The following is a 56,746-nucleotide window of genomic DNA, read 5'->3' as shown; positions in this document are numbered from 1 at the left end:
CCGCGCCAAACGAGAACATCGACTTCACGCTCGATGGCCTGGACCTGCGCAAGCAGTTCGACGCCATCGCCGGCGCAGCAGATGTCGCGCGCGGCAAGCCGGAGCCGGACGTGTTTCTGCTGGCGGCGGAGCGCAGCGGCGCCCTGCCCGTCCACAGCATCGTGTTCGAAGACGCGCCGCTGGGCGTGGAAGCGGCGCGCCGCGCCGGCATGCGCGCGGTGGTGCTGACCACCACCCTGCCGGCCGAAGCCTTCGCCGAATTCGACAACGTCATCGCCGTCGTGAACAACTTCAGCGAACTGGATGTCGAAGAGCTCTTCGCCGCCGCCATTAACTAATCATCACCTCAACAAAAGAACAGACCATGACTACGGATCTTCAAGAACAAGCAGCAGCGCCGGACGAAAACAAGATCATCGCCGAGCGCCGCGCCAAGCTGGCCGCCATCCGCGAACAAGGTGTCGCCTTCCCGAACGACTTCAAGCCACAGCATAAAGCCGCCGACCTGCACGCGCAGTACGGCGCGAAGTCGCGCGAAGAGCTGGAAGCCGAGCCGGTCACCGTGGTGCTGGCCGGCCGCATGATGCTCAAGCGCGAAGCCGGCAAGAAGGCCGCCTTCGCCACGCTGCAGGATTCGTCCGGCCCTAAAGCCGACGGCCGCATCCAGATCTACGCCACGCTGGACCTGACCGGCGAAGCCGCGATGGCCGCGCTGCACCACTACGACCTGGGCGACATCCTGGGCGTGGTCGGCACGCTGTTCAAGACCAAGACCGATGAACTGACCATCAAGGTGTCGGAACTGCGCCTGATCACCAAGTCGCTGCGCCCGCTGCCGGACAAGTTCCACGGCCTGGCCGACCAGGAAACCAAGTACCGCCAGCGTTACGTCGATCTGATCATGAACGAGGAAACGCGCCGCACCTTCAAGGCACGTACCGCCGCGATTTCGTCGATGCGCCGCTTCATGGAGAAGAACGAGTTCATGGAAGTGGAAACGCCGATGTTGCACACCATTCCAGGCGGCGCCGCGGCCAAGCCTTTCATCACCCACCATAACGCGCTGGACATGCAGATGTTCCTGCGTATCGCGCCTGAGCTGTACCTGAAGCGCCTGGTGGTCGGCGGCTTCGACCGCGTGTTCGAGATCAACCGCAACTTCCGCAACGAAGGCGTGTCGGTCCGTCACAATCCTGAATTCACGATGATGGAGTTCTACGCGGCCTACACCGACTATCACTGGCTGATGGACTTCACCGAAGCGATCATCCGCCAGGCCGCGATCGACGCGCACGGCACCGCGACGCTGACCTACGGTGGCCGCGAGCTGGATCTGGCCAAGCCGTTCCATCGCCTGACCATCGTCGAAGCGATCAACAAGTACGCGCCTGGCTATACGCCGGAGCAGTTGACCGACGTTGAGTTCATCAAGACAGAGCTGCTGAAGTTCGGCGTGAAGCCGTTCGCCACCGCCGGCCTGGGCGCGCTGCAACTGGCGCTGTTCGAAGAAACCGCCGAGGCGCAACTGTGGGAACCGACCTACATCATCGACTATCCGGTTGAAGTGTCGCCGCTGGCCCGTGCTTCGGACACCCGCGAAGGCATCACCGAGCGCTTCGAGCTGTTCATGGTGGGCCGCGAAATCGCCAACGGCTTCTCCGAGTTGAACGATGCGGAAGACCAGTCGGCACGCTTCCTGTCGCAAGTGGCGGCCAAGGACGCGGGCGATGAAGAGGCGATGTTCTACGACGCCGACTACATCCGCGCGCTGGAATACGGCATGCCGCCAGCCGGCGGTTGCGGCATCGGCATCGACCGCCTGATGATGATCATTACCGACTCGCCGAACATCCGCGACGTGCTGCTGTTCCCGCACCTGCGCCGCGAAGAGTAAGCAAGCAAAAAGGCCGCTCAACCGAGCGGCCTTTTTTTTCTACCGTTGTTCCTATTGCGGGAGCTTGCCACGATAGGCCGTCCGCATGACCGTGCCGCCCTCTTTCGTCGTGAGCAGCGAGACCAGCATGTCCGGCAGGATGAACACCGTGGCTTGCCCACGGGCCGCGGCGATGACGAGATCTCTCAGCCGATAGTTGATGGAGGGCCCGATGTTCAGCTTTGACTTGATCAGGTCATCGCAATCCGGCCACCATTGTTTATGGGTACACTGGTCCGATCGCACGTGCGGTATCCTGCGGCTCTCCAGCCGCTTTGCATATTCGGCCATCACCTGTTCCGGGGGCGAGTCGGAATACAAGGCATAGCCGCTGTAGATTCCAGACGAGGTTTCATACGCGAGCAGCTTGACGTTTGCGCCGAAGGCCTGCGTGGGAACCGAAGGCGCATAGACCATCGGCTGCGCAGGATCATAGGGAATCGCCTTCACCACTTCGTCCCTGCTGGCCTGGTGCCAGTTGGCCAGGCAGTGGGCGTCGGCCGCCGTGAAACAACTGCGGTAGCCGGTCCGTTCGCTGAGAAAAATCTCTTCCGCCGGATTGGCGGCCGGGGGCGCCACCGGCGCCAACGGTTCGGCTGCCCATTTGCCGTTGCTGTCCCGCTGCCATTTGTAAGTGGCGTTGAACCAGGTCCAGAGACGATCGTATGGGTTGACATCGGACTCGGGCCGGGGCGCGAGTTCAACGCTCGGAAACGGAATGGGATCGCGCCGCTCGCCATTCTCATCGACGACCATCACGAACGACGGCGCATCCATATCGTCGACATAGGCGAACGATTTCTCGTCGGGCGATACCGCTGCGAGCTGGTTGGCGGACAGGCGCTTGAGCAGGTCGACGGGCTGCGGCAGAATACTGACCTTCATGGGAAAGACGCTGAGCAGGAATCCCGGCGTCATCGCGCGCGGAAAATACCTGACGCCCTGACGGAAAGGATAGCCAAAACTGAAGCCCCGGGTGGCCACACGACGGGTATCATCCCGCCCCGGGGGGCCCTGCTCTATGCGTTCGACCACAGGTTTGCCGTCCACCTCATGAATCAGGAGGTCCCGCCAGTAGTAGTCGTCATAGACTTCGGCGAAAAAGGCTGGCGTATCCAACTCCGACCAGGGCTCGAGTTGGCGCGCGTCCTTGATGACAATTTTGTCGCGATAAATCAGTCGCTCGGATATCACCTGTCCGGAACTCATATAACTTCCGCCACCCAAATACCTGACGGTTAGCTTGGTGAACTCCCCGTGCGGGACGGCCTTGATGACATCTTCGTCGTCGAAAAGGGTTTTTGCGTATTTCCCCTCAGGCTTGTAGTGCATCGTGCTAAAACAACCGGTGAGCAGGGACGCGGCCAGCATCGCTGGGCCAAGCAATTTGACTAGTCGGGCTACGCTCATTTTCATCATGGGGTGTAGACCACCACGGTTCCGGCCATAAAATCGTGCGGCGGGCGCCGGCGTTTATTGGTCAACATAATGATCGTCTCTCCCCAGGTCCAAATGTTCGACAACAAAGTGACGAGGCCGTACCAGGCCGGCGCCAGCTGACTGATTTTTTCAGTGCACTCCAAGAACCAGAGCATGTAGTAATCGGCATCCGCTATATTCATGGTCCCGATCAGCAGCGCCAAGCACAAACGATACGGAATACCGCAGCGCCGCTTGGCGCCGCTTAGTTATTGAGGTCACGTAGTCTAGCGGATCGAAGGCAATATAAATACACGGATTGTCACACGGTTCAGTGGCATGCCCCCCCGTGTCGCGCTAAGCGGTGGAAAACCATGCCCGTTTCGGGTATAGTTTGGAGGTCAAGATGACACGCTTCCTCAAGCGAAAGACTGTCCGATGCCGCCTTGTGCAAAGCGGCTCAGGAGATGGAAAACGGTCTGGTTGACGCAGACCTGGGCGGATTCCTCTACAAGAAGCGGATTGCCCGCCCCGGCGGAGGCAAGAGCAGCGGCTACCGCACGCTACTGTCGGCCAGGATCGACAGCCGCTACGTGTTTCTGCATGGGCTCCAAGGGAGACAAGGCAAACATCACGCAGGACGAGAAGAAGGCGCTGCCGACATCAAACGCCTGCGCGAGGGCTTGAAGTTCAGCCAGCCGGTATTCGCACTTCATTTGCATACGTCGGCATCAACCGTGCGCAAATGGGAGCAAGGTGACACCCATCCCACGGGCCCTGCCCTCAAACTGCTCAACATCCTCGCCGACAAGGGCTTGCAGGCCATTATCTAACGGCGGCGTTCGTCCGCAGACTAGCCAGTCTCATCCGCCGCTGTGGCACCAAGAGCGCAGCGCAATCCAAGATCATGCTTGACTGCCTAACGAACGTTAGTTAGAGTACTCACTTCTACTTACAAACAGGAATTGGCGCATGATTCTGGCTCAACAAGACAAACGCAATTGGAGCGACTCCGGCATTCCCGGAGTGCAGACCTGTTCGACCTGGACCGGCAACGACGGCGATGGCGGCTACCTGGCCAAATTCCAGGCTGGCGCGCGGTTTCCAAAACACGCTCACGATGGATGGGAGCAGATCCTCGTCCTATCGGGCGCCATCCGCTTTAACGAGGTCGAGATGCGCCCAGGCGACGTGCTGCAGGTTCAGGGAAGCGATGAACATGAAGCCTGCGCATTGGAAGAAACGCTGCTGTTCGTTGCCCACCGCGGCGGCATCGAGATACTGGCCTGACCGAATGATGCACTCGAAGAAAAATCAGCCGGCGCTGACGCGGGAAACCATACTCGCCGCGGCAACGCGCCTGTTCCAGCAGCGTGGATTCAACGGCCTGGGTATGCGTCAGATCGCAGAGCACCTGCAAATAAAGGCGCCCAGCCTGTATCACCATTTCGCTTCAAAAGAAGATTTGACCAGGCACGCGCTGCGGCAGTATCGGGAGGAACAAGCCACGCGGCTGCTCGCCATCGAGGACGGCGAAGACTTGGCCGAGCAGCTTCGTATGTATGCAGGCCTGTTTGCCGAAATGCTGCACGACGGGAATCGTCTGTGCATGTACGTGACGATGGTGCGCGAACCGTCTTTTCAGGAGCAAGCCTGCGTCGACGAGCTGCAGCTGTTCGCCAAACAAAACGTCGACTGGCTTGAGAAGATTCTGCACGCTGGAAAAGGCGGCGCGCGCTTGCCGGCGGGCGTACGAGAACGCGAGCTGGCGGAAATCATTTTCGCGTCTTTCGAAGGCTTCATGACGGTTTCCCTTGCAGATAAAACGCCATCCGCGACGTTTCGGAAAAAAGCCGCCAATCTCCTGAAGATCGTGATCGGCTCAGCCGCTTAACTAAGCGGCCTTTTTTTACCGGCGATCATTTGCCGCCGCGCGCAGGCAGGTAAATCCATCCTTCTCAGAATTCTGCCCAGTCTTGTTCAGCTACAGCACCCACCCGCTTCAGCGGCTTGGTGGCCGGCGCGCTAACCTGCCGGGTTATAGGGGCGCGATGGTCTGCCGTCTCCAGCCTCACAACAGCCGCAATGTGCGCCCCATCCAACTTGAACACGCCCACCACTTGCGACAGATTGCTGGCTTGATCCTGCAGCGATCCCGCCGCTGCGGCGGCTTCCTCGACCAGCGCGGCGTTCTGTTGCGTGACCTCATCCATCTGCACGATCGCCTGGTTGATTTGCTCGATGCCCAGGGTCTGCTCTTGTCCAGCGGTCGTAATCTCCGACATGATTTCGGTCACGCGCTTGACGCTTGCCACGATCTCGTCCATTGTCGCCCCGGCCTGGCCCACCAGTTGGGCGCCGATATCCACCTTGTCGACCGAGTCGTCGATCAGCGTCTTGATCTCTTTGGCGGCGGCGGCCGAGCGTTGCGCCAGGTTGCGCACCTCGGAGGCCACCACGGCAAAGCCCCTGCCCTGTTCTCCGGCGCGGGCCGCTTCAACCGCAGCATTCAAGGCCAGGATATTGGTCTGGAACGCAATGCCGTCAACCACGCTGATGATATCGACGATCTTCCGGGAAGACGCATTGATTGAACTCATGGTATCAACCACCTGCGCCACCACGCCGCCGCCTTTGACGGCCACCTCGGAAGCGGACACCGCCAGTTGATTGGCTTGCCGGGCACTGTCGGCGTTCTGCTTAACGATAGACGTCAGCTCTTCCATCGACGACGCTGTTTGTTCCAGCGAACTGGCTTGCCCTTCGGTGCGCGCCGACAAATCGAGATTGCCGGCCGCGATCTGCGCCGAAGCGGTGGCGATGGTGTCGGTGCCGCTGCGAACCTGACCCACGATTTTCCTCAGGCTGTCGTTCATGGTCTTCAGCGCCTGTAATAACTGGCCAATTTCGTCAGCCGACGTGACGTCGATGCGGCTGGTCAAATCGCCCGCCGCCACGGTCTCCGCCACTTTTACCGCCTCACTGATCGGACGGGTGATCGAACGGGTGATGCCATACGCAAAAGCCACGCCGATCAGCAGCGCCGCCAGGCCCAGGCCAACCATCAGATTCCGGGAGGACGCAATGTTTTGCTTGATGTCGGCTCCGCTGGCTTCAACGATCTTCTTCTGCTGGTTAGTCAATTCCTTGACGCTGCCCTGCAGCGCGTCGAGCATTGGGAGCGTTTCCGCGATCATCAAGCTTGTGGCCTGCTCGCGCTGATCCTCTGCCACCAACTTGCCAACCTTGCCGAAGGAGACCACATACCGCGCACGTTGCTCCTTGATTCTTGCCAGCAGGGCCCGTCCTTCCGGCAAATAAACCAGGCCATCGAGCGTCGCCAGCGCCTCGCTGATGGTCTTCTTGTTGACCTCGATCTGTTCGCGCACCTTGTCGGCATAGGCCTTATCGGGCGCGATCAGCAACTCCATCGAGCGGCGCGCATTGGCCCGCGTCGTGGCGTCGATGACGTTTGCCGCCTCCGCCTTGATCCAGTCCTTCTCGATCATTTTGCCGCTCGTTTCGCCGATGTCCGCCAAGTGCATGAGACTGACCACGATCAGCGCCGCCATCAGCGCCAGCACCAGCCCGAAACCTGCGCCGAGACGGCCGGCGATCCTAATATTTGCGAAATTCATTTAGACTCTCCTGACTCTGGATAACTGCGATATGCGATTACGTTACATCGGAGCGCACCCTCGCCTGGCGGCCAGCGCGCTTTTCGATCAATCCGATGTGTTCTCGTCGTGCGCCCGTTAGCCATCACGGCATAGATCGTCTGTCCCGGCGCGGCGCGTGAGCGCTGAGGCCGTTGCGAGACCTATTCGGTGAGATTTTGCACGGGTTTGGGTGCGAGGAGCTTCGGTTGGCGCGAAATTGACATAATTGACTAATTCAATTATACGCTTATCTGGATTTCGTGGATTTGATGATTTTTTTATCAACATCAGAGCCGGCAGCGCGGCTTCAGCGGACCACGCGCCTGCTTGCCATCGAAGCCGGCGCTGGCTTGACGGCTATGCTCCGCAAGCCTCTTTGACAAACTCCGGCCCATCCCATCCGTCCAGATACTTGACCAGCCGGTCGTCCACATCGACCACGCGATGGCGGTAGAACAGGTGCATGGTTGGCCCCAGGGCGGCAGGCAGGTCGCCGCCGGCGGCGCGGGCCGCAAGGCTGTTGGGCACCACACGCATGTCGAGACGGTTGGTGCCGAACATGGTCTCGCCGCATCCGGCGCAAAACGCGCGCGCCATCTGTTTGGCGGGATGCGCGAACGTGACGACCGCGCCCCTGGCAACGCGGACCGCCGACGCGGGCCACGCCGTCGCCGACAGCATGGGCGTGCCATAGAAATCGCGGCACGAGCCGCAATGGCAATTCGCCCGCGCGGCCGGCTCGCCGCGCAATTCAATATGCACAGCGCCACACAGGCACTGTATGGAAATTGGATCGGTCATCGTGGCTTGAATTTGTCCGGCGTCCGCGCGCTCCGCGCGCGAACGCCGGCTGGCGTTACTGGATCACGCGATAGCAAGGCGTGTACTGCTTGCCCGCGAGCTTCATGCGATGCTGCGCCACGAAGGATGCCAGCAGCGCATCCATCGGCCCCATGATCTCCTTGTCGCCGTGGATTTCGAAGTGGCCGAACTTCTCGATGGCGCGTATGCCCTCGTCCTTGACGTTACCGGCCACCACGCCCGAAAACGCCCGGCGCAGATTCGCCGCCAGCAGGTGCACTTCCTGGTTCTTGTGCAGGCTCAGGTTGCGCATGTTCTCGTGCGTGGGCGCGAACGGATGCTGGAACTCGTGGTCGATCTTCAGGCCCCAGTTGAAGTAGTAGGCGTCGCTGCGGGATTTGCGGAACTCGCGCACCTGCTTGATCCCAGCCTGCATCTCGCGCGCCACCAGCTCGGGATCGTCGATGATGATCTTGTAGCGCTGCTGCGCCTCCGGGCCCAGCGTATCGTGGATGAACTGGTTGATCTGCACGAAGTACTCGCGCGACGTCTCCGGCCCGGTGAACACCAGCGGGAACGGGATCTCGGCGTTATCGGGATGCAGCAGGATGCCCAGTATATAAAGGATCTCCTCGGCCGTCCCCGCGCCGCCGGGGAACACGACGATGCCGTGGCCGGAGCGCACGAACGCTTCCAGGCGCTTCTCGATGTCCGGCATGATCACCAGCTCGTTGACGATCGGGTTCGGCGACTCGGCCGCGATGATGCCCGGCTCCGAGATGCCGAGGTAGCGCCCCTTGTGCAGGCGCTGCTTGGCGTGGCCGATGGTGGCGCCCTTCATCGGACCCTTCATCGCGCCGGGACCGCAGCCGGTGCAGATGTCCAGGTCGCGCAAGCCCATTTGATAGCCGACTTCCTTCGAGTAGTTATACTCGGCGCGGTTGATCGAGTGCCCACCCCAGCACACCACCAGGTTGGGGTTGAGCATGGGCTTGAGTACGCCGGCGTTGCGCAGGATGTGGAACACCGAGTCGGTGATGCCTTCGGTGCTGCCCATGTCGAACTTCGGATTGTCGCTCACCTCATTGCTGACGAAGACGATATCGCGCAGCACCGCGAACAGGTGCTCGTGGATACCCTTGATCATTTTGCCGTCGACGAAGGCGATCGCCGGCGCTCCCTTGATATCGAGCTTGATGCCTCGCTCGCGCTGCACAATGCTGATTTCGAACGACTTGTATCGCTCCAGCAGTTCCTTTCCATCGTCGATCGTGCTGCCGCAATTGAGCACGGCCAGCGCGCAATTGCGGAAGATGTTATAGAGGCCGCCCTGGCTTGTGTCGAGCAGCTTGTTCACTTCCGCCTTCGAAAGCACTTCCAGCTGGCCTTCGGGCGAAATCAGGGTATCGACAACGTCATGTTCCATGATGCGAAAATCCTTATTCAAATTCGATGCATAACAGGTAAGCCTGCCCTGCCAATATACGACAAACCAGCGCATTGTGGGGCGGAGAATGCCGCAGCAGGAATTTACATAGTTCTTAGCACAAAAGACATAACTTTGCAGACACGCCATCAAAATGTACGAGCGGAGTGATTTGTAGATTAAAATGGCGCCCAATTTGGCTCCCCATAAGGGAACCCGAGACACTTTTCATAGATCATAAAATTAGGAGAAGCCGCATGAGCGGTGCTACCACCACCAATACGGAAGTCGCTATTCCCGAATTCAAGCAGATCATGGGTCACCCTGCTCCGCTGTGGATGTTGTTCATGACCGAGTTCTGGGAGCGTTTCGCGTTCTACGGCATACGCTGGGCCCTGGTGCTCTACGTCGTGGCGCAGTTCTACAGTGGCGCGCCCACCGGCGAGGCTCCAGCCAACCTGATTTACGGCTCCTACCTGGCGCTGGTCTACGCCGCCGCGCTGTTCGGCGGCTACGTGGCCGACCGTGTCCTCGGCTACCAGCGCTCCATCCTGGTCGGCGCGACCTTCATGGCGGCCGGCCTGTTCATGATCGCCTTCCCCAACCAGACCGTATTCCAGCTTGGCCTGGCGACCGTCATCGTCGGCAACGGCATGTTCAAGCCGAACATCTCGACCATGGTCGGCAAGCTGTATAGCGCCGCCGATCCACGCCGCGACTCCGGCTTCACCATTTTCTACATGGGGATCAACTCCGGCGCGATGGTTGCACCGGTGCTGACCGAGTGGCTCGCTTCGACCATCTTCGGCACCAACGGCATGCCCGCTTACAAAGTGGTGTTCATGTCGGCCGGCGTCGGCATGCTGATCTCCCTGGTGTGGTTCTTCATCGGCCGCCGCAACCTGAAAGGCATTGGCGCTGCGGACGCATCGAACTCCGATCCCAAGCGCGTGGCGTATGTGGTTCTGGGCTCGCTGTGCGTGATCCCCGTGGTTTACTTCCTGCTGGCCGCCGGCGCCAACAACCTGCAGATCGTGCTGTCCGCGCTGTTCATCCTGCTGTCGGTGATGCTGCTGATCGAAGGTATCAAGAACGGCAAGGTCGCCCGCGACAAGGTCATCGCCATGCTGCTGATCTTCTTCTTCAACATCATGTTCTGGATGTTCTTCGAACAGGCAGGCAGCTCGTTCACCTTCCTGGCCGAGAAAATCGTCAACCGCGAGATGTACAACTGGACCTTCCCTGTGGCCTGGTTCCAGATCTTTAACTCGCTGGCCATCATCGGCTTCGCGCCTGTCGTCGCCTTCGTCTGGATCGCCATGCGCGGCAAGAATCCTTCGATTCCGCGCAAATTCGGTTTGGGCCTGCTGTTCAACGGCTCCGCCTTCGGCCTGCTGATGTTCGCGCTGTCGTCGCTGGTCAGCGCCGACAACCATATCCCGTTCTGGACCCTGGTCATGGTCTATGTGCTGCAGTCGATCGGTGAACTGTGCCTGTCGCCTATCGGCCTGTCGATGGTGACCAAGCTGGCGCCTACCCGCCTTGTTGGCCTGGGCATGGGCGGCTGGTTCCTGTCGACCGGTATCGGTAACAACCTGTCGGGCATCTTCGCTTCGTCGGTCAGCGGCGAGAGCGGCATGTCGGTGACGTCGGCGCTGTCCGGCTACACCTTCGGCTTCTGGTCGCTGATGGCCGGCGGCGTGCTGCTGTTCCTGATCGCACCGCTGATCCAGAAGCTGATGCACGGCGTGAAGTAAGCGTCTTCCGCACCAAACAAAAAACCACCTGCACGAGGCGCGATCTTAAGCGCTCCGGCAGGTGGTTTTTTTATGCGGCCTGCTTGTACTGGAACGGGTTCGCCGCGAGCCAGGCCTGCAGCTTGTCGCCTGCATCCTTCGGCAGGTGCAGGCCCAGTTTGGAGCGCCGCCACAGGATGTCCTGCGCGGTGCGCGCCCATTCGTAGCGGCGCAGATATTCCACTTCCGCCGCATACAGGCCGGGCGCGATCTCCTCGCCCATTTCAGCGATATCCTCTTTCTTCCCGAGCAGCGTGTGGACGCGCGTGCCGTAGGCGCGGGCGTAGCGCGCCACCAGCAACGGCGGCAGCCAGCTGTAGCGGCCCTGCACGTTGCGCAGCCAGGTGTCGAACTCCAGCACCGAGCGGTTCTGCGGCTCGGCGCCGAACAGATCGCCGCCCGGCAGGCAGGCGTTGTGGGTCCAGGCGCCGTGGCGGTTGCCCAGCGACCTGGCGATCAGGTCGACCGCCTCCTCCGCCAGCTTGCGGAAGGTGGTGATCTTGCCACCGAAGACGCTCAGCATCGGCGGGCCGTCGCTGTCGACTTCCAGCCGGTAGTCGCGGGTGACGGCCTTGGCGTCGGCGCCGTCTTCCACCAGCGGGCGCACGCCCGAATAGGTCCACACCACGTCGGCCGGCACAATCGGCTTGACGAAGTACTGGCTGGCCAGCTCACACAGGTAGGCGATTTCGTCCTCGCTGATGGCGACCTGGTTGGCGTCGCCGTGGTAATCGAGGTCGGTGGTGCCGATCAGCGTGAAGTCGCGCTCATACGGAATCGCGAACACGATGCGGCCGTCCGGGTGCTGGAAGATGTAGGCGTTGTCATGCTCGAAGATGCGCTTGACGATGATATGGCTGCCCTTGATCAGACGGAGATTTCCCCCGCCCTCCTTCGGCAGCGTCGAATGCAGCAGGCTCGCGGTCCACGGCCCGGCGGCGTTCACCACGTAGCGCGCGTTGACGCGGATGTCGCCGCAGCCGGTCTTGTGCAGTGCCGCTTCCCAGCCGCCGGCCTTGCGCGTCAAGCCGCTGCACAGGGTACGGGTCAGGATGGTGGCGCCCTTTTCGCAGGCGTCGATGGCGTTCAGCACCACCAGCCGGGCGTCGTCCACCCAGCCGTCCGAGTAGATGAAGCCGCGCTGGAATTCTGGCTTGAGCGGCTTGCCCGCCGCGTGCGCGCGCAGGTTGATGCCGGCCGACGCGGGCAACAGCTCGCGCTTGGCCAGCAGGTCGTACAGCATCAGGCCGGCCCGTATCATCAGCGCCGGGCGCTGGCCGGGCGCATGCGGCATCACGAAGCGCAGCGGCCACATGATGTGCGGCGCGGCGCGCAGCAGCACCTCGCGCTCGATCAACGCCTTGCGCACCAGGTTGAATTCGTAGTATTCAAGATAACGCAGGCCGCCGTGTATCAGCTTGGTGGAGGCCGACGAGGTATGCGATGCCAGGTCGTCTTTTTCGCACAGCACCACCGACAAGCCCCGCCCCGCCGCGTCGCGCGCGATGCCGGCGCCGTTGATGCCGCCTCCTACGATCAGGATGTCGCAATCAAGAGTGTGCAGCGGTTCCGCCATGTCTTCCCCGGTTGTAGAGCGTTTTTACTCAATATCTATTACGTTACGACAAAATCACCAATAGTCATAGGGGTGAGTGACCATATTTGCATAAAAAGCTACTTTTCATTTAAGGGTACCCAAATTTTTGTTGGTCTATAATCGCGCCTACCGCCGCTATCGTGAGAATAACGCCTTGAGTGCTTCCCCCATCAATCTGTCCAAATGGCTTACCCGCCGCAACGCCATTCGCGGCTTTATCGTGGCTGGCGTCGCCGCGCTGATCGCCGGCGGCCTGCTGCTGGCCTACCTGCTGCTGTATGTGGCGCCCAACCTGCCGTCGCTGGAGGTCATCACCGACTACCGGCCGAAGATCCCGCTGCGCATCTACACCGCCGACAATGCCCTGATCGGCGAATTCGGCGAGGAGCACCGCGACTTTGTGCCGATCAAGGACATTCCGGAGATGATGAAGAAGTCCGTGCTGGCGATCGAGGACAAGCGCTTCTACGACCATAACGGCATCGACTGGCGGCGCGCGCTGGGCGCTGCGCGCGCCAACCTTGGCGGCGCGATGCGCCAGGGCGGTTCCACCATCACCATGCAGGTGGCGCGTAACTTCTTCCTCACCCGCGAAAAATTCTACGGCCGCAAACTCAATGAGGTCATGCTGGCGTTTAAGATCGAGGCTGCGCTCAGCAAGGAGCAGATCCTCGAACTGTATATGAACCAGATCTACCTCGGCCAGCGCTCATTCGGTTTCGGCGCGGCCTCGCAGGTCTACTTCGGCAAACCGCTCAAGGATCTCGACATCGCCGAGATGGCGATGCTGGCCGGCCTGCCGCAGAATCCGGCACGCCACAACCCGGCCGTCAATCCCAAGCGCGCCAAGCAACGGCAGCACGTGGTGCTCAAGTCCATGCGTGACCTGAACTACATCACCGAAGACCAGTACCAGAAGGCGCTGCACGAAACGCTGCACGTCAGCCATCGCGGCCAGGAGTTCGACACCCACGCCGAGTACGTGGCCGAACTGGCGCGCCAGGTGGTGTACGCCCAATTCAAGGAAGACTCGTACACCAAGGGCATCAGCGTCTACACCACCATCCTGAAGGCCGACCAGAACGCGGCCTACGAATCGGTGCGCCGCAATGTGCTGAACTACGACCAGCGCCACGGCTACCGTGGCCCGGAGGCCTTCATCACGCTGCCGGCCACCGAGGAGGAGCGCGACGACGCCATCGAGGAGGCGCTGCAGCGCCGTCCGGGCAGCGACCGCCTGATCCCGGCCGTGGTGCTGGAGGTGGGCGCCAAGTCGGTCAAGGTGCAGAATCCGTTCGGCGAGGAGATCACCATCAGCGGCGACGGCCTGCGCCTGGCCGCCAACGCGCTGAGCGACAAGGCCAAGGACACGGTCCGCCTGCGCCCCGGCGCGGTGATCCGCATCATCCAGGAGAAGAACAGCTGGAGCATCACGCAGGTGCCGCAGGTGGCGGCGGCGTTCGTGTCCATCGATTCGGTCACCGGCGGCTACCACGCCATGGTCGGCGGCTTCGATTACAACCTGCAGAAGTTCAACCACGTCACGCAGGCATGGCGCCAGCCGGGTTCCTCGATCAAGCCGTTCGTATATTCGGCGGCGCTGGAAAAAGGCTTCTCGCCGGCGACCCTGATCAACGACGTGCCGCTGGACCTGACCGGAGCTGAAACCGGCAACGAAGCCTGGAGCCCCAAGAACGACGACGGCAAGTTCGATGGTCCGATCACCATGCGCACCGCGCTGGCCGAATCGAAGAACGTGGCCTCGGTGCGCATCCTGCGCTCGATCACGGTGCCCTACGCGCACAACTACCTGGGCAAGTTCGGCTTCGACCTGGCCAAGCATCCGAAGAACCTGACCATGGCGCTGGGTACCGGCTCGGTCACGCCGGCGCAGCTGGTGGGCGCGTACTCGGTGTTCGCCAACGGCGGCTACACCGTCGAGCCTTACCTGATCGCGAAGATCGTCGACGGCAGCGGCAAGATCATCTCCGAAGCCAAGCCGCGCACCACGCTGCCGGACGACGCCCGCGTCATCGATCCGCGCAACGCCTTCGTCACCGACAGCATGCTGCGCCAGGTTACGCGCACCGGCACCGGCGCCGCCGTGGCGCGCCTGGGCCGCCCCGACCTGGCAGGCAAAACCGGCACGTCCAGCGATGCCATCGACGGTTGGTTCGCCGGCTACGGCGGCGGCATCGTGGCGGTGTCGTGGATGGGTTACGACGATTCGAAATCGTTGGGCGGCAAGGAGTTCGGCTCCAGCGTGGCGCTGCCGATCTGGATCGACTACATGAAGGTGGCGCTGCAAAGCCGTCCGCCGCAGGAGCGCCAGGTGCCCGCCGGGTTGACCCAGGTGGACGGCGAGTGGCTGTACGACGAGTTCACCGGCGACGCCGCGCGCCATACGCTGGACATGGATGACGTGCCGCCGGGCGCGGAGAACGTGGCGCCGCAGCCGGCCGGCACGGCGCCGCCACCGCCGACCAACTAAATCACGGGGCCAGGTAGGCGCGCATCAGGCGCACGGCGCTGTCCGCAAACTGGTCCGGGCTGATATCGGCGGCCCGGTACTTCCAGCGCTTCACATACCAGTCCTGGAACGTCGCCATGATGTGCGCGGCCTGCATTTCAGGGCTGCCTTCGGGACGATCCGGTATCTGCGCGATCACGCCGGCAAACAAGGCCTGCACGTACAACTCCGATTCCTTGGCGGTGGTGCGCTGGGCCGCCTGCAACACGCGCGAATCCATGAACACAAAGTAGAACCACGGCTGCAGGATCTCGGACACGTAGATCGAGGCGCGTATCAAGGCCTCCAGCTTGTCCAGCGGATCTGCGACGTCGTCGGACAGGCGCGGCATCTCGTGGGTGGCGTGGCGCACCACGTCCTCGATCATCTCCGCCAGCTGGTCCTTGTTGCTGATGTAGCCGTACAAGCCGCCCATCGACAGGCCGGTTTCCTGGCACAGGTCGCGCAGGTTCATGGCGCGGAAGCCGACGTCGTTGGCCAGCTTGAACGTGGCGCGGAAGATCCGCTCCAGGTTCTCCAGCGCCGGCTTGCGGCGCTTGACGGTGATGCGTTCAGCGTTGTGGTCGAGCAGATACGCCCAGACGTTGCCGCCGTCCAGCGGCGTCATCGCCTGAAATTGTTGAAAGTCGAATCGCGACGGCAAGGGAGTCTCTTTGTAGGATTTTTGTCATCGATTATAGCGCACGAAAACAACTGGCATCGGCAGCCCGTCAGATTGGCTCCCCAGGCCTAGCGTGCGGACTGCAACGCCATCGGCTCGGTGCTACATTTTGTTGACCGGGGAAGCACCCGGACTTCAAAAATATCACCGGAGACTTCAATGATTAAACGCTATTGGACCTACCTCGCCGCCTGCCTGATCGCACTTGCCGCCCTGCCCGCGCCATCCTGGGCCACCGGCTACACGCAAACCAGATATCCCATCGTGCTGGTGCACGGCCTGTTCGGCTTCGACAACATCGGCCCGGTCGACTACTTCTACGGCATCGCCTCGGGGCTGCGCAGCGGCGGCGCCAGTGTGTATGTGACGTCGGTGTCGGCCGCCAACAGCACCGAAGTGCGCGGCGAGCAGCTGCTGTTGCAGGTCAAGCAGATCCTCGCGGCGACCGGCGCCTCCAAGGTCAACCTGATCGGCCATAGCCACGGCGGCCCAACCGCGCGCTATGTGGCGTCGGTGCGTCCGGACCTGGTGGCTTCGGTCAGCAGCGTCGGTGGCGTCAACAAGGGGTCAAGGGTGGCCGATGTGCTGATCGGCGCCGTGCCCGACGTGACCTACACGCTGGCCAACGCGGTGTCGGGTTTCATCAGCTTCCTGTCCGGCAGCCCGACCTTGCCGCAGAACGCGCGCGCGGCGGCGACCTCGCTGAGCACCGCCGGCACGCTGGCCTTCAACAGCAACCATCCCGAAGGCGTGCCGACGACGGCCTGCGGCGAAGGCGCGTACCAGGTCCATGGCGTGTACTACTTCTCGTGGAGCGGCGCGCAGCCTTACACCAATGTGCTGGACATCAGCGATCCGGTGCTGGCCCTGACGGCGATCGCCTTCAACGGCGCCAAGAACGATGGCCTGGTCAGCAGCTGCTCCAGCCATCTTGGCCGGGTGATCCGCGACGACTATGCGATGAATCACCTGGATGAGGTCAATCAGATGGTGGGCATCACAAACCTGTTCGAGACCAGCCCCGTGACCATCTTCCGCCAGCAGGCCAATCGCCTGCAGGGACTGGGCTTGTAAGGAGCTGATGATGAGCACAAACGCGAAACTGCTGCGCTTCGGCGCGTTGGCCGCTGTTGTTGGCATCGGCGTGTATCTGGCGCTGCCGCGCAGCGAGCCGCCGCCGGCCAGGCCTGCCGCGGATCCGGACTACTTTGCGTTTGTGCCGTCGATGATCGGCACCCGGCCGGACGGCGACGTACGCCAGGCCGCTGGCGACAAGCTGGCCGTCAACGCGGAACTGGCCTACCTGTTCGACTACTATCTGGCGGGGCTGGGCGAGAAACCGCTGGAGGCGATCCGCGTGGAGATCGGCCGCGAACTGGATCGCCGCCTTGGCCCGGCCCCGGCGGCCGAGGCCAAGCGGATGCTGGACGCCTACCTGGCCTACAAGCGCGCGCTGGTCGACGTGGAACGTGCACTGCCGGCCACCACTGATCTGGCAAGGGGCGCGCGCCAACGGCTGGAAGCCATGCAGCGCCTGCGTCGTTCCTACTTCAGCGATGCCGAGGCGGAGGGCCTGTTCAGCGCCAGCGATGCCTACGACCTGGATGCGCTGGCGCGGCTGGAGATCAATGCGGACAAAGGCTTGAGCGATACGCAGCGCAAGGAGCGCATCGCGGCGCTTGACGCGAAGCTGTCGCCGCAGGAGCGCGAGGAACGCGCCGCGCCGGCCAGGGTGTTGAAGCTGGAAGACGATGTGTCGAAGGCCCGCGAACAAGGCATGGGCGACAACGAGATCTACCGCATGCGCGCGGCGGCGCTGTCGCCCGAGGCGGCGGCCCGCCTGGCCGACGTAGACCGCGAGGAAGCCGACTGGCACCGGCGCATCGCCAGCTACCAGGCGCAGCGCCAGCAGCTGGCCGGTGCCGGCGATCCCGCGTCATTGCAGAAGCTGCGCGATGCCATCTTCTCCGCCGACGAGCAAAAGCGCTTGGGTGCATACGAACAGTAGGCGTATTTCTAATGCACGTAGCGGGCGATGTAGTACACGCCCGCCGCCAGCAGCGACGCCAGGCCATAAAATTTCCATGCCTGGTTTGCGAAGCCTTGATATAGCTTGATTGAGTGACTGGCCAATGCAGCGTGAAACTCTTCTCGCTGCTGAGCCAATGCTGTGCGAAACTCGTCTCGCTGCTGAGCCAATGCCGTGCGAAACTCTTCTCGCTGCTGGCCAAATACCGTGTGAAACTCGTCTCGCTGCTGAGCCAATGCCGTGTGAAACTCGTCTCGCTGCTGAGCCAATGCCGTGTGAAACTCGTCCCGCTGCTGAGCCAATGCCGTGTGAAACTCGTCCCGCTGCTGAGCCAATGCAGTGTGAAACTCGTCTCGCTGCTGAGCCAACGCAACGTGAAAGTCGTCACGTTGATTTACCAACGCAACACTAAACTCCTCATGCAGCTTTGCCAGCGCGGCGTTGAAGTCGATGCGCTGGTTGGACAGCGCCGCCAAGACCTCTTCGCGCAACTTGTCGATTTCGGCCTTGACCTCCTGCCGGTGGCTGTAAAACGCGGCGTTAATGCGTTCGAAGCCGGCGTGCATCTCCGCTCGCAAAGCTTGTAAATCATCTTTGGTGGCGAAGTTGTTCTGCATGACGGCCACGTCCTTCTCCAGCACCCCGAGGCGCGCGTCGACACGTTCATCATAGGTGCGGCTCGGGAGATTTTCAAATTTACTTCCTTCAATGTTCGCAGGCATGGCGGCTCCTCGGCAGCGGGACACCCTCCACACTATCGCGCCAACGGGCCGCCCCGTTTGCGCCGGATCAGCGAAAAAAAAAGCAGCCCGAAGGCTGCTTCACTTTGCTGCTACGCCAGATAGTGGCTTACTTTATTGTTAGAACTCTCTTGCCGCAATATGCTGCCCAGCTGCGGCAACGTCAACCAGATTCTTCAGATGTGTGGCGCGATCCGCACAGTTATCGGTTAAGCTTGCGGTTTTTATACCGTCCCTACCGACATGGAACCATTGGAAATTCTCGACACCCAGACCGAAGCCCAGGCCACCGGCAGGAAGCTCAACGCCACCGTCGCCATCACGGTCGCGCTGCTGGCCACCTTCATGGGCATCTGCAAGGTCAAGGACGACAACATCAACCAGAGCATGCAGCAGGCGCAGGCCAACCGGGTCGACCACTGGGCCTTCTACCAGGCCCGCAACGTGCGCGAGGAAGTCGCAAGGTCAACCGTGGTGCAGTTGCGCCTGGCGTCGGCGGGCAAGCCGGCCGGCGAACAGGCGGCCTACCAGCAGGCGATCCAGGAATACGAGAAAGTGGCGCAGGACCAGGCCACCAAAAAGGCCGACGCCAAGGCCCAGGCCGAACAGGACCAGAAGACCTACGACGCGGCCAACTTCAAGGACGACCAGTTCGACCTGTCCGACGCGCTGCTGGCGATCGCCATCTCGCTGCTGGCCATCACCGCGCTGACCCAGTTGTGGGCGCTGTACTTCACCGCGCTGGTGCCGACCGCGTTCGGCGTGCTGATGGGCCTCTCGGGCCTGGCCGGCTGGGGCCTGCACCCGGACTCGCTGATCGCGCTGCTGTCCTGACCGGGCCGGACCGTCAACCGGCGATCACGCGGTTGCGGCCGGCGCGCTTGGCCTCGTACATGGCGGCGTCGCCGGCCGAGATCAGGCGGATCAGGTCATAGCCATATTCGTCCGACGACACCACGCCCACGCTGGCCGTGTAGCGCACCGACAGCGCATCGATCTCCACCAGCTCCAGCTCGATGCGCGAGCGCAGGCGCTCGGCCACGTTGATCGCGGCCTGGCGGTCCAAGCCATCCAGCGCCAGCACGAATTCCTCGCCGCCGAAGCGCGCCAACAGATCGTAGGGCCGCAGTTCCAGCTTCAGCATCCGCGTCAAATGGCGCAACACTTCGTCGCCAACAGGGTGGCCGTAGGTATCGTTGATCTGCTTGAAAAAATCCACGTCGATCATGATCACGGCCAGGCTGCGGCGCCCGCGCTGGGCCCGCAGCGCCACCCGCTTGCCCTCGTTTTCCAGGCCGCCCCGGTTCAGGGCGCCGGTCAGCGGGTCCAGCGTCGACAGGTGGCGCAGCCGCTCGGCGTAGCGCCACATCACCATCAGGATCATGCCGAAGACGATGCAGACCTGGGCCAGCGGAATGGCCAGCATGCTCATGCCCATCACCAGCGAGGCCGGCACATCGGCCGGGTCTGCATGCCGCAGCATGTGGGCGCCGCGCATGAACAGCGCCAGTCCCAGCACAGCGAAGCCGCTCACACAGATGGCGATGCCGCGCCAGCCGCCCTGGCGCGCGAGCGTGACCGCGCACAGCCAGTTGAGCAACGCGAAATAGAAGCCGCTGAAACACAGCCGTCCACGCAGGCTCGGCACCACCAGCGTGAAATAAGCGGGGATGAGCAGCGCCAGCACGGTGAAGATGGCCACCACGCGCCATGACAAGGTGGCGGAGCCGTGCACACGCAGGCCGCGCAACACCAGGCCCAGGCCGAAGGCGATCACACCGTAGCCGATGACGGCGCTGAAGATCGACGGCAAGCCGTCCAGGTTGGACATCGCCAGTCCGGCCGACACCACCAGGTTGCCCGCCGCCCACCAGCGCAGCTCGGGCGGGCTGCCCGCGTAGCAAGCGGAAGCCACCAGCAACGCCGTCGTCAACAGCGTTACACAGACCTGAACCAGTAAAAGTGTGTCGAGATTGAGCACGCCGGTTTCCTGTCCTGAGGATGCTTCAATGTATCCCAGCGTCACGCCAGTGGCAATCGCCCATGCAAGAAAGAAACAAAAAAAGCTGCCGAAGCAGCTTTTTTAGCGACGCCCGCGTGACTCAGGCCTTGCTGCGACGGCGCGCAACCGCGCCCACCAGCGCCAGCCCGCCCAGCAGCATGGCATAGGTTTCCGGTTCCGGCACCGGCGTGGCGACGTAGCCCTTGAACGGCTCATAGCCGATCTCGACGGCGCTGACCAGGGATTTGGCCACCACGCTGCCCTCCAGGTGGCCGGCGCCCGACAGCACGGCGTCGTTGGCCAGCAGCGAGCCCCAGACGAAGGTGTTGACCTTGACCACGTTGGCGTCGTTCAGGTTGAACAACACGTTGGCGCGCAGGTGCTCCAGCAGGCCGTCCTGGCCGCCGCCGAAGACCACGTCACCGGTGCCGCTCACGTTGATGACCACGGTGGCGCCGTCTTTTACATTGCTCAGCGACAAGTTGGTCAGGTTGCGGGTGTTGACGTTGAACACCTGCAAGCCGGCGCTATTGTCGCCCACCAGCTCGATGCCGCCGTTGGCGAAGTTGACCTTGCCGTTGGCGGCCTGGCTGTTGAGCGTGCTCGACAAGCCGGTCAGCTGGGTCTTGGCCGCGCCGAAGTCGGTGTAGGTCGAGACATTGGCCTTGTTCAGCGTCAGGTAGCTCGACGAGGTGTTGACGCCGCCATACACACCGTAGCCATTGTAGTTCTTGGTGTATTCGGTGATTGGTCCGATGGAGGCATTGGTGTTCACATTGGCCAGCGGCGCGGCATAGATGTCGCCGCCGCTCAGCTTGACGTTGCCGCCCACCACCAGGCTGGGCGCGGTCACGCCGTACGGGGTGCGGTAGCCGATCGACGCGCCCGAGGTGGCGACGTTGCCGCCGACGGCCAGGCGGCCTTCGATATCGGTGAAGTTACTGGCATTGCCATAAAAATAGGCGCTGTAGCCGTTAGCCAGGCCCAGGTCGAAACTCGGGACCGCTGCCTGGGCGGCGCACATGGCCCCCACGCCCAGCACCAGCGGCAAAACACGTTGCATCAGAGTGGAAATAGTCATGGTATGTAATTGGTATGTTCGTTAAAAAACGGAGGAAACCCGCATGCAAGGGCTAAATTATATCTCATCAACAACAGTAATAATCTTATTGATAATAAAAAATATGCAGATATATGACCAAAACAATACCAATAATATGCCACGCGTGAAGAATGCGAATCGGTTAAAGTGATGCTAATTGCAATCCACAGACAAGACCATGGCCTATCCTATCGAGCACAAACTGGTGATCGGCATCGCCTCCAGCGCGCTGTTTGACCTGACCGAATCGCACAAGATCTACCTGGAAGGCGGCGCCGAGGAGTACCGCAAGTACCAGGAGCAGCATATCGACGTCATCCTGGGCAAGGGCGTGGCCTTCCCCTTCATCCGGCGCTTCCTCAATATCAACAAGCACTACGCGCAGTCGTCGCCGGTGGAAGTGGTGCTGATGTCGCGCAACTCGCCGGAAACCGGGCTGCGGGTGATGAATTCCATCGCCCACTACGGGCTGGACATCTCGCGCGCCTGCTTCGTCACCGGCAAATCGCCGTACAGCTACCTGCCGGCCTTCAATACCTCCCTGTTCCTGAGCGCCAACGAAGAGGACGTCCGCAACGCGCTGGAGGCCAACTATCCGGCCGGCCTGGTGCTGCCCTCGCGCACCGAGGACGATGACGACGAGGAATTGAGGGTCGCCTTCGACTTCGACGGCGTGATCGCCGACGACGAATCCGAGACCGTCTTCAAGCGCAACAACGACGTCGACGAGTTCCACGCGCACGAGCGCGAACGGGTCGCCATCCCGCACCAGCCCGGCCCGCTGGCCGACCTGTTCCAGAAGCTGTCGCTGATGCAGCGCCTGGAGGAGCGCGCCCAGCGCCGCGATCCGTCGTACAAGCGCATCCTGCGCATCGCCATCATCACGGCCCGCAGCGCGCCGTCGCACGAGCGGGTGGTCACCACGCTCAAAAGCTGGGGCGTATCGGCCAACGAGACGTTTTTCCTCGGCGGCATGGAAAAGGCGCGGGTGCTGGGCATCTTCAAGCCGCATATCTTCTTCGACGACCAGCTCAGCCACCTGAAGTCTGCCGGCGGCAATATACCGATGGTCCATGTGCCCTTCGGCATAGCGAACCGGCCGACCAAGCCGGCGTGAGCGCGAGGCGGCGGGCACGCGGGGCTTCGTCTATAATGTCGGCAGCGGCATTGCCCCTCCGGCGGTGCGTCGAGGTCCCATTAACCGTTGAATGTGTGTTGTGTCCCTGGTCTTAAAAAACTCCCTACCAAAACCCGGCACCCGCTTCGCCCTGCCTGCGCTGCATGGCTCGTCGGACGCCTACGCGTTGGCGCTCACCGCGCTTGAACTCAAATCCAAAGGCCAGATGCTGGCCGTGATCGTCGCCAACGCCAGCGACGGCCAACGCCTGCTCGACGAGATTCCGTGGTTCGGCGGCGACCAGCTGCGCTGCCACCTGCTGCCGGACTGGGAAACCCTGCCCTACGACGCCTTCTCGCCGCACCAGGACCTGGTGTCCGAGCGCCTGGCCACGCTGCACGAGATCTCCAGCGGCCAGTGCGACGTGATGCTGGTCCCGGCCACCACCGCGCTGGTGCGCATGGCGCCGCCGTCCTTCCTGGCGGCCTACACCTTCTTCTTCAAAAAAGGCGAGTCGCTCGACGAGGCGCGCCTGAAGTCGCAACTGACGCTGGCCGGCTACACCCACGTGGCGCAGGTGATGTCGCCGGGCGAGTATTCGGTGCGCGGTGGCCTGATCGACCTGTTCCCGATGGGTTCCGCCCTGCCCTACCGGCTCGACCTGTTCGGCGACACCATCGAAACCATCCGCACCTTCGACGCCGACACCCAGCGCTCGCTGTACCCGGTCAACGAGGTACGCCTGCTGCCCGGCCGCGAGTTCCCGATGGACGAAGCGGCGCGCACCACCTTCCGCAACCGCTGGCGCGAGCAGTTCGAAGGCGATCCTTCGCGCTCGGTGGTGTACAAGGACATCAAGAGCGGCATCGCCTCGGCCGGCATCGAGTACTACCTGCCGCTGTTCTTCGAAGAGACGGCCACGCTGTTCGACTACCTGCCGCAAGGCGCGGCGCTTGCCCTGGTGGGCGACATCGACGCCGCCATCAAGCGCTTCTGGACCGACACCGGCTCGCGCTACCGCTTCCTCAAGTCCGACCGCGACCGCCCCATCCTGGCGCCCGAAGCGCTGTTCCTGTCGGACGAGCAGTTCTTCACACTGGCCAAGCCGTACGGCCGGCTGGTGATTTCCAGGGACGCCAGCGAAGGCGCCTCGGAGCTGTCCGCGCCGGTGCCCAACATCGCCGTCAACCGACACAACGACGACCCGCTGACCAACCTGCGCGCCTACCTGCTGCAGGCGGGCCGCCGCGTGATGATCTGCGCCGAGACCAACGGCCGCCGCGAAACGCTGCAGCAGTACTTCACCGAATACGACCTGGCGCTGACGCCGGTCGAAGGCTACGAGGGCTTCGCCACCTCCGACGCGAAGCTGATGCTGGGCGTGGCGCCGCTACACGCCGGCTTCGAGCTGTCGACGCCGGGCGAGAACCTGATTTTCATTACCGAGACCGAGCTGTATGCAGGCTCCGGCCGCCGCGTCGGCACCAAGAAGCAGGAAGCCGTCACGCAGGTCGAATCGATGGTGCGCGACCTGTCGGAGCTGAAGATCGGCGATCCGGTGGTCCACATCAACCACGGCATCGGGCGCTACATGGGCCTGACCAGCATGGACCTGGGCGAAGGCGAAACCGAATTCCTGCACCTGGAATACGCCAAGGACACCAAGCTGTATGTGCCGGTATCGCAGCTGCACGTGATCTCGCGCTACTCCGGCGCCTCGCCGGACGACGCGCCGCTACACGCGCTGGGCTCCGGCGCATGGGAAAAAGCCAAGCGCAAGGCCGCCGAGCAGGTGCGCGACACCGCCGCCGAACTACTCAACCTGTACGCCCGCCGCGCGCTGCGCCAGGGCCACTCGTTCGAATACTCGGCGCACGACTACGAGCGCTTCGCCGACAGCTTCGGCTTCGACGAAACGCCGGACCAGCAGGAAGCGATCAACAACGTCATCAAGGACATGACCTCCGGCAAACCGATGGACCGGCTGGTGTGCGGCGACGTCGGCTTCGGCAAGACCGAAGTGGCGCTGCGCGCGGCCTTCATCGCCGTCATGGGCGGCAAGCAGGTGGCGATCCTGGCGCCGACCACGCTGCTGGCCGAGCAGCACGCGCAGACCTTCGCCGACCGCTTCGCCGACTGGCCCGTGCGCATCGCCGAAATGTCGCGCTTCCGCACCGGCAAGGAGATCGCGCAGGCGATCAAGGGCATGGCCGACGGCACGCTGGACATCATCATCGGCACGCACAAGCTGCTGTCGGACGACGTCAAGTTCACCCGCCTCGGCCTGGTCATCATCGACGAGGAACACCGTTTCGGCGTGCGCCAGAAGGAAGCCCTGAAATCGCTGCGCGCCGAAGTGGACGTGCTGACGCTGACCGCCACGCCGATCCCGCGCACGCTGGGCATGGCGCTGGAAGGCCTGCGCGACTTCTCGGTGATCGCCACCGCGCCGCAAAAGCGCCTGGCGATCAAGACCTTCGTGCGCAGCGAGGGCGAGTCGATCATCCGCGAGGCCTGCCTGCGTGAATTGAAGCGCGGCGGCCAGGTCTACTTCCTGCACAACGAGGTCGAGACCATCCAGAACCGCATGGCGATGCTGACCGAGCTGCTGCCGGAGGCGCGCATCGCCGTGGCGCACGGCCAGATGCACGAGCGCGACCTGGAAAAGGTGATGCGCGACTTCGTGGCGCAGCGCTACAACATCCTGCTGTGCACCACCATCATCGAGACCGGCATCGACGTGCCGACCGCGAACACCATCATCATGCACCGCGCCGACAAGTTCGGCCTGGCGCAGCTGCACCAGCTGCGCGGGCGTGTCGGCCGTTCGCACCACCAGGCGTACGCCTACCTGCTGGTGCACGACCTGCAATCGCTGACCAAACAGGCGCAGCGCCGCCTGGACGCCATCCAGCAGATGGAAGAACTGGGCAGCGGCTTCTATCTCGCCATGCACGACCTGGAGATCCGCGGCGCCGGCGAAGTCCTGGGCGACAACCAGTCCGGCGAGATGACCGAGATCGGCTTCCAGCTGTACTCGGACATGCTCAACGAAGCGGTGCGCTCGCTCAAGGCCGGCAAGGAGCCGGACCTGGCTGCGCCGCTGGCCACCACCACCGAGATCAACCTGCACGTTCCGGCGCTGCTGCCGGCGGATTTCTGCGGCGATGTGCACGAACGGCTATCTATTTACAAGCGCATGGCCAACTGCAACGTCCAGGACAAGATCGACGACATGCAGGAGGAAATGATCGACCGTTTCGGCAAGCTGCCGGACCCCGTCAAGGCCCTGATCGAGACCCACCGCCTGCGCATCGCCGCCAAGACCGTGGGCATCGTCAAGATCGACGCCCATGGCGAGGCCGCGACCTTGCAGTTCATGGCCAAGCCGCCGATCGACCCGATGCGCATCATTGAGCTGATCCAGAAGAACCGCCAGATCAAGCTCAATGGCCAGGACAAACTGAAGATCACCGCCGCCATGCCCGACCTGGCGGCGCGTGTGGCCCAGATCAAAGGCGCCATCAAACAGTTGACCGCATGAGCCTTAACACGTAACTTGGGCGCTTAGCCCAAAAAACGCTATCCGCATTTATGAAGACTGCCAAAAATACTATGAATCTCGTGCTGCAAGGGTTGGACGACTGCAAGGCCAGGCTGGAGCGCATCGCGGCGCTGACGGCGCCGACAAACATCACCTGGTTAAACGAACGCGCGCTGCGCTGCGAAGGCATCACCTTCTCGCCGGCGCTGCGCCAGACCATCGAAGTGGCGGCGCAGGCGGCCCAGCTGGACGCCACCTACTCCATCGGCGTGCACAAGATGAGCGAGTTCAAGCTGGTCGCCATGGACATGGACTCCACGCTGATCACCATCGAGTGCATCGACGAAATCGCCGACATGCAGGGTCTCAAGCCGCAAGTGTCCGAGATCACCGAGGCGGCGATGCGCGGCGAGCTTGATTTCTCCGAAAGCCTGAAGCGCCGCGTGGCGCTGCTGGAAGGACTGGAAGCATCGGCGCTGGAGCGCGTGTACGACGAACGCCTGCGGCTATCGCTGGGCGCCGAGGCGATGCTCAAGGCGGTGCGTCAGGCCGGCCTGAAGACGCTGCTGGTATCGGGCGGCTTCACCTTCTTCACCTCGCGCCTGAAAGAGCGCCTGGGGCTGGACTACACCCACGCCAACGAACTGGAAATCCTCGACGGCAGGCTGACCGGCCGCGTGGTCGGCGGCATCGTCGATGCGGAAGAAAAGAAGCGCACCGTGGAACGCGTGTGCGCGGAGCTGGGCATCGAGCCATCGCAAGCCATCGTCATGGGCGACGGCGCCAACGACTTGAAGATGATGAGCATCTCCGGCATGTCGGTGGCGTTCCGCGCCAAGCCGGTGGTGCGCGAACAGGCCAACGTCGCGCTCAACTTCGTCGGCCTGGACGGCATCATTCCGCTGCTGACCTGATCCCCCAAGCGCCGGCTCAGTCCTTCCGGCGCGCCACCTGCTCGGGCCCCGACAGGCGCACGCCGGCGACGTTGCCGTTGTCGCGTTGGTCGAATTCCACGCGCAGCCCACCCCAGCGCGTCATGAACACGCCCTTGCCCGCCGGCTCCAGCTCCACCTCCGGGCCGCCGTTCATTTGGGCATACAGCTTTTTGCGATGCTGCGTGACGGTCAGCGTGCGGCCATCGGCCAGGTCGTACTGGCCCCTGAACTCTTGCAAGTCAGTCTCGCGCAGCGGTTTCTCGGCGGCGCCGGCGGCGCCGGCCATGCAGCAGCCCAGCATCAAAGCCCATACAAAAGTACGCATGATATGTCCCATCCCGGTCGATATCGCCATCGCTCACAAAGTGGATGGCAATACGATCACTCTAGACAAGAAAACCACCTTTTGCACGGACCATCCGACAGGCGGTGCCCGCCGCCGGACGAACGGTCGTTTTGCGGGCATGAAGGCGCGGCCGAACACAAAGGCTAACTAAAATGCTAACATCGGCATTCGCGCTGAGCGGGCCGGCATCCGCCGCCACACTTCGGAGGGAGAGGACATGAACGACTACATCATCCTGATGCTGAACGATGCGCCGGGCGGCGGCGACTGGGACGGCTACATCGCCGGCCTGCGCCAGAGCGGGCATTTCGACGGCGGCAGCTCGATCGGCGCCGGCGTGCGGCTCAGGAAAGGCGACGCCGACCAGCCGGCCGGGCTGGCCGTCACCGGCTTCCTGCATGTGCGGGCCGCCAGCATCGACGAAGCCAAGCGCTACCTGGCCGGCAATCCGGACTACGAAGCCGGCGGCAGCGTCGAGATACGCGAGCTGCCGCGCGAGTAGCGCACTACCCGGCTGAAGAGTTTCCGCTCACTGAGGCTTCGGGGGACGGATGCCGGTGTACTGCGCCGACGCCAGCTTCCACTTGCCGCCTTCGTTCACCGCGACATAGCCGGCGCGGAAGGCGAAGCTCCGCTTCTCCGCATTGACTGTCGCGGTGCCACTCAGCTTGACGAGGATGGTGCCGGTGTTGCCGAACACCTGGATCGTCGGCTCGGTCACCTCCATCATCGGCGCCTCGCGCTTGTTGGCCGGCAGGTAGAAGCCCAGCACCTTCTCGCGCGGGTCCACCTCGCCGATCGGGGAGACCTCGTAGAAATCGCGGGTGACGATGGCGTCGATCTTCGACGGCTCGAAATCGCGCTGCGCCGCGGTGTAGGTCTGCACCAGTTTCAGCAACTGCTGCTGCGGCGCGGCTTCCTGCGCATGCAGCTGCACCGAAGCCAGGGCGATGGTCGCCAGTAAAACGGACTTGAATTTCATATCGTCTCCTCAGTGTGGCGCAGGCGCCGGGGCGTCCGCGTTGGTTGGCGCCGGCGCGACTTCGGCAACGCGCGGCAGGCGCATATTGCGGCCGCCCTGCATCAGCGTCACCGCCTCCACCTTGCCAGCCGCATCGCGATTGAGCTCCAGCTGCGCATCGATCTTGCGCAGGAATAGCTTGTCCGCCGACTCGGCGTAGATCGGCAGCGGATCCTGCCCTTGCAGCTGCGTCGTCATGCCGCCATTACTGGTGCGCAGCCACAGGCGGCGGCCATCCGGCATGGTGTAGGTGCCGGCGATGGCGGCCATCTGCTCCGCCGACAAGGCGATGTCCTTGCGTTCGGAAGGCAGCACGTACGCCGCGCCGCGCGCGGTGGCGGTCAGGCCGGCGGTCAGCGCTTCCAGCTGGCTGCCCTGGAAGTTACTGAGCACGATCACGCTAATCTTGTCGCCCATGCGGTAATGCACCTCGGTGGCGAAGCCCGGAATACCGCCGCCGTGGCCAACCTCCTTGGCGCCATCCTTCTGCTGGATGCCCAGGCCGAAACCATAGCCGGATTGGTAGGGCGTCGTCATCGCCTCCAGCGAGGCCGGCGACAGCAGCTTGCCCTCATACAGCGCGCGCTGCCAGCGCAGCAAATCGCCGGTGGTCGAATACAAGGCGCCGGCGCCCTGCGGCACGCTCATGTTGATGTAGCTGGCGTTGGTCACGCCGTCCTTGCCACGCGCATAACCGGCGGCGCGGTTCGGCAGCACGGTGGCGTTCCAGTCGTAGCCGCTGTCCTTCATGCCGAGCGGGTCGAAGATATTCTTGCGCAGGAAGGCGTCGTAGCGCTCGCCGCTGACCTTCTCGATCAAGGCGCCCAGCAGCACGTAGCCGGTGTTGCTGTAGTTGAAGCGGGAGCCGGACTCGAACTCCAGTGGCTTGTCCTTCACCAGCGCCACCACTTCCATCGGCTTCTTGGAGAACGGCTCGATCGATTCGTATTCCTTCGCCGCCGTGAAATTGGGGATGCCGGACGTGTGGTTAAGCAGCTGGAAGATGGTGATCTTGCTCCACGCGGCAGGCAGGTCGCTGATATATTTGCTGACCGGATCGGCCACATTGAGCTTGCCGCGCTCCTGCAACAGCAGCACGCCGGCGGCGGTGAACTGCTTGGTCACGGAGCCGAGCCGGAACTTGGTGCTGGGCGCGTTGGGGATGTTCCATTCAAGGTTGGCGGAGCCGTAGCCCTTGTCCAGCAAGACCCGGTCGCCTTTGGCCACCAGCACCGTGCCGGAAAAATGGTCGTTGGCGACAGCCATGTCGACCAACGCCTCCATGCGCTTCAGGTCCTGCGCCTGTACCGGCCCGCCGAACAGCACGGCCGTGGCGAACCCCGCGGACAGCATCCACTTGCGATGTTGCGACATATTTTTCTCTCCCGTTGAGGATCGCTCTCAAGTGGCGATCGACCGCCGTATGCTGCCATCAACTTATTTTTTTTGCAATCGCTTTATTTCATCTTCAGGGCGGCGATCAGGCCATCGGAGGCGTCTTCGATATAGTCCAGCACCAGGTCGAAACCGCGCCCGCCGCCATAGTACGGATCGGGCACCACGTCGGAAGGACTGCGGCTGGCGTGCGCCATGAACAATCCCAGCTTGTGCCGGTGCTGCGGCGGGCACGCCGCTTCCAGCAGGCGCAGATTGTCGTGGTCCATCGCCAGCACGTGATCGAAGTTTTCAAAGTCGGAGGCCGCCACCTTGCGCGAACGCTGCGCCGACAAGTCATAGCCGCGATTGGCCGCATGCTCCATCGAACGCGCATCCGGCGGTTCGCCGACGTGGTAACCATGCGTGCCGGCCGAATCGATGACGAAGCGGTCCGCCAGGCCGGCCGCAGCGGCGCGGTGGCGGAACACGCCCTCCGCCGTGGGTGAGCGGCAGATATTGCCCATGCAGACAAACAGCACCGAAGTTTTCGCAGCCACGCCGGCTCCTTATATAATCAACATGATTGTATTTTATCGACTTTACTTCGCAGCCGCCGGCGCGCCGGCAAAATAAATGAGCCTCCCCAACGACCAGTCACCCCGCGCGGAATACGCGCGCCGCATGAACCGCGTGCTGAACTACATCGACGCCCACATGGACCAGCCTCTCGAACTGGCGCAGCTGGCCGACGTCGCCAATTTCTCGCGCTTTCACTTCCACCGCATCTTCCAATCCTGGATGGGCGAAACGCTGGGCGACTACGCGCGCAGGCGCCGGCTGGAAAAGGCGGCCTTTCGCCTGAGCTGCACGCCGCCCGAGTCGGTGCTGGAAACGGCGCTGGCCACCGGCTTCGGCTCCGGCGAAGCGTTCGCGCGCGCCTTCAAACTCAAGTTCGGCTGCACGCCGACCGAGTGGCGGCGCGACACGCGCGCGCGGCTGGCGTCGCAGGCCTTGGGCGGCGCGCGGGGCGCGGACAGCAATCTGGATCAGGTGTTAAGCAAGTACGATCAGACGCCGCAAACCGTGATCGGCGACGATGACATCTCCAACAACCAATCAGGAGATTTCAATATGGACGTTAAAGTGATCGACTTGCCAGCCGCGCGCGTTGCCTACCACCGCCACATCGGCCCTTACGGCCCTGACATCGGCGCCTTCTGGGGCCGCGTCGTGGCGCCGTGGATGCAATCGCATGGCCTGGGGAATGCGCTGTGCTACGGCATCGGCCACGACGACCCGACCGTCACGCCCGCCGACAAATGCCGCTACGACGCCTGCGTGACCGTGCCGGATAACTTCAATGCCACCGGCTCGGCCGACATCACCACCCTGCCCGGCGGCCGCTATGCGGTCGGCCACTATGAAGGCCAGACCGCCGACATCGCCAACGCCTGGACCTGGATGACACGAAACTGGCTGCCGTCGAGCGGCCTGCAATGCGACGACCGCCCCTGCTTCGAAATGTTCCGGCCCGACCAGGCAATCAATCCGCAGACCGGCGCCATATGCTGCGACATCTGCATTCCCGTTCGTCCACTGTAAGGAGCAAGGCATGGTGCATGTATGTGGCTGTCGCCTGGTCGACATCGACGACGCGGTGCAAGGCGCGATGGTGCCGCTGGCGTTGCTGTACCCCGCCGATGGCGTCGAAACGGCCGAACACTTCGGCCCATACATGCTGGATGTCGCCAGGGATGCGCCGCCGGCCGCCGGCGCGCATCCGCTGGTGGTCATCTCGCACGGGAACTCCGGCACGCCGTGGGCCTATCGCGAAATGGCCAGGCATCTGGTGCTCGCCGGCTTTGTGGTGGCGCTGCCCGCGCACACGGGCAATACGCGCCACGACAACAGCCTGGCCGGCACCGCCGCCAACCTCGCCAACCGCCCGCGCCACATCACGCTCGCCATCGACGCGGCGCTGGCCGACCCGGTTTTGCGCGGCCACATAGACAGCAACGGCGTGGCCGTCGTCGGTCATTCGATTGGCGGCTACACGGCGCTGGCGGTGGCGGGCGGCCAGCCGTGGTCCGGCCCGCGCGAAAGCAAGGACGGCCAGCCGGTGCCCGTGCCCGTGCGGGCCGACCCGCGCGTGCGCGCGCTGGTGCTGCTCAATCCCGCCACGTTCTGGTTCATTCCCGGTTCGCTGCAGGCGGTGCAAGTGCCGATACTGATGCGCACCGGCGAAAAGGACGACATCACGCCGGCCGAACATGCGGAAAAAATCATCGCCGGCGTGGCCGATGCCGCGCTGGTCGAGCACCGCGAGATCGCGGGCGCCGGCCACTTCGCCTTCATGAGCAAGTTCCCGCCCGAGATGACGCGGCCAAACTTCAAACCCTCGCAAGATCCGCCAGGCTTCGACCGCACTGATATTCAGCCGGAACTGTTTGCCGACGTGACCGCGTTCCTTCAGCGGACCTTGTCCAGCAAGCGCAGCGCCTGACGCAAGCCGTCGACGATGACCTGGTAGGCCTGCCGCCGGCTGGCCTCGTCCCTCGCCCGCAACGCAAAGGATGGGTGGTAGACCACCACCACCCAGCGCCCTTCGTGCTGGAACGGCGCACCCATGAACGATTTCATCGTCGCGCCCCCATCCTGCAAAACCGACTTCAGCGCCGTGCCGCCCAACGCCACGACAACGTCCGGCCTGACGCGCGCCAGCTCCTCTTCCAGCCACAGATGGCAGGCCGCGATTTCCTTTTGGGCCGGGGTCTTGTGCAGCCGCCGTTTGCCGCGCAGCTCCCACTTGAAGTGCTTGACGGCGTTGGTCAGGTAAACACCGGCGCGGTCCACGCCAGCTTCCGCGAGGGCCTTATCAAGCAGCGCGCCGGCCGGCCCGACGAAGGGCAAGCCTTGCAAATCCTCTTGATCGCCCGGCTGCTCGCCCACCAGCATGATGCGCGCACGCGACGGGCCAACACCCGGCACCGCTTGCGTGGCGTGCTCCCAGAGATCGCACCGGCGGCACTGGTCCAGCTCATGGTTTGGGACTGTATCCATGGGCTTTTTATACAATAAACCTGGCGCCTCGGGCGCACGCCAGCGCCGCGCGCCGCGTGACCCGCAGTGCGGCTATACTGCAAACCGTTACTCAACCAAAGGAGTGATCATGTCGCAAGAACTGGTTCTCGACGACCGTCTGGACGCGGCCAAAACCACCGCCTGGTGGCTTTATGTCGTCCATGCGGTCAGCTTCCTGTTTTCGCTCGGCCTGTTTTCCGTCATCCCGCTGGCGATCAACTACATGCAGCGGCCCGGCACCACCGGCACCTTCGTCTACAGCCATCACAGCTGGATGATCCGTTCATTCTGGTGGTACGTGGTCTTCGTGGTCGTGGGCGCGCTGCTGTTCGTCACTATCATCGGCATTCCGCTGGCCTACCTGGTCTGGTTGGGCGCGTGGCTGTGGAAGGCCTATCGCCTGATCAGCGGCGTGCAGCGGCTCAACCGCAACGAGCCCGCCGCCGACTGACTCTTACACCAACGCCTTCAGCGCTTCGACCAGCTTGGCGCACTCCTCGTCCGTGCCGATGGAGATGCGCAGGAACTGGTCGATGCGCGCCTGCTTGAAGTGGCGCACGAGGATCGCCCGCTCACGCAATCCTGCCGCAAGCTGTGCTCCGTCGCGTTGCGGATGGCGGGCGAAAATGAAGTTGGCCGCCGATGGCAGCACCTCGAAGCCCAGTGCCTGCATCTGCGCGGTCAGACATGCGCGTGTGGCGATGATGGCTTGCGAAGTCTGCTCCATGTAGGCCGCATCATCCAGCGAGGCCACCGCGCCGGCCTGCGCGACCTGCCCCAGCGGATAGCAATTGAAGCTGTTCTTCACACGCTCCAGGCCCGCGATCAGGTCGGGATGGCCGACCGCGTACCCCACCCTCAGCCCGGCCAGCGAGCGCGATTTGGACAGCGTCTGGATCACCAGCAGATTGTCGTAGCTGCCCAGCAGCGCGATGGCGCTTTGGCCGCCGAAGTCGACGTAGGCCTCGTCGATCACCACCACCTGGTCGGGATGCGCGGCCAGCAGCGCCTCGATCCGCTCCAACGGCAAGGCGATGCCGGTCGGCGCGTTGGGATTGGCGATGATGATGGCGCCGCATGGCTGCCTGTAATCCTCGACATCGATCTCGTAACGCTCGTTCAGCGGCACCTGCACCGCCTCGATGCCGTACAAGCTGCAATAGGTCGGATAGAAGCTGTAGCTGATGTCCGGGCAAAGCAGCGGCAGCTCGTGCTTGAGCAAGGCGTGGAAGGTGTGCGCCAGCACCTCGTCCGAGCTGTTGCCGACGAAGACCTGCTCACGCGTCAAGCCGAAACGGCGGGCCACCGCATCCTTCACCGCCGCGTTGGCCGGATCGGAATACTTGCGCAACTGGTCGCCGACGGCGGCCTGCATGGCCGCTATCGCCTTTGGCGACGGGCCGTATGGGTTCTCGTTGGTGTTGAGTTTGACCAGGCCGGGCATCTGCACCTGCTCGCCCGGCGTGTACGGCGTCAGGCCGTGGACCACGTCACTCCAGAAGCGGCTCATTGCAGTGCTCCCAGTGCGCGCTCGATGTCCGCGATCAAATCGTTGACATCCTCCAGGCCGACGTTGAAGCGCACCAGGATACCCTTGTCCTGCCAATCCTTGCGCATGTGCTGGATCCGGTAAGGCATCACCAGGCTGTTGGCGCCACCCCAGCTATAGCCGATCTTGAACAGCTTGAGCGCGTCGACAAAGCGGTCGGTCTGCTCTTCGGTATAACGCTCGTCAAACAGCACGGAGAACAAGCCGCCAGCGCCGCTGAAGTCGCGCTTCCACGTCTCGTGGCCGGGGCAATCGGTGAAGGCCGGATGCAGCACCCGTGTGATCTCCGGGCGCGCCTGCAGCCAGGCCGCCAGCTTGCGGGCCGCCGCGTCGTGCGCGTCGAAGCGCAGGCGCATGGTCGGCAGGCCGCGCGCGACCAGGTAGGCGTCGTCCGCGCCGACGCCCATGCCCAGCCGCATATGCGAAAGGCTGAGCCGCTCGTGCAGCGCCGGGTCGCGCGTGATGACGGCGCCCATCAATACATCCGAGCCGCCTGACTGGTACTTGGTCAACGCCTGCATGATGATGTCGGCACCAAGCTCGAAGCCGCGTAGCGCCAGGCCGGCCGACCACGTATTATCAAGCGCCACCACCACGCCGCGTTCATGCGCAGCCTTGCAGATGGCCGGCAGGTCCGGCACCTCCATCGACACCGAACCCGGCGCCTCGGTCCAGATCAGCTTTGTATTCGGCTGGATCAGCGCGGCGATGCCCTCGCCGATCAGCGGATCGTAGTAGCGCGCGGTGATGCCGAAATCGGCCGACAGCCAGCGCCCCAGTTCGCGATTGGGGTTGTAGACGTTATCGGGCAACAGCACATCGTCGCCGGCCTTGAGCAGCGCGAAGTCCACCATCGCGATGGCCGCCAGGCCGCTCGGCGCCAGCAGGCAGTACTTGCCGTCCTCGATCTCGGCCAGTCGGGCCTCCAGCGTGAAGGTGGTCGGCGTACCGTGCAGGCCGTAGGTATAGGCGTTCTTCTCTTTCCAGTCGCCCGACCGCATGGCCGCCACGTTCTTGAACAGCACCGTCGAGGCATGGTGGATGGCGCCGGGGAAAGCGGCGAAGCCTTCCGGAGCCTGGTAGTCGGAATGTACGAGCGCGGTCTGCGGGGATTTTTTAATAGTCATTGGGAGATTATAGCGCGCAAGACCTCGCGGTCGCTGGCCAGCCTCGCCCTGATCGATTCCCTGGACCGGCGTGCCGACCGAGCCGCGTAGGCCGCTTCTTGAAACAGCGGATGTAACTCATCCGCCCGCTTTTCCCCCAGTCGCTCGGATATCCAGGAAAATGGATCGAGATTGAAGAACGGCAGCACCGTTCCGGAAGGACGATGCAGCGCTATCGAGCGGAGCTCCGTTAAGGTCACGATATCCTTAACATCGCCATCGAAGGTGATGATATGCGGGAGATAGAAGTCCATGCCCTCCACCGGCTTGGCGCCAGCCAGCATATCGAGCGCCCTAGGCAAAAAGAGATCCCACGCGCAATTGCGCAGCACACCAAACGGGTCGGGGCCATTTCGCACAGAGTTCAATTTTTTCGACAACCTGGACTGCCCGCCACGACAAAGGATATCCGCGCAAACGATCAATTCGCGTACCATGATTGTGGACAGCTCTTCGTGCATGAATTCGACCAATTCGCGCATCTTGTGCTCAGATGATTTCCTCGATGAGTACTCTATGATCTTCGTACGAACCAACATCGATTCGACCATTTCAACCTCACCGGCGAGTGCGTCCCCCAGGCCGTCATCCAGGCGGCGCTGAAAATCGGTCAAAAATGTGCCGGCAACAGCTTCGGCATCCTCCCTCAGTTCCGCCCTATAACGGCGCCCCCATTCAACGCCCGGCATCGTCTGTTCTTGTGCCAGCACGTGGTTCGCGGCAAACGCCTCGTGGCACGCCTTGATCGTCTTGTCGTTCCAGTGACGCTGCGCCTCCCATAAGTACAGGTAAGGATTGGCGATATTTCCGGCGCCGAGAAACTCCCAGATCGCCCCAACTTTCGTTCCGACCTCCTGACTTGGATTGTCGCTATAGGCGAACGACCGTATCAGGCTCGCCGCGTTCGAATCCAGATACGTACCCATACCGCAGACAAATTCCAATGGGCGATGACTCAACAAATTTTCATCCAACAGCCATAAGGCGTTGCCTCGAAATAGAGAGGACGCATGTCCGCCGCCAGCTAAAGTGCATCGTCGCGTCTGAAGCATGCTTTGGTCACTGGTATCGGCGTACACAATACGCCAATTCTTCAACAATGCTGCATGGCGCCGGTATGCGCCGGCTGCTTCCCTCCTGTCCGCAGCCATGGCTACTTCGTTGATCGCCTGCGCAGTTTCGTAATCTATCGAATCCAATTTGGACATGGCCATCTCTCGACGAAAAAAAAGCGGACTGCAATATCGCTAGTCCGCTTTTATTATATATTTAATACTATTACTGCGCCTCGCCCCACAGGTCGTGGGCGTCGGACGTGGTGATCTTCACGTCGACGAACTGGCCGACGGCCAGCTTCTTGTGCGGCTCGTACGGCGGCTTGACGTACACCACACCGTCGATTTCCGGCGCGTCGGCACTGGAGCGGCCTACACCGCCGCTGCGGTTGACTTCATCGATCAACACACGCACGGTCTTGCCGACCTTGGCCTTCAGGCGCGCTTTCGAAATCTCTTCCTGCAGCAGCATCACGCGGCCGCGGCGCTCTTCGCGCACTTCTTCCGGCACCGGGTTAGCCAGCTCGTTGGCGGTCGCGCCTTCCACCGGCGAATAGGCGAAGCAGCCCAGGCGGTCGATCTGCGCTTCCTTCAGGAAGTCCAGCAGGTATTCGAATTCGGCTTCGGTCTCGCCAGGGAAGCCGGCGATGAAGGTCGAACGGATGGTCAGGTCCGGATTCATCTTGCGCCAGGCCTGGATGCGGTCCAGGTTTTTCTCGCCACTGGCCGGACGCTTCATGCGCTTCAGCACATCGGGATGCGCGTGCTGCATCGGGATGTCCAGGTATGGCAGCACGTGCTCGCCCATCATCGGGATGACCTGGTCGACGTGCGGATATGGGTAGACGTAGTGCATGCGCACCCACGCGCCGTAGGACTTGGCCAGTTCGCCCAGCGCTTCCATCAGCTGGGTCATGTGGGTCTTGACCGGACGGCCGTTCCAGAAACCGGTGCGGAATTTGACATCCACGCCGTAGGCCGAGGTGTCCTGCGAGATCACCAGCAGCTCCTTGACGCCGGACTTGAACAGGTTCTCCGCTTCCAGCAGCAGTTCGCCGATCGGGCGCGAGACCAGGTCGCCGCGCATCGACGGGATGATGCAGAACGAGCAGCGGTGGTTGCAGCCTTCGGAGATCTTCAGGTAGGCGTAGTGCTTCGGCGTGAGCTTGATGCCCTGCGCCGGGATCAGGTCGAGGAAAGGCTCGTGCGGCTTTGGCAGGTGCAGGTGGACCGAGTCCATCACCTCGGCCAGCGCGTGCGGGCCGGTCACGGCCAGCACCTTCGGGTGCACCTTCATGATGATGTCATCGCCGGCGGCGTCTTTTTTCGCGCCCAGGCAACCGGTCACGATCACCTTGCCGTTTTCGGCCAGCGCTTCGCCGATGGCGTCCAGCGATTCCTGCACGGCGGCGTCGATGAAGCCGCAGGTGTTGACGATGACCAGATCGGCGCCGTCATAGGACTTGGCCGTCTCGTAGCCTTCGGCACGCAGCTGGGTCAGGATCTGTTCGGAGTCGACCAACGCCTTGGGGCAGCCGAGCGATACGAAGCCGACTTTAGGTGCGGGGGCGCCGGCTGCGGGCATGGGGAGACGGGAGAGTGGTTGCGATTGCATGATTGGTAGCTTTATACGCCATGAAAATTACGAGCAATCGAGCATTATACCCCATTCGCCATAGGGAGATCATGCTAGGATAGAGGCTAACCCAGTGGCCCGCGCCGGCACTGTTTTCATCATCCAGTTCAGGAGAATTCGTGGCAACGCTGAAAGACGTCGCAGTGCTCGCCGGTGTAGGCATGTCGACGGCATCGCGCGCCATTTCAGGCGCCGGGCCGGTATCGGCCGAGGCGATGAAAAAAGTCCAGGCCGCGATCGAACAGCTCAACTTCCGCCCCTCCTCCATCGGCCGCTCGCTGTCGGCGAAGTCGCTGGGCATGATCGGGATCTTCACACCGTCCTTCTTCGGCGCCTACTATGGCACCATCCTCAAACAGACCGACTTCGAACTGCGCGCCATGCGGCGCCACGTGGTCGTGGCCACCGGCTGCGGCGACGGCACGCCGCGCGACGAGGCGCTGGAAGCGGTCAAGTTCCTGATCGGCCGCGATTGCGACGGCATCGTGGTGCTGGGGCACGACCTGCACGACGAGGACCTGATCGCGCTGCAGAAGATGAATCCCAAAATAGCCTTCCTCAACCGCCGCAGCACGCAGGTGCCGGAGGCCTCGTTCTGCCCCGATCATTTTCACGGCGGCGAACTGGCGGCGCAGACTTTGCTGCAGGCGGGCCATCGCGAACTGGCGGTGATCTCCGGCCCGGCCGCCACGTCGGACAACACGGAGCGGCTGGACGGCTTCTTCGCCGAGCTGCGTCGCCACGGCATCGAGCGTTCGACGGTGCGCCTGATCGAATCGGACTTCTCGCGCGAGGGCGGCTTCGGCGCCGCGCAGCAGTTGATCAACGAAGGCCTCAAGTTCACGGGCCTGTTCTGTGCCAACGACGAGATGGCGGTCGGCGCCCTGTCCTGCTTCCACCGCGCGGGCGTCGACGTGCCGGGCCAGGTTTCCGTCATCGGCTACGACGACGACTACTCGGCCGAATACACGTCTCCAGGACTGACCTCGGTCCACATCCCGATGGAACAGCTGACGCAGAACGCCGTGCGCTGGCTGCTCAACCTGTGCTACGGCACCCAGCACGAAATCGTCCGCGACTTCCCGGTCTCGGTGACGATGCGCGGCTCGGTCGCCGCACGCACGGCCCGGCGCAACTGACTGGCCGGGCCTGCGCGCCCTATTGCGAGGCCTTGATGCGGAACAGGCGCGCGCCGTGGGGGACCACCTCCGGCGCGAAATCGCGGCCGGCCGGGCCGAGGTCTTTTCCGCTCCACAGGTCCCGCACCGGCGCCGCGTCGCCAACACCGAGAGAGGCAGGTTTGACGGCGACCCGCGCAACCGTCTCGCCAGTATTGAACACCGCCAGGTATTTATCCTTGGACTGGGGCACATCGGCGATCCACGCGATCAGGCCATCGTCGGTGCGGAACAGCTGGCGGTTGTTCTCGCTGTGCTGATTGACGGCGATGACTTCATCGTTGGTGAGCAGGGACAGCGTGAACGGATCGGTCTTCGTCATGTCTCCGCCGTGCATCAGCGGCGAACGGGCGATACTCCACAACGTCATCACCGTGGTTTGTTCGTCGGGCGTGAAGCGGCTATGCTCATTGAACCGTATGGTCCCGAAGGGCAGCATGTCGGCGTCCGGCCATGCGCCGGAAATGCGGAACGGGGTCCAGTCGTGGAGACGCTTGAACTGGTCGCGCAAGGACTTCCAGTCGTCCCAGAAGTCGTCGCTGACGCGCCACATATTGGCGTGTTGCGTGACGTGCGCGCCGGCGCTGAGCGGGGTCTCGCCAGGCGAGGTGCTGAGCAGGATCGGACGTCCGGTCTTGTCGATCGCCTTGCGGAGCGCCTCGATCTCGGGCTGATGGTAAGGGCGGCTGAGGTCATCGACCTTGATGAAATCCACGCCCCAGTCGGCGACCAGCTGGATCAGCGAGTCGTAGTAAGCCTGCGCTCCCGGCTTGCTCATATCGACGCCATACATGTCAGGGTTCCATTCGCAAATGCTATTGCGGTCGGCGATCTGGCCGGCGCGGATGCCGGTGCCTAGCAACGGGGTGTTCTGCTCCACGGCCTGGCGCGAAATCCCGCGCATCATGTGGATTCCGAATTTGAGGCCCTTGGCGTGGACATAGTCGGCGAGCGGCCGGAAACCGGCGCCAGCGCGCGCCGACGGGAATTTTTCAGGCGCCGGGACCAGGCGGCTGAATTCGTCCATCGCCAGCTTGGCCCCTTTTTCGTAGCCGTGGCCTTTGGAGCTCGGCTGATACCACTGGATATCGACGACCAGATACTCCCAACCGTGCGGCTTCAGCGTCCGCGCCATATAGTCGGCCTGCTGTTTGGCCTGGGCCTCGGTGATCGTGGTGCCGAAATTGTCCCAGCTATTCCAGCCCATCGGCGGGGTAGGAGCCCAGGTGTGAAAATCGCTGGCAGCGGCGGCCAGCAGCGGAACACTGGCCAGCAAAGCGCAGGGCAACATCAGAATACGTTTGAACATAAAAAGGGCCGTGGACAAAAGAGCTCAATGTAGCCCTCCGCGCGAACACGATCCAATCACAATTTCTTTGCCAGTGATGCCAGTTTGGATATTGCGTCAAAGCCGCTGTTCGCTGGCCCCGTCAAATAGCGACACACGTTTGGTGCGGATCGAGAAGCTGAGCTCCTGCTCGGTCTCGATCTGCTGCTGGTCCTGCACGATGCCCGCGACCTGTGTGCCGTGGAAGTCCAGCCACAGCACGCGATGCGCGCCCATGGCTTCCACCAGCGAGACTGATGCGCAGACCGCGTTGTCGGCGCCGTCGCAATTGCCGATGTCGATATCCTCGGGCCGCACGCCCAGCACGCATTCCTGCTTGCCGGCCAGTGGCTGCTTGAACGGGTAATCCGTCACGTCGACCGACAGGTGATCGTTGCGGAATACGGTGCGCGCGCCCTCCTGCTCCAGCCGCCCCTTGAACAGGTTCATGCCCGGCGAGCCGAGGAAGGTGGCGACGAACAAGTTGGCAGGCTCGTTGTAGATGTTGGCCGGCGTGTCGAACTGCTGCACCACGCCGCCTTTCATCACGGCCATGCGCTGCGCCAGGGTCATTGCCTCCACCTGGTCGTGGGTCACGTAGATCATGGTTGCGCCCAGCTGCTTGTGCAGCTGTTTCAGTTCGCGCCGCAGTTCGGTGCGCAGCTTGGCGTCCAGGTTGGAGAGCGGCTCGTCGAACAGCATCACGTCCGCCTCGCGCACGATGGCGCGGCCGATCGCCACGCGCTGGCGCTGGCCGCCGGACAGGTTGGCCGGCTTGCGCTTCAACAGCGGGCCCAGTTGCAGCATGTCCGACGCGCGCGTGACGCGGCGGGCGATTTCCGCCTTCGGTGTGCCGTTGATGCGCAGGCCGAAGGACATATTGGCCTCGACGTTCATGGTCGGGTACAGCGCGTACGACTGGAATACCAGCGCGATGCCGCGGTCCTTCGGGTCGGCCCAGGTCATGTCCTTGCCGCCGATCTCGATCTGGCCGGAGGTGGTGTCGATCAGGCCCGCGATGGAGTGCAGCAGCGTGGACTTGCCGCAGCCCGATGGGCCGAGCAGCACCACGAACTCGCCGGCCTTCACGTCCAGGTTCAGGGACTCGATGACCTTGTTACCGCCCAGCTGAATCTGCAAATTACGAATAGCTACGTTAGACATGTTTAACCCTAAGTTAACCTTTAACCGCGCCGGAGGCGATGCCGCGCACGAACCAGCGGCCGGAAATGAAATAGAGAGCCAGCGGCACCAGCGACGTCAGGATGGTCGCGGCCATGTTGACGTTGTACAGGCGCTCGCCGGTGGTGGTGTTGATGATGTTGTTCAGCTGGACCGTCATCGGCAGATGCTCGGAGCCGGCGAACACCAGGCCAAGCAGGAAGTCGTTCCAGATGCCGGTGACCTGCATGATGACGGCCACCACGATCACCGGCGTCGACATCGGCAGCATCAGCTGCAGGAAGATGCGCCAGAAACCGCCGCCGTCGATGCGGGCGGCCTTGAACAGTTCCATCGGCAGCGCCGCGTAGTAGTTGCGGAACAGGAGCGTCATCACCGGCATGCCGAAGATGGTGTGGATCAGCACAATGCCGGGCAATGAACTGAACAGGTTCACGGCGGCCAGCACGCGCACCAGCGGATACACCATTACCTGCACCGGGATGAAGGCGCCCATCATCAGGATGGCGAACAGCAGCCCCGCGCCGCGTGGACGCCAGAACGACAGCGCGTAACCATTCACCGCGCCGATGGCGATCGACAGCACGGTGCTCGGCACCACGATGGCCACCGAGTTCCAGAAGCCGCCGCGTATGCCGTCGCATTCCAGGCCGGTGCAGGCCGATTGCCAGGCTTGCAGCCACGGTTCAAGCGTCGCGTGCACCGGCAGCGCGAACAGCGTGCCGAGGCGGATCTCTTCCATCGGCTTGACCGACGTTACCAGCATCACGTACAGCGGCAGCAGGAAGAACAGCGCGGCCACGATCAGGAATCCATATACGCCAATGCGCGCCGGTGTCCAGGCCAGCTTGCGGCGCGGCCTGATGGCCGGCTGCGCGGCGATGGTGCTATCGTTGGCGGCGCCGCCCGGCGCCACGCCTGTTGCCTTGTCCATTACTACCTTTTCAATTTTAACGGCCTGTCCCATCACGCCCCCTTGGCAGCGCGGCGGTTACGCACATAGTACAGCGGCGCGACGATGGCCAGCACGGTAGCCAGCAGCACGATCGACGCGGCGGATGCGAGGCCGATATTGGCGCGGCCGAACAGGTAGTCCATGATGAACTTGGCCGGCACCTCGCTGGCCGTGCCCGGGCCACCCTGCGTCATCGCGACGACGGCGTCGAACACCTTCACCACCATCACGAAAAGCAGCACGAAAGCGGTCGACACCGAAGGCCCGAGCATCGGCAGCACGATGCTGACGTAGACGCGCCAGCGCGGAATGCCGTCGATGCGGGCGGCCTTCCACAATTCCTCGTCCACGCCGCGCAGGCCGGACAGCATCAGCGCCATCACCAGCCCGGAGGCCTGCCACACGGTGGCGATGACGATGGTGTAGATCGCCATATCCTGGTCGACGATCCAGTCGAAGGTGGCGCCGGCGAAGCCCATCTTGTGCAGCACTTCCTGGATACCCAGCTCGGGATTCAGTATCCACTGCCAGATCAGGCCCGTGGCCACGAACGACATCGCATACGGATACAGGAAGATGGTGCGCAGCGCGCCTTCGGCCATTACCTTCTGGTCGATGAACACGGCGAGCAAAAAGCCGATGACCAGGCAGGCGGCGATGAACAGCACGCCGTACACGGCCACGTTTTGCAGCGACAGCAGCCAGCGCTCGTTGTTGAACAGGCGGATGTACTGCGAGGCGCCGACAAAATCGCTGGCCGGGAAGGTGCGCGAGCTGCTGACCGACACGCGCGCAGTCCACAGCATCGTGCCCAGGTAGGCCAGCAGCACCGTCAGCGCCATCGGGATCATGGCGACGTAGGCGGCGAAGGATACGCTTTGACGCTTCTTGGCCATGGCTTATTGATCCTTCAGCGCGCGGGCGAAGGCCTTTTGCGCGTCTTCCGGCGATTGATTCTTGTTCCAGTAGCTGGTCAGCACGTCCTGCAGGGCGCCCGTGGTGTCGGGCGTCGCCAGCATTTCGGAGTTCGGCAGCTGGCGGCTCTTGTCCTTGATGATGGCCAGGCCCTGCTTCGCGCAGATGTCCAGCGTGGATTCATCGACATCGCCCCGGATCGGGATCGCGCCCTTGCGCGAATTGAAGGCCACCTGCGCGGCCGGCGAAGTGACCACCGTCGCCAGCAGCTTCTGCGCCTTGACGGCGTTGGCGTCCGTGGTTTTCGGGAACACGAAGGCATCGCCGGCGACGATGTACGGCGCCTTGGGGCCGAAGCCGGGGAAGCAGCCGAAATCCTTGCCCGCCACCTGCCTGGCCGACGAGAACTCGCCCTTGGCCCAGTCACCCATGATCTGCACGCCGGCCTTGCCGCTGACAACCATGGCCGTCGCGTCGTTCCAGTTGCGGCCCGGCGAGCCGGCATCCACAAAGGCCTTCAGCTTTTTGAAGTCGACCAGCACCTGCTTGAAGGCCGGCGACATCACGGCTTTCTGGTCGCGGTCGCGGTACACCTTCAGATACAGATCAGCGCCGCCCACCATCGCGAAGATGGCGTCGAAGGTGATCTTCTCCTGCCATACCTGGCCGCCGAAGGCCAGCGGCACCATGCCCGCGGCCTTCAGCTTGGCCAGCTGCGCCAGGAACTCGTCCCAGGTCTGCGGCTCGTTGGTGATACCGGCTTTTTTATACGCGGCCTTGGAGTAGAAGAACCAGGCCGGCATGTGGATGTCCACCGGCGCGGCGTAGAAGTGGCCGTTGATCTTGATCGCGGCCAGTATCGACGGCGGCATGATCTGGTCCCACTTGCCGGCGGCCGCCACGTCGTCCACGTTGTTGAGCAAACCCTGCTCGACGAAATCGCGGAACTGCTTGGAGGTGTTGAACTGCGCCGCCGTCGGCGCATTGCCGCCGACGATGCGGTTGATGGTGGTGGCGCGCGACTGGTCGGCGCCGGCGATGGCGTTGTCGATCCACAGGCCGCCGGCCTTGTTGTAGGCGTCCGCGAACTGCTTGACGGCCTGGGATTCGCCGCCCGAGGTCCACCAATGGATCACGGTCGCCTTCAATGGCGCGGGCGCCTGCGCGCTGGCCGCGCCGCATGCCGCGAGCGTGAGCGCGACGGCGCTCGCCAGTTTTGTAGCCTTACTCATTCTGTCTCCAGTGGGCGTCGAGCGCCCATTTTATTCGGATGGCTGCCGGAAGTTCAATTATTTGCTGTTCCGCTCAGCCAGGAATTGCGTCACCAGTTTGGCGCTGCGCTTCAAGGTGCGCTTCTGGGTCGCATAGTCCACGTGGATGATACCGAAACGGCGCTCGTAGCCGAATGCCCATTCAAAATTGTCCATCAAGGACCAGATGAAGTAGCCGCGTACATCCACGCCCTCCTTCACCGCTTGATCCACCGCAGCCAGGTGCCGGTTCAGGAACGAGATCCGGCTTCTGTCATCGACCTCTCCGTCGACCACCTTGTCGTCGGATGCGGTGCCGTTCTCGGTGATGTAAATTGGCGGCAGGTTCGGATAGTCGCGATGGAAGCCGACCAGCAAATGGCGCAGGCCCTCGGGATAGACTTCCCATCCCATCTGCGTGCGCTCCACGCCTTCCAGATCGACCTCCAGATAACCGTGCTTGCCGTCGCTGACGACATTGGTGCGGAAGTAGTAATTAATGCCGAGGAAATCGAGCTTGCATCCGATGACATCCATGTCGCCCGCGTGCACCGGCGGTTCGGCGCCGGGCCACAACTCCCACAGCGCGGACGGATAGGACTTCTTCAGCAGCGGGTCGAGGATCCAGTTGTTGTGCTGGAGTTCGAACAGCCACGCCGCGTGCTGGTCGGCGTCGGTCGCGCCGTTGCTGGTGCCGCGGCCGACGTTGGTGACGATGCCCACCTGCGCGCCCGGATCGTTGGCGCGCAGCCGCGCCGTCGCAAGGCCGTGGCCTAGCAGCAGGTGATGCATGGCGCGCGTGGCCAGCGCCACGTCCTGCTTGCCGGGCGCGTGATGGCCGGTGCCGTACCCGTGCATGGCCGAGCACCATGGCTCGTTCAGCGTGGCCCACGCATCGACCAAGCCCGCCAACTCCTTGCTGATCATGTCGGCGTATTCGGCGAAGCGGTAGGCGGTGTCGCGGTTGGTCCAGCCGCCCTGGTCCTCCAGATGCTGCGGCAGGTCCCAGTGGTACAACGTGACGAAGGTCTTCAAGCCCTTGGCGCGCAAGGCCGTCAGCAGCTTGCGGTAGAAGGCGATGCCGGCGTGGTTGGGCGCACCGTCCTCCGTCATCACGCGCGGCCAGGCGATCGACAGGCGATAGGCGCCGACGTTCAGGCTGGCCAGCAGTTCGACATCCTCTTCCCAGCGGTGGTAATGGTCGCAGGCGACGGCGCCGGTGTCGCCGGCCAGCGTCTTGCCCGGCGTGGCCGAGAAGGTGTCCCAGATCGAGGGGATGCGGCCGTCTTCGTCGACGGCGCCTTCGATTTGATAGGCCGCCGTGGCGGCGCCCAACAGAAATTCCTTGTTCCAGAGGACCGAACCGGCCGGCGGGGAAAACGTCTCTTCCAGTGCAACGGATGCATAGCCTGCCACAACAACTCCTTCATTTCAACGTAAAGTGGAAGCGTTTCCACATCTGTTGTCGATAGTACTACCGAAGAAATTCAAGTGTCAAAGAATTTTTGTAACTTGGCTACAAAAACGGCACAGCGACCGAGGTGGCTGTGCCGTTTTGATCACCGCGAACGGTGAAGGATTACTTCTTGTCGGTCGGCGGTACGCCGGGGACGAACGGGAAGGTGCCGAAGATGTTCTTGCTCTGGTTTTGCATCTGCTCTTGCATCTGCACGAACAGGCTTTTGCTCTGGTCGATGTAGTTGTTCATCATGCCCTGCATCATCGGGCCCTGGACGTTCATGAACTGGGTCCACATTTCCGGGCTGAAGGGCTTGCCTTCCAGGCCGCCGACCGCGCTGCCGGTGAACTTGCGCTGGATGTCGGTGAAGGCTTGCACGTTCTTTTCCAGGTACGAGCCCATCATGCCCTGCATGGCGTGGCCGTAGAAGCGGATGATCTGCGCCAGCACGTCGCTGGAGAACATCGGCGCGCCGCTGGCCTCTTCTTCCAGGATGATCTGCAGCAGGATGCTGCGGCTCAGGTCTTCGTTGGTCTTGGCGTCGACCACGGTGAATTCTTCGTTGTCCAGCACCAGCTGCTTGACGTCGGTCAGCGTGATGTAGGAACTGGTCTGCGTGTCGTACAGACGGCGGTTCGGGTATTTTTTGATCAGACGGTCAGCATTTTTTTTCGCACTACTCATCACAAGTCCACTTATTGCGCCGCAGCGCGTACTCTAACAATTCGAAAAAAAAGCGAACTTCGGTCCGCTTTCCCACTAGCCTACTCTTTCTATTATAGAGGGGAAAAAGCAGATCTTGCACAATCTGATATAACTTTTAGGTTTTATTGCAACGCAACCAAATTTACAGATCGACAATATCATGCTTTTTCCCTGCCGGCTTAATCGGCGCGCACCTTTACATAACGGCCGGGCGCCGGCTCAATTGGCTTGTAGCGGGTATTGCCCGGCTTGGCCTTCGGCTTGACATCCTTGCCACCGTGCTCGGCCAGGAACTTGGCCCATTCCGGCCACCAGCTGCCGGGATTCTCCGTGGCGCCGGCCATCCAGGCCTCGCCGTCCTGCGGCTTGGCCGCGGCGCGGCCCGGGGGTTTGTCGTTGGTCCAGTAGCTGCGCTTGTTCTTTGCCGGCGAGTTGATCACGCCGGCGATGTGGCCGGACGCGCCCAGCACGAAGCGGTTGGCCTTGGCCTTGCCCGGATTGAGGATGTTCATCGACCCGAAGGCCGACATCCACGGCACGATATGGTCCTCGCGCGAGCCGTAGATGAAGGCCGGCGCATCGATGCTGCCCAGGTCGACCTTCTGCCCCGCCACCGTCAGCTTGCCGGTCTTGAGCTTGTTTTCCAGGTAGGTGTTGCGCAGGTACCAGCAGAACATCGGACCCGGCAGGTTGGTGCTGTCCGAGTTCCAGTACAGCAGGTCGAACGGCGGCGGCTCGTTGCCCTTGAGGTAGTTGGACTGCACGTAGTTCCACACCAGGTCGTTCGGGCGCAGGCTGGAGAAAGTGCTGGCCAGGTCGCGGCCCGGCATCAGGCCGCCGCCCTTGAGTTGCTGTTCGCGCATCGACACCTGGGCTTCGTCGACAAACACGTCGAGCACGCCGGTATCGCTGAAATCGAGGAAGGTGGTCAGCAGCGTCAGGCTGGAGGCCGGCTTCTCGCCGCGCGCCGCCAGCACCGCCAGCGCGGTCGACACCAGCGTGCCGCCAACGCAGAAGCCCAGCATGTTCATCTGGTCCTGGCCGCTGATGTCCTGCACCACGTGGATGGCTTCGATCACGCCCTGGTCGACGTAGTCGTCCCAGGTGGTGCCGGCCAGCGACTGGTCGGGATTGCTCCACGAGATCAGGAACACGCTGTTGCCCTGCTCCACCGCGTAGCGCACCAGCGAGTTTTCCGGCTGCAGGTCAAGAATGTAGAACTTGTTGATGCATGGCGGCACCATCAGCAGCGGGCGCTGGTGCACCGTCGGCGTGACCGGCTTGTACTGGATCAGCTGGAACAGCGGGTTCTCGTACACCACCGTGCCCTCGGTCGTGGCCAGGTTGCGGCCGACCTCGAACGCCGATTCGTCCGACAGCGAGATATGGCCCTTGTTCATGTCGGCCAGCATATTGGCCAGCCCCTTGGTCAGGCTCTCGCCCTTGGTCTCGATCAGCTTTTGCTGCGCCTCGGGATTGGTGGCCAGGAAGTTGGCCGGCGACATGGCGTCGATAATCTGTTGCACCGCAAAGCGGATTTTCTGCTTCTGCTGGGCCGAGGCTTCCACGGTATCGACCATGGCATTCAAGAATTTGGCGTTGAGCAGGTATGATGCCGCATTGAACGACGACATGGGATTGCCCTGCCAGGCGGACGAGGTGAAGCGGCGGTCGGCCACTTCCGGCGTTTTGCCGGCCAAAAATTCCTGCCACAACACGCCGAAATCTTGCAGGTACTGGTTTTTCAGCTGCTCCATGGCCTCCGGCTTCACCGAGGCGCCCACATCCTGCATCATGGCGGCCAACGGATTGGCGTCCGCGGTGGGCGCCATGTTGAACCAGGATTGCCACTGACCGGGGTCGCTCATCTGCGACATCCAGGCGTTGGCAATGGCTTGAGGATCTGGCAAATTCATGTTTGATTCCCTAAAAATAGTTAAATATCTTTACCTGGGCTGCTGATGCTGATTGTTGCTATTGCTTGGATATACGTGGTCGGACTGATGGCACTGACCGAGCCTACCGTCGTTGCGGGAATTGTAACGTTTTTGTTCTATTGCGTGCTGCCGCTTGGCACCTTGATTTACATCGCCGGCACCGGCAAGCGCAAAGCCCGCCGCCGCGCCGCCGAGCTGGCGGCGCACGCAGCCCGCCAGGCCGAACGCGAAGACTAAGCCAGCGCTGGTTCGACTCATTTGATCCAGATCAGCGCGGCCTGCCGTCCGGTGACGCCGTCGCGCCGGAAGGAGTAAAAACGGCCGGAATTGGACACGGTGCAGAACTCGCCGCCATGCACCTGTTTCACGCCTGCCCGGTGCAGGCGGTAGCGCGCCAGCCCGTAGATATCGGCCAGGTGCTTGCCCGGCTTGCCCTCCACGGGCGCGAACGCCGCCTCCACATGGCGCACGCCGGAATCGTCGAGCGCGTCGTTCAGGAAAGTCTGGCGCACCTCGGGGCCAACCTCGAACTGGTAGGGGCCGATCGCCGGCCCCAACCAGGCCATCAGCTCGCCGGCGCCGGCCGCGCGCATCGCGTCGACCGTGTTTTCCAGCACGCCGGCGGCCAGTCCGCGCCAGCCCGCGTGCGCGGCCGCCACGACCTTGCCCTCGACATCGCAGAACAGCACCGGCAGGCAGTCGGCCGTCATCACCGCGCACACCCTGCCTGGCGCGGCGGACAAGCTGGCGTCCGCCTCCGGCACCTCCTGCGGGCCGATCCGGGCCACATCCACCACCGCCGTGCCGTGCACCTGCGACAGCCAGGCCGGATCGCCCGGCAGCATGGCGCGCACGATCTCGCGGTTTTGCGCGACATTGTGCGGCTGGTCGCCCACGTGGGTGCCCAGGTTCAACCCGCCCTGCCCCATGCCGTCGTCATACGGCGCGGGGCTGACGCCGCCGCGCCGCGTGGTCGACAGCGCGCCCACGCTGGCCGGCAGGCCGGGCCAGTGGGGTATCAACCATTGCGGCAGGCTGGACATCAGATAGCTTCCGGCACTTCGATGCCGGCCCGGGCCAGCAGCTCGGCGAAGTCATCGGCCAGCGGCACGGTCCACTCGCATTGCTCGCCGGTGGCTGGATGGACCAGGCCCAGGCGGCGCGCCTGCAGCGCCTGGCGCGGGAAATAATCGGCCAGGTGCTGCTTGCCGTAGGTGGTGTCGCCCACCAGCGGGAAGCCGATCGACATCATGTGCACGCGGATCTGGTGCGTGCGGCCAGTTTCCAGGCGACACTGAACCAGCGTGACCGGACGGCCCTCGCCCAGCTTGCCGCCGCCCAGCACCTGGTAGTGGGTGATGGCCGGCTTGGAGCCCATGCCGGTCGAGACCGCCATCTTGATGCGGTCCTTCGGATGGCGGCCCATCGACGAATCGATGGTGCCGCTGATGCGCGGCATGCCCCACACCACGGCGAAATACTCGCGCTTGACGGTGCGCGCGGCCAGCTGGCGCACCAGGTCGGTCTGGGCCGGCAGCGTCTTGCCGACCACCATCAGGCCGCTGGTGTCCTTGTCCAGGCGGTGGACGATGCCGGCGCGCGGCACGCCCGACAGCTGCGGGCAGTGGTGCAGCAGGCCGTTGAGCAGCGTGCCGGACCAGTTGCCGGCGCCCGGATGAACCACCAGGCCGGCCGGTTTGTTAATGACCATCAAGTGCTCATCTTCGTAAACGATGTTAAGTTCCATCGGTTCCGGTTTAAAAGCCTCGTCTTCCGGCGCCGGTTGGGGCAGAATGACGATCTTCTCGTCGCCGTAGACGGTGTCCTTGGTGGACTTGGCCGGCTTGCCGTCGACGGTGACGAAGCCGTCGGTGATCCACATTTGCAGGCGGCCGCGTGAAAATTGCGGGACCAGGTGGGAGATCACCTTGTCCAGGCGTTGGCCGCAGACTTCGGGGGTCAGTTCCAGTTGGATCGGAGCCAGGCCGTCGTCCTCGCCAAAATCACCGTCCTGCTCGACCAGCAGGTCGGCGTCGGCATCGTGATCGGAGGAAGAATCGGCCAAATTCGGCTTTGGAGTTAATATCACAGCATTCCCATCGGCTATAATCAGCCTATTGTAAAACTTTGGTTAAACAGCTTCTTGCAAAACATATGCAAAAAAAATTGAAAGTAGTCGCAGCAACGTTGGTTCTGCTTAGTTTGTCCGCTTGCGGTTTGTTCTCGGAGAAAATCGACGAGACTAAAGGTTGGAGCGCTACGAAATTATACTCGGAGGCGAGCGAAGAGCTGGAAGGACAGCACTACGAACGCGCAATTCAGTTGTACGAGAAGCTGGAATCGAGCTATCCGTTCGGCACTTACGCCCAGCAGGCGCAGATGCAGATCGCCTACGCCTACTACAAATCGCAGGACCAGGCCCAGGCGCTGGCGGCCGTGGAGCGCTTCATCAAGCTGCACCCGAACCACGCCAACGTCGACTACATGTACTACCTGCGCGGCCTGATCAACTTCAACGACCAGATCGGCTTCCTGAACTTCATCTACGAGCAGGACGCCACCGAACGCGACCCGAAAGCCACGCGCGAAGCCTACGCGGCCTTCAAGCAGCTGGTCGACAAGTTCCCGAACAGCAAGTATACGCCGGATTCGCTGGACCGCATGCGTTACCTGATCAACGCGATGGCGTCGTATGAAGTGCACGTGGCGCGCTACTACTACCGCCGTGGCGCCTACCTGGCAGCGGCCAACCGCGCGATGGGCATCATGAACGACTACCGCGACTCGCCGGCGATCGAGGAAGCGCTGTTCATCATGATCCGCAGCTACGACAAGCTGGGCATGACCGAACTGCGCGACGACACCATGCGCGTGTTCAAGCTGAACTACCCCACCAGCAAGTTCCTGGACGAAGGCAAGAAAGCCGAACGTCACTGGTGGAAACTCTGGAACTAAGCTAGCCCCAACGAAAACCGGGACCCAGGTCCCGGTTTTTCTTTTGCCCAATTTGGGGTCAAGTCTGGCATTCGGACACGGGCTCTGCCGTAGCGGGCTGCTACGGCAGAGCCCGTGTCCGAATGTCAGACTTGACCCCAAGATTATTCGGCGCGGCGGCGGAAGATCCAGGTTTTGTCAGTCGAGTCTTGCTTGTCGTAGGCGTAGCCGTCGACGTTGAATTTCTTGAGCTTTTCCGGGTCGGTGATGCCTTTGACGGCGGCGTAGCGCGCCATCAGGCCGCGCGCACGCTTGGCGTAGAACGAGATGATCTTGTATTTGCCGTTCTTCCAGTCTTCGAATTGCGGCGTGATCACCGGCACGTCCAGCAGCTTGGGCTTGACCGACTTGAAGTATTCCTCGGACGCCAGGTTGACCAGCGTTTCGGCGCCCTGCTCGGCCGCGGCCTTGTTCAGCGCTTGGGTGATGGTTTCGCCCCAGAAGGCGTACAGGTCCTTGCCGCGCGGGTTGCTCAGGCGGGTGCCCATTTCCAGGCGGTGCGGGTGGATCAGGTCCAAGGGCCGCAGCATGCCGTACAGGCCGGACAAAATCCGCACCCGCGATTGCACATAGTCCAGCTGCGCCGGCTTGAGCGTGCGCGCGTCCAGGCCGCCGTAGACGTCGCCGTTGAAAGCCATCACGGCCTGGCGGCCGTCGGCGGTGTCTTGGCTCCAGCTGGCGTAGCGGGCGACGTTGAGCGCCGACAGGTTGTCGGACAGATCCATCAGCTCGCCGATCTGCACCGGCGAAAACTCGCGCAGGCGGTCGATCAGCTGCGCCGAGTGGTCGAGAAAATCAGGTTGGGAATGCAACTTGGTGGTCGGAGGGGTCTCAAGGTCGAGACTTTTTGCGGGCGAAAGCACTATCAGCATAAGATTCCAGATGAACATTTTTACGAACTAAGCACATGATACCTGTTCCAGAGAAACTCACACCGACCCGCATCGTTATCGATACCAACGTTTGCCTCGACCTGTTCGTGTTCAAGGACCCGCGCTGGGCCGCCCTGCTGGCCGCGCTGGAAAACGGCACGGTCGAGGCGATCACCCGCTCGGACTGCCGCGACGAGTACAACATCGTGCTGCACTACAAGCACCTGCCGCTGGACGACGACTCGCGCCCGTTGGCCGCCGCCCGCTTCGACGAGCTCATCACAGTGGTCGCTCCGCCCGAGTCCGGCATCCGCCTGCCGGTCTGCACCGACAAGGACGACCAGAAGTTCCTCGAAGTGGCGCGCGACGCCAACGCGGCCATCCTCATCACCAAGGACAAGGCGCTGCTGAAACTGGCCCGCCGCCTGGCCAAGGCCGGCATGTTCAAGGTCATGGTGCCCGAGGCGTGGAGCCCGGAAAGCTAAGGTTTTTTCGCCACACCAAACCCGGCGCGCTGAGCTAGAATAGGCTATCTGTCCACTACGCAGCCGCCATGAATAGCCGTCACAACCTGCCGAGCAGCACGCCTTCCACGCCCGTCCTGACCACCCGCCTGCCGGCCGTCGGCACCACCGTGTTCACCCGCATGTCCACGCTGGCCGCGCAGGCCAACGCGGTCAACCTGGGCCAGGGTTTCCCCGATTTCGCCTGCGAACGCAGCCTGCTGCAGGCCGTCAACGACGCCATGCAGGCCGATTTCAACCAGTATCCGATGATGACCGGCGCGCCCGTGCTGCGCCAGGCCATCGTCGCCAAGATCGCGGCCATCTACGGCCACCAGTACGACGTCAACACCGACATCACCGTGACCGCCGGCGCCACCCAGGCCCTCACCACCGCCATCCTGTGCTGCGTGCATCCGGGCGACCAGGTGATCGTCATCGAGCCAAGCTACGACAGCTATGTGCCGGCGATCACGCTGGCCGGCGGCGTGCCGGTGCTGGTACGGATGGAAGCCGGCGCGCAAGGCTACACGGTGCCATGGTCCGACGTGGCGGCCGCGGTCAACGGCAAGACGCGCCTGATCGTCGTCAACACCCCGCACAACCCGACCGGCAGCGTGCTGCGCGCGGCAGACCTGCAGGCGCTGGCCGACATCGTGCGCGGCACGGACGTGCTGATCCTGTCGGACGAGGTCTACGAACACATGGTCTACGACGGCCAGCGGCACGAGTCCGTCTGCCGCCATCCCGAGCTGGCGGCCCGCGCCTTCGTGGTCTCCAGCTTCGGCAAGACTTACCACGTCACCGGCTGGAAGATTGGCTACGTGGCTGCGCCGGCCGCGCTGTCGGCGGAGTTCCGCAAGGTCCACCAGTACAACGTCTTCAGCGTCAACACGCCCATGCAGCACGGCATCGCCAGCTACATGGCCGATCCCAGGCCCTACCTGGAACTGCCGGCGTTCTACCAGCGCAAGCGCGACCTGTTCCGCGAAGGCCTGAAACACTCGCGCTTCGAACTGTTGCCGGCCGACGGCACCTATTTCCAGTGCGTGCGCTACGACAAAATTTCAACGCAAACGGAAGCGCAGTTTGCGGAGTGGCTGACCACCGAGATCAAGGTGGCGGCGATACCGGTATCGGCGTTTTACCAGCAGGGCAAGGAATCGGGCATCGTGCGGTTCTGCTTTGCCAAGAAGGATGAGACCCTGGCGCTCGCGTTGGAGCGGCTGGGCAAAGTTTAATTCGGGGACGAGAATCATGGCCGAGACCAACCAGGCGGACACGCCGCTCGTGGCGGGCGAGTTCGCGGAACAGGAGCCGCCGCCGTCGGTACTGCATCAGCTCAACGAGTCGAACCGCAGGCTGGAGCGCCTGCTGCAAAACCTGCGCAACGAGCACAACGCCGAGAGCGAGCTGCGCGACATCGCGCGCGACGTGATCCACGCGGTGGACCTCAATCCCGACATCGCGCTGGCCTGCATCTTCCTGTGCCAGATCGCCGGCAGCTACGCGGTGCGCCACTGCATCGAGACGGCCGTGGTGGTGGTGGTGGTCGCGCACAGCCTCGGCAAGACCCCGGCCGATACGCTGACCGTGACGGCGGCCGCGCTGACGATGAACGTCGGCATGCTGCGCCACAATAACGCTTTCCAGGACAAGCACACGCCGTTGACCGGCGAGGAAATGGCCATCGTGCGCCGCCACCCGGAGCAAAGCGTGGACATGCTCAAGGACGCCGGCATCCAGGATGACGAGTGGATTTCCTGCGTGCTGCTGCACCACGAGAACGACGAGGGCAGCGGCTATCCGGCCGGCGTCGCCAGTCCGGAGGTGACGCTGAACGCCAAGCTGCTCAGCCTGGCGGACCGCTATTGCGCGCAGGTGTCGGCCCGCAATTACCGCCGCTCCATCCTGCCCGACCAGGCCCTGCGCAACCTCATCGACGACAAGGTGGCGCCGGTCGATCCCACGCTGGTGCAGTACTTCCAGCGCGAGCTGGGCGATTTCCCGCCGGGGACGCTGGTGCGTTTGCACAACGGGGAAATCGGCGTGGTGTGCCGCCGTCCGGGCGGCGCCGGCGGCTTGCAGATCCATTGCCTGCGCGATCCGGCGGGCGCGCTGTTGTCGCCGCCCCCACTGCGCAGCAGCGCCGACCAGGATGGCGCCATCGCCGCCGCCTTGAGCGAGGATGAGGCGTCGACCCGCTTCAGCATGAAACAGATCTGGGGACAACAGGCCAGCCTGTAACGCGTCATTCCCGCACAGGCGGGAATGACGGGGTTTAGTGCGGCAGCGATTCGATCTTGCGGTCGATGAAGGCTTGCAGCTCCGGCGACAGGCCGCTCGATACGCGCGCGCGCCGGTAGGCTTCGCGCGCTTCCGGCAGGTGCATGTCGGCTTGCAGCGAGATGCCCAGTCCCATCCACCACACACCGTTCTGCGGCGCCAGCGTCAACGCCGCGCGATAGTATTGCGCCGCTTCGGCGTGGCGCTGCTGGCGTTGCAGCACGCCGGCCAGGAAGGCCTGGTACTCGGCGCTGTTGCCGGCGTACGGCAAGGTCGTCATCAGCGTTTCCAGCGCCGGGCCGCCCCGCTCCAATTGCAGGCGCGCCAGTACCATCGCCAGGCCAGGCTGGCGCGGATCGATGCCCAGCGCCAAACGCAATTGGCGGATGGCCTCGTCGTTGCGCTTGTTCTCCAGCAGCAGGCTGATGTTGGTTTGACGCGCGGCTTCGTTGCGGGGGTCGATTTCCAGGGCACGATCCAGGTCGGCCAGCGCGGCGCTGACGCGGCCTTCCTGCAGGGCCACCAGCGCGCGGCGATAGGCGTTCTCGGCCATCTGCCGCGGGCTGATGTCGTGCGTGATGGTGCCCTCGCCTGCCGCGGTGCCGGCACCGGCCTGGCGGGACGCCTTGCGTTCGGCGCGCGCGGCCACGGCGGCCTTGCG

General features: G+C 63.0%; 54 protein-coding genes (1 of these 54 cut by a window edge). 23 read left to right on the top strand and 31 right to left on the bottom strand.

Translation table 11 applies throughout. From position 1 onward, the window contains the following. Both GTP90_RS11920 and lysS read left to right on the top strand, forming a co-directional pair. Window positions 1–338, top strand: partial view of an HAD family hydrolase gene (locus tag GTP90_RS11920; RefSeq protein ID WP_161083733.1) — the 3' portion only. Its footprint begins 343 nt before the window's first position; the window shows 338 of its 681 coding nt (coding positions 344–681); the start codon falls outside the window, past its left edge; its stop codon occupies window positions 336–338. 26 nt (window positions 339–364) lie between these two features. Next, window positions 365–1,894, top strand: coding sequence for a lysine--tRNA ligase (gene lysS / locus GTP90_RS11915; protein ID WP_161083732.1), 1,530 nt, complete (start codon window positions 365–367; stop codon window positions 1,892–1,894). A gap of 51 nt (window positions 1,895–1,945) precedes the next feature. Here lysS and GTP90_RS11910 read toward each other — a convergent pair whose 3' ends face one another. Together GTP90_RS11910 and GTP90_RS11905 are read right to left on the bottom strand one after the other, a co-directional pair. Next, a complete protein-coding gene (locus GTP90_RS11910) occupies window positions 1,946–3,304 on the bottom strand; it encodes a hypothetical protein (protein WP_161083731.1) in 1,359 nt (452 codons plus the stop codon). A gap of 44 nt (window positions 3,305–3,348) precedes the next feature. After that, a complete protein-coding gene (locus tag GTP90_RS11905; RefSeq protein WP_161083730.1) occupies window positions 3,349–3,576 on the bottom strand; it encodes a hypothetical protein in 228 nt (75 codons plus the stop codon). A 243-nt stretch (window positions 3,577–3,819) separates the two neighbouring features. Here GTP90_RS11905 and GTP90_RS37430 point away from each other — a divergent pair, with 243 nt between their 5' ends. The 3 genes from GTP90_RS37430 to GTP90_RS11890 all read left to right on the top strand — a co-directional run bounded on the left by GTP90_RS37430 (window position 3,820) and on the right by GTP90_RS11890 (window position 5,246). Then, window positions 3,820–4,185, top strand: coding sequence for a type II toxin-antitoxin system RelE/ParE family toxin (locus GTP90_RS37430; RefSeq protein WP_308937304.1), 366 nt, complete (start codon window positions 3,820–3,822; stop codon window positions 4,183–4,185). A gap of 139 nt (window positions 4,186–4,324) precedes the next feature. Further along, window positions 4,325–4,642: a cupin domain-containing protein gene (locus GTP90_RS11895; RefSeq protein ID WP_161083728.1), complete on the top strand. Its 318-nt coding sequence runs from the start codon at window positions 4,325–4,327 to the stop codon at window positions 4,640–4,642. Between the two features lie 4 nt (window positions 4,643–4,646). Continuing rightward, a complete protein-coding gene (locus GTP90_RS11890) occupies window positions 4,647–5,246 on the top strand; it encodes a TetR/AcrR family transcriptional regulator (RefSeq protein WP_161083727.1) in 600 nt (199 codons plus the stop codon). A 64-nt stretch (window positions 5,247–5,310) separates the two neighbouring features. On the opposite strand, the gene GTP90_RS11885 is transcribed toward GTP90_RS11890, so the two are convergent. The 3 genes from GTP90_RS11885 to ppnN form a co-directional block, all read right to left on the bottom strand. Beyond that, window positions 5,311–6,990 carry a methyl-accepting chemotaxis protein gene (locus GTP90_RS11885; protein ID WP_161083726.1) on the bottom strand — a complete coding sequence of 560 codons (1,680 nt, stop codon included), beginning with the start codon at window positions 6,988–6,990 and terminating at the stop codon, window positions 5,311–5,313. A gap of 378 nt (window positions 6,991–7,368) precedes the next feature. After that, window positions 7,369–7,812, bottom strand: a complete 444-nt coding sequence (locus tag GTP90_RS11880; RefSeq protein ID WP_161083725.1) for a GFA family protein — start codon at window positions 7,810–7,812, stop codon at window positions 7,369–7,371. Window positions 7,813–7,867: 55 nt separating this feature from the next. Next, entirely contained in the window at window positions 7,868–9,238 is a 1,371-nt protein-coding gene (gene ppnN / locus GTP90_RS11875) for a nucleotide 5'-monophosphate nucleosidase PpnN (RefSeq protein WP_117010299.1), read from the bottom strand. A 257-nt stretch (window positions 9,239–9,495) separates the two neighbouring features. Between ppnN and GTP90_RS11870 the strand changes: the two genes are divergently transcribed. Further along, window positions 9,496–10,995 (top strand): peptide MFS transporter, encoded by a 1,500-nt coding sequence (locus GTP90_RS11870; protein ID WP_161083724.1) that lies wholly within the window; start codon window positions 9,496–9,498, stop codon window positions 10,993–10,995. A 70-nt stretch (window positions 10,996–11,065) separates the two neighbouring features. Here GTP90_RS11870 and glpD read toward each other — a convergent pair whose 3' ends face one another. Further along, window positions 11,066–12,610, bottom strand: a complete 1,545-nt coding sequence (glpD, locus tag GTP90_RS11865) for a glycerol-3-phosphate dehydrogenase (RefSeq protein ID WP_161083723.1) — start codon at window positions 12,608–12,610, stop codon at window positions 11,066–11,068. Between the two features lie 175 nt (window positions 12,611–12,785). Here glpD and GTP90_RS11860 point away from each other — a divergent pair, with 175 nt between their 5' ends. Next, window positions 12,786–15,122 carry a penicillin-binding protein 1A gene (locus GTP90_RS11860; protein WP_161083722.1) on the top strand — a complete coding sequence of 779 codons (2,337 nt, stop codon included), beginning with the start codon at window positions 12,786–12,788 and terminating at the stop codon, window positions 15,120–15,122. A 1-nt stretch (window position 15,123) separates the two neighbouring features. On the opposite strand, the gene GTP90_RS11855 is transcribed toward GTP90_RS11860, so the two are convergent. Continuing rightward, the gene (locus GTP90_RS11855; protein ID WP_254451832.1) at window positions 15,124–15,804 is read right to left on the bottom strand and encodes a TetR/AcrR family transcriptional regulator; all 681 of its coding nucleotides are present in this window, start codon (window positions 15,802–15,804) and stop codon (window positions 15,124–15,126) included. Window positions 15,805–15,981: 177 nt separating this feature from the next. On the opposite strand from GTP90_RS11855, the gene GTP90_RS11850 reads away from it, so the two are divergent. Together GTP90_RS11850 and GTP90_RS11845 are read left to right on the top strand one after the other, a co-directional pair. Next, a complete protein-coding gene (locus GTP90_RS11850; protein WP_161083721.1) occupies window positions 15,982–16,896 on the top strand; it encodes a lipase family alpha/beta hydrolase in 915 nt (304 codons plus the stop codon). 7 nt (window positions 16,897–16,903) lie between these two features. Continuing rightward, entirely contained in the window at window positions 16,904–17,830 is a 927-nt protein-coding gene (locus tag GTP90_RS11845; protein WP_308937303.1) for a lipase secretion chaperone, read from the top strand. A gap of 8 nt (window positions 17,831–17,838) precedes the next feature. On the opposite strand, the gene GTP90_RS11840 is transcribed toward GTP90_RS11845, so the two are convergent. Beyond that, a complete protein-coding gene (locus GTP90_RS11840; RefSeq protein ID WP_161083720.1) occupies window positions 17,839–18,573 on the bottom strand; it encodes an apolipoprotein A1/A4/E family protein in 735 nt (244 codons plus the stop codon). A 261-nt stretch (window positions 18,574–18,834) separates the two neighbouring features. Between GTP90_RS11840 and GTP90_RS11835 the strand changes: the two genes are divergently transcribed. Next, window positions 18,835–19,425: a DUF4337 domain-containing protein gene (locus tag GTP90_RS11835; protein ID WP_161083719.1), complete on the top strand. Its 591-nt coding sequence runs from the start codon at window positions 18,835–18,837 to the stop codon at window positions 19,423–19,425. A gap of 13 nt (window positions 19,426–19,438) precedes the next feature. On the opposite strand, the gene GTP90_RS11830 is transcribed toward GTP90_RS11835, so the two are convergent. Continuing rightward, window positions 19,439–20,572, bottom strand: a complete 1,134-nt coding sequence (locus GTP90_RS11830) for a GGDEF domain-containing protein (RefSeq protein ID WP_161083718.1) — start codon at window positions 20,570–20,572, stop codon at window positions 19,439–19,441. A 121-nt stretch (window positions 20,573–20,693) separates the two neighbouring features. Then, a complete protein-coding gene (locus tag GTP90_RS11825; RefSeq protein WP_161083717.1) occupies window positions 20,694–21,674 on the bottom strand; it encodes a choice-of-anchor A family protein in 981 nt (326 codons plus the stop codon). A 199-nt stretch (window positions 21,675–21,873) separates the two neighbouring features. Between GTP90_RS11825 and GTP90_RS11820 the strand changes: the two genes are divergently transcribed. The 3 genes from GTP90_RS11820 (at window position 21,874) to serB (ending at window position 27,270) form a co-directional block, all read left to right on the top strand. Continuing rightward, on the top strand, window positions 21,874–22,812 hold the full coding sequence (locus GTP90_RS11820) for a 5'-nucleotidase (protein ID WP_161083716.1): 939 nt from the start codon (window positions 21,874–21,876) through the stop codon (window positions 22,810–22,812). A 91-nt stretch (window positions 22,813–22,903) separates the two neighbouring features. Then, window positions 22,904–26,356: a transcription-repair coupling factor gene (gene mfd / locus GTP90_RS11815; protein WP_175048059.1), complete on the top strand. Its 3,453-nt coding sequence runs from the start codon at window positions 22,904–22,906 to the stop codon at window positions 26,354–26,356. Between the two features lie 71 nt (window positions 26,357–26,427). Then, window positions 26,428–27,270: a phosphoserine phosphatase SerB gene (serB, locus tag GTP90_RS11810; RefSeq protein ID WP_161083714.1), complete on the top strand. Its 843-nt coding sequence runs from the start codon at window positions 26,428–26,430 to the stop codon at window positions 27,268–27,270. Window positions 27,271–27,286: 16 nt separating this feature from the next. Here serB and GTP90_RS11805 read toward each other — a convergent pair whose 3' ends face one another. Then, entirely contained in the window at window positions 27,287–27,616 is a 330-nt protein-coding gene (locus GTP90_RS11805; RefSeq protein WP_175048058.1) for a DUF3471 domain-containing protein, read from the bottom strand. A gap of 238 nt (window positions 27,617–27,854) precedes the next feature. Here GTP90_RS11805 and GTP90_RS11800 point away from each other — a divergent pair, with 238 nt between their 5' ends. Then, window positions 27,855–28,139, top strand: a complete 285-nt coding sequence (locus GTP90_RS11800; RefSeq protein WP_161083713.1) for a YciI family protein — start codon at window positions 27,855–27,857, stop codon at window positions 28,137–28,139. A gap of 27 nt (window positions 28,140–28,166) precedes the next feature. On the opposite strand, the gene GTP90_RS11795 is transcribed toward GTP90_RS11800, so the two are convergent. The 3 genes from GTP90_RS11795 to GTP90_RS11785 form a co-directional block, all read right to left on the bottom strand. Then, window positions 28,167–28,619: a nuclear transport factor 2 family protein gene (locus GTP90_RS11795; protein WP_161083712.1), complete on the bottom strand. Its 453-nt coding sequence runs from the start codon at window positions 28,617–28,619 to the stop codon at window positions 28,167–28,169. Between the two features lie 9 nt (window positions 28,620–28,628). Next, window positions 28,629–30,032: a serine hydrolase gene (locus GTP90_RS11790; RefSeq protein WP_161083711.1), complete on the bottom strand. Its 1,404-nt coding sequence runs from the start codon at window positions 30,030–30,032 to the stop codon at window positions 28,629–28,631. Window positions 30,033–30,115: 83 nt separating this feature from the next. After that, window positions 30,116–30,592, bottom strand: a complete 477-nt coding sequence (locus tag GTP90_RS11785) for a low molecular weight protein-tyrosine-phosphatase (RefSeq protein WP_371875046.1) — start codon at window positions 30,590–30,592, stop codon at window positions 30,116–30,118. 76 nt (window positions 30,593–30,668) lie between these two features. Between GTP90_RS11785 and GTP90_RS11780 the strand changes: the two genes are divergently transcribed. Both GTP90_RS11780 and GTP90_RS11775 read left to right on the top strand, forming a co-directional pair. After that, on the top strand, window positions 30,669–31,637 hold the full coding sequence (locus tag GTP90_RS11780) for an AraC family transcriptional regulator (RefSeq protein WP_161083710.1): 969 nt from the start codon (window positions 30,669–30,671) through the stop codon (window positions 31,635–31,637). 10 nt (window positions 31,638–31,647) lie between these two features. Then, window positions 31,648–32,538: an alpha/beta hydrolase family protein gene (locus tag GTP90_RS11775; RefSeq protein ID WP_161083709.1), complete on the top strand. Its 891-nt coding sequence runs from the start codon at window positions 31,648–31,650 to the stop codon at window positions 32,536–32,538. Here the strand turns inward: GTP90_RS11775 and GTP90_RS11770 are convergent. Then, window positions 32,505–33,095: a UdgX family uracil-DNA binding protein gene (locus tag GTP90_RS11770; RefSeq protein WP_161083708.1), complete on the bottom strand. Its 591-nt coding sequence runs from the start codon at window positions 33,093–33,095 to the stop codon at window positions 32,505–32,507. The genes GTP90_RS11775 and GTP90_RS11770 overlap by 34 nt on opposite strands. A gap of 109 nt (window positions 33,096–33,204) precedes the next feature. Between GTP90_RS11770 and GTP90_RS11765 the strand changes: the two genes are divergently transcribed. Next, complete coding sequence (locus GTP90_RS11765; RefSeq protein WP_161083707.1) at window positions 33,205–33,567, top strand: DUF4870 family protein; 363 nt, start codon at window positions 33,205–33,207, stop codon at window positions 33,565–33,567. 3 nt (window positions 33,568–33,570) lie between these two features. Here the strand turns inward: GTP90_RS11765 and hisC are convergent, their stop codons facing one another. The 4 genes from hisC to rimO form a co-directional block, all read right to left on the bottom strand. Continuing rightward, the gene (hisC, locus tag GTP90_RS11760; protein WP_161083706.1) at window positions 33,571–34,626 is read right to left on the bottom strand and encodes a histidinol-phosphate transaminase; all 1,056 of its coding nucleotides are present in this window, start codon (window positions 34,624–34,626) and stop codon (window positions 33,571–33,573) included. Further along, window positions 34,623–35,792, bottom strand: a complete 1,170-nt coding sequence (locus GTP90_RS11755) for a cystathionine beta-lyase (RefSeq protein ID WP_161083705.1) — start codon at window positions 35,790–35,792, stop codon at window positions 34,623–34,625. Before GTP90_RS11755 ends, hisC begins: the two co-directional genes overlap by 4 nt. Further along, window positions 35,789–37,039 carry a hypothetical protein gene (locus GTP90_RS36910; protein WP_254451831.1) on the bottom strand — a complete coding sequence of 417 codons (1,251 nt, stop codon included), beginning with the start codon at window positions 37,037–37,039 and terminating at the stop codon, window positions 35,789–35,791. The genes GTP90_RS11755 and GTP90_RS36910 overlap by 4 nt, the downstream gene beginning before the upstream one ends. A 70-nt stretch (window positions 37,040–37,109) precedes the next feature. Beyond that, complete coding sequence (gene rimO, locus GTP90_RS11745) at window positions 37,110–38,501, bottom strand: 30S ribosomal protein S12 methylthiotransferase RimO (RefSeq protein ID WP_175048057.1); 1,392 nt, start codon at window positions 38,499–38,501, stop codon at window positions 37,110–37,112. Between the two features lie 140 nt (window positions 38,502–38,641). On the opposite strand from rimO, the gene GTP90_RS11740 reads away from it, so the two are divergent. Further along, a complete protein-coding gene (locus GTP90_RS11740; RefSeq protein ID WP_161083704.1) occupies window positions 38,642–39,661 on the top strand; it encodes a LacI family DNA-binding transcriptional regulator in 1,020 nt (339 codons plus the stop codon). Window positions 39,662–39,680: 19 nt separating this feature from the next. On the opposite strand, the gene GTP90_RS11735 is transcribed toward GTP90_RS11740, so the two are convergent. The 8 genes from GTP90_RS11735 to phaC form a co-directional block, all read right to left on the bottom strand. Beyond that, on the bottom strand, window positions 39,681–41,009 hold the full coding sequence (locus GTP90_RS11735) for a glycoside hydrolase family 27 protein (protein WP_161083703.1): 1,329 nt from the start codon (window positions 41,007–41,009) through the stop codon (window positions 39,681–39,683). A gap of 96 nt (window positions 41,010–41,105) precedes the next feature. Next, on the bottom strand, window positions 41,106–42,191 hold the full coding sequence (locus GTP90_RS11730; RefSeq protein ID WP_161083702.1) for an ABC transporter ATP-binding protein: 1,086 nt from the start codon (window positions 42,189–42,191) through the stop codon (window positions 41,106–41,108). A gap of 13 nt (window positions 42,192–42,204) precedes the next feature. Continuing rightward, a complete protein-coding gene (locus GTP90_RS11725) occupies window positions 42,205–43,143 on the bottom strand; it encodes a carbohydrate ABC transporter permease (protein WP_161083701.1) in 939 nt (312 codons plus the stop codon). Window positions 43,144–43,175: 32 nt separating this feature from the next. After that, window positions 43,176–44,060 carry a carbohydrate ABC transporter permease gene (locus tag GTP90_RS11720; protein WP_161083700.1) on the bottom strand — a complete coding sequence of 295 codons (885 nt, stop codon included), beginning with the start codon at window positions 44,058–44,060 and terminating at the stop codon, window positions 43,176–43,178. Window positions 44,061–44,063: 3 nt separating this feature from the next. Continuing rightward, entirely contained in the window at window positions 44,064–45,311 is a 1,248-nt protein-coding gene (locus tag GTP90_RS11715) for an ABC transporter substrate-binding protein (RefSeq protein ID WP_161083699.1), read from the bottom strand. Between the two features lie 57 nt (window positions 45,312–45,368). Then, window positions 45,369–46,745: a GH1 family beta-glucosidase gene (locus GTP90_RS11710; protein ID WP_161083698.1), complete on the bottom strand. Its 1,377-nt coding sequence runs from the start codon at window positions 46,743–46,745 to the stop codon at window positions 45,369–45,371. 163 nt (window positions 46,746–46,908) lie between these two features. Then, window positions 46,909–47,472 (bottom strand): polyhydroxyalkanoate synthesis repressor PhaR, encoded by a 564-nt coding sequence (phaR, locus tag GTP90_RS11705; RefSeq protein ID WP_117010266.1) that lies wholly within the window; start codon window positions 47,470–47,472, stop codon window positions 46,909–46,911. 200 nt (window positions 47,473–47,672) lie between these two features. Then, window positions 47,673–49,409 carry a class I poly(R)-hydroxyalkanoic acid synthase gene (gene phaC, locus GTP90_RS11700; RefSeq protein WP_161083697.1) on the bottom strand — a complete coding sequence of 579 codons (1,737 nt, stop codon included), beginning with the start codon at window positions 49,407–49,409 and terminating at the stop codon, window positions 47,673–47,675. Between the two features lie 45 nt (window positions 49,410–49,454). Here phaC and GTP90_RS11695 point away from each other — a divergent pair, with 45 nt between their 5' ends. Beyond that, window positions 49,455–49,667, top strand: coding sequence for a hypothetical protein (locus GTP90_RS11695; protein WP_161083696.1), 213 nt, complete (start codon window positions 49,455–49,457; stop codon window positions 49,665–49,667). Between the two features lie 17 nt (window positions 49,668–49,684). On the opposite strand, the gene pgeF is transcribed toward GTP90_RS11695, so the two are convergent. Together pgeF and GTP90_RS11685 are read right to left on the bottom strand one after the other, a co-directional pair. Next, window positions 49,685–50,473 carry a peptidoglycan editing factor PgeF gene (pgeF, locus tag GTP90_RS11690; RefSeq protein ID WP_161083695.1) on the bottom strand — a complete coding sequence of 263 codons (789 nt, stop codon included), beginning with the start codon at window positions 50,471–50,473 and terminating at the stop codon, window positions 49,685–49,687. Next, entirely contained in the window at window positions 50,473–51,495 is a 1,023-nt protein-coding gene (locus GTP90_RS11685; RefSeq protein ID WP_175048056.1) for an RluA family pseudouridine synthase, read from the bottom strand. Before GTP90_RS11685 ends, pgeF begins: the two co-directional genes overlap by 1 nt. Window positions 51,496–51,584: 89 nt before the next feature. Here GTP90_RS11685 and GTP90_RS11680 point away from each other — a divergent pair, with 89 nt between their 5' ends. Next, window positions 51,585–52,385, top strand: coding sequence for an outer membrane protein assembly factor BamD (locus GTP90_RS11680; RefSeq protein ID WP_161083693.1), 801 nt, complete (start codon window positions 51,585–51,587; stop codon window positions 52,383–52,385). A gap of 143 nt (window positions 52,386–52,528) precedes the next feature. Here GTP90_RS11680 and yaaA read toward each other — a convergent pair whose 3' ends face one another. Further along, window positions 52,529–53,296, bottom strand: coding sequence for a peroxide stress protein YaaA (gene yaaA / locus GTP90_RS11675; protein ID WP_161083692.1), 768 nt, complete (start codon window positions 53,294–53,296; stop codon window positions 52,529–52,531). 35 nt (window positions 53,297–53,331) lie between these two features. On the opposite strand from yaaA, the gene GTP90_RS11670 reads away from it, so the two are divergent. The 3 genes from GTP90_RS11670 (at window position 53,332) to GTP90_RS11660 (ending at window position 56,046) form a co-directional block, all read left to right on the top strand. Continuing rightward, window positions 53,332–53,781 carry a putative toxin-antitoxin system toxin component, PIN family gene (locus tag GTP90_RS11670; RefSeq protein WP_161083691.1) on the top strand — a complete coding sequence of 150 codons (450 nt, stop codon included), beginning with the start codon at window positions 53,332–53,334 and terminating at the stop codon, window positions 53,779–53,781. A gap of 68 nt (window positions 53,782–53,849) precedes the next feature. Continuing rightward, the gene (locus GTP90_RS11665; RefSeq protein WP_161083690.1) at window positions 53,850–55,040 is read left to right on the top strand and encodes a pyridoxal phosphate-dependent aminotransferase; all 1,191 of its coding nucleotides are present in this window, start codon (window positions 53,850–53,852) and stop codon (window positions 55,038–55,040) included. Between the two features lie 16 nt (window positions 55,041–55,056). Next, entirely contained in the window at window positions 55,057–56,046 is a 990-nt protein-coding gene (locus GTP90_RS11660; protein WP_161083689.1) for an HD-GYP domain-containing protein, read from the top strand. A gap of 34 nt (window positions 56,047–56,080) precedes the next feature. Here GTP90_RS11660 and GTP90_RS11655 read toward each other — a convergent pair. Next, window positions 56,081–56,746: tetratricopeptide repeat protein (locus GTP90_RS11655; protein ID WP_161083688.1), on the bottom strand; the 666-nt coding region annotated here is incomplete at its 5' end.

The sequence above is a fragment of the Duganella vulcania genome, from assembly GCF_009857655.1.
Taxonomy (GTDB): Bacteria; Pseudomonadota; Gammaproteobacteria; order Burkholderiales; family Burkholderiaceae_D; genus Rugamonas; species Rugamonas vulcania.
This window is presented reverse-complemented; position numbering and strand designations above follow the sequence as displayed.

Coding starts and splice junctions, on each gene's coding strand:
- GTP90_RS11805 (WP_175048058.1), bottom strand. CDS start 27,616: ATGCGTACTTTTGTATGGGCTTTGATGCTGGGCTGCTGCATGGCCGGC.
- GTP90_RS11670 (WP_161083691.1), top strand. CDS start 53,332: ATGATACCTGTTCCAGAGAAACTCACACCGACCCGCATCGTTATCGAT.
- GTP90_RS11695 (WP_161083696.1), top strand. CDS start 49,455: ATGCTGATTGTTGCTATTGCTTGGATATACGTGGTCGGACTGATGGCA.
- GTP90_RS11795 (WP_161083712.1), bottom strand. CDS start 28,619: ATGAAATTCAAGTCCGTTTTACTGGCGACCATCGCCCTGGCTTCGGTG.
- GTP90_RS11870 (WP_161083724.1), top strand. CDS start 9,496: ATGAGCGGTGCTACCACCACCAATACGGAAGTCGCTATTCCCGAATTC.
- GTP90_RS11820 (WP_161083716.1), top strand. CDS start 21,874: ATGGCCTATCCTATCGAGCACAAACTGGTGATCGGCATCGCCTCCAGC.
- GTP90_RS11660 (WP_161083689.1), top strand. CDS start 55,057: ATGGCCGAGACCAACCAGGCGGACACGCCGCTCGTGGCGGGCGAGTTC.
- GTP90_RS11765 (WP_161083707.1), top strand. CDS start 33,205: ATGTCGCAAGAACTGGTTCTCGACGACCGTCTGGACGCGGCCAAAACC.
- serB (WP_161083714.1), top strand. CDS start 26,428: ATGAATCTCGTGCTGCAAGGGTTGGACGACTGCAAGGCCAGGCTGGAG.
- yaaA (WP_161083692.1), bottom strand. CDS start 53,296: ATGCTGATAGTGCTTTCGCCCGCAAAAAGTCTCGACCTTGAGACCCCT.
- GTP90_RS11730 (WP_161083702.1), bottom strand. CDS start 42,191: ATGTCTAACGTAGCTATTCGTAATTTGCAGATTCAGCTGGGCGGTAAC.
- GTP90_RS11835 (WP_161083719.1), top strand. CDS start 18,835: ATGGAACCATTGGAAATTCTCGACACCCAGACCGAAGCCCAGGCCACC.
- GTP90_RS11885 (WP_161083726.1), bottom strand. CDS start 6,990: ATGAATTTCGCAAATATTAGGATCGCCGGCCGTCTCGGCGCAGGTTTC.
- GTP90_RS11755 (WP_161083705.1), bottom strand. CDS start 35,792: ATGACTATTAAAAAATCCCCGCAGACCGCGCTCGTACATTCCGACTAC.
- GTP90_RS11720 (WP_161083700.1), bottom strand. CDS start 44,060: ATGGCCAAGAAGCGTCAAAGCGTATCCTTCGCCGCCTACGTCGCCATG.
- GTP90_RS11715 (WP_161083699.1), bottom strand. CDS start 45,311: ATGAGTAAGGCTACAAAACTGGCGAGCGCCGTCGCGCTCACGCTCGCG.
- pgeF (WP_161083695.1), bottom strand. CDS start 50,473: ATGTCCAGCCTGCCGCAATGGTTGATACCCCACTGGCCCGGCCTGCCG.
- GTP90_RS11725 (WP_161083701.1), bottom strand. CDS start 43,143: ATGGACAAGGCAACAGGCGTGGCGCCGGGCGGCGCCGCCAACGATAGC.
- GTP90_RS11845 (WP_308937303.1), top strand. CDS start 16,904: ATGATGAGCACAAACGCGAAACTGCTGCGCTTCGGCGCGTTGGCCGCT.
- GTP90_RS11680 (WP_161083693.1), top strand. CDS start 51,585: ATGCAAAAAAAATTGAAAGTAGTCGCAGCAACGTTGGTTCTGCTTAGT.
- phaC (WP_161083697.1), bottom strand. CDS start 49,409: ATGAATTTGCCAGATCCTCAAGCCATTGCCAACGCCTGGATGTCGCAG.
- ppnN (WP_117010299.1), bottom strand. CDS start 9,238: ATGGAACATGACGTTGTCGATACCCTGATTTCGCCCGAAGGCCAGCTG.
- GTP90_RS11825 (WP_161083717.1), bottom strand. CDS start 21,674: ATGACTATTTCCACTCTGATGCAACGTGTTTTGCCGCTGGTGCTGGGC.
- GTP90_RS11665 (WP_161083690.1), top strand. CDS start 53,850: ATGAATAGCCGTCACAACCTGCCGAGCAGCACGCCTTCCACGCCCGTC.
- GTP90_RS11775 (WP_161083709.1), top strand. CDS start 31,648: ATGGTGCATGTATGTGGCTGTCGCCTGGTCGACATCGACGACGCGGTG.
- GTP90_RS11840 (WP_161083720.1), bottom strand. CDS start 18,573: ATGCCTGCGAACATTGAAGGAAGTAAATTTGAAAATCTCCCGAGCCGC.
- hisC (WP_161083706.1), bottom strand. CDS start 34,626: ATGAGCCGCTTCTGGAGTGACGTGGTCCACGGCCTGACGCCGTACACG.
- GTP90_RS11850 (WP_161083721.1), top strand. CDS start 15,982: ATGATTAAACGCTATTGGACCTACCTCGCCGCCTGCCTGATCGCACTT.
- GTP90_RS11800 (WP_161083713.1), top strand. CDS start 27,855: ATGAACGACTACATCATCCTGATGCTGAACGATGCGCCGGGCGGCGGC.
- GTP90_RS11735 (WP_161083703.1), bottom strand. CDS start 41,009: ATGTTCAAACGTATTCTGATGTTGCCCTGCGCTTTGCTGGCCAGTGTT.
- lysS (WP_161083732.1), top strand. CDS start 365: ATGACTACGGATCTTCAAGAACAAGCAGCAGCGCCGGACGAAAACAAG.
- GTP90_RS37430 (WP_308937304.1), top strand. CDS start 3,820: ATGGAAAACGGTCTGGTTGACGCAGACCTGGGCGGATTCCTCTACAAG.
- rimO (WP_175048057.1), bottom strand. CDS start 38,501: ATGCAATCGCAACCACTCTCCCGTCTCCCCATGCCCGCAGCCGGCGCC.
- GTP90_RS11770 (WP_161083708.1), bottom strand. CDS start 33,095: ATGGATACAGTCCCAAACCATGAGCTGGACCAGTGCCGCCGGTGCGAT.
- GTP90_RS11790 (WP_161083711.1), bottom strand. CDS start 30,032: ATGTCGCAACATCGCAAGTGGATGCTGTCCGCGGGGTTCGCCACGGCC.
- GTP90_RS36910 (WP_254451831.1), bottom strand. CDS start 37,039: ATGTCCAAATTGGATTCGATAGATTACGAAACTGCGCAGGCGATCAAC.
- phaR (WP_117010266.1), bottom strand. CDS start 47,472: ATGAGTAGTGCGAAAAAAAATGCTGACCGTCTGATCAAAAAATACCCG.
- GTP90_RS11780 (WP_161083710.1), top strand. CDS start 30,669: ATGAGCCTCCCCAACGACCAGTCACCCCGCGCGGAATACGCGCGCCGC.
- GTP90_RS11890 (WP_161083727.1), top strand. CDS start 4,647: ATGATGCACTCGAAGAAAAATCAGCCGGCGCTGACGCGGGAAACCATA.
- GTP90_RS11910 (WP_161083731.1), bottom strand. CDS start 3,304: ATGCTGGCCGCGTCCCTGCTCACCGGTTGTTTTAGCACGATGCACTAC.
- GTP90_RS11895 (WP_161083728.1), top strand. CDS start 4,325: ATGATTCTGGCTCAACAAGACAAACGCAATTGGAGCGACTCCGGCATT.
- GTP90_RS11880 (WP_161083725.1), bottom strand. CDS start 7,812: ATGACCGATCCAATTTCCATACAGTGCCTGTGTGGCGCTGTGCATATT.
- mfd (WP_175048059.1), top strand. CDS start 22,904: ATGTGTGTTGTGTCCCTGGTCTTAAAAAACTCCCTACCAAAACCCGGC.
- glpD (WP_161083723.1), bottom strand. CDS start 12,610: ATGGCGGAACCGCTGCACACTCTTGATTGCGACATCCTGATCGTAGGA.